The organism is uncultured Jatrophihabitans sp. (assembly GCF_964244045.1).
Classification (GTDB): domain Bacteria; phylum Actinomycetota; class Actinomycetes; order Mycobacteriales; family Jatrophihabitantaceae; genus Jatrophihabitans.
On record NZ_CAXTHK010000001.1, the window covers coordinates 220,670 to 278,340 of the forward strand.

51 protein-coding genes and 2 pseudogenes (2 of these 53 running past the window's edge) are annotated in these 57,671 nt (G+C 69.7%); 18 read left to right on the top strand and 35 right to left on the bottom strand.

Features of this window, described 5'->3' with window-relative positions; all coding sequences use genetic code 11:
• From ACFFC4_RS01085 to ACFFC4_RS01105, 5 genes are all read right to left on the bottom strand, one after another.
• Positions 1 to 1,040, bottom strand: the 5' portion of a protein-coding gene (locus ACFFC4_RS01085) for a cytochrome P450 (RefSeq protein WP_375496904.1). It extends 175 nt beyond the left edge of the window; the window shows 1,040 of its 1,215 coding nt (coding positions 1-1,040); the start codon lies at positions 1,038 to 1,040; the stop codon falls past the left edge of the window.
• 3 nt (positions 1,041 to 1,043) lie between these two features.
• On the bottom strand, positions 1,044 to 2,330 hold the full coding sequence (locus ACFFC4_RS01090) for an ABC transporter permease (RefSeq protein WP_375496906.1): 1,287 nt from the start codon (positions 2,328 to 2,330) through the stop codon (positions 1,044 to 1,046).
• On the bottom strand, positions 2,327 to 3,484 hold the full coding sequence (locus ACFFC4_RS01095; protein WP_375496908.1) for an ABC transporter permease: 1,158 nt from the start codon (positions 3,482 to 3,484) through the stop codon (positions 2,327 to 2,329). Before ACFFC4_RS01095 ends, ACFFC4_RS01090 begins: the two co-directional genes overlap by 4 nt.
• Entirely contained in the window at positions 3,481 to 5,052 is a 1,572-nt protein-coding gene (locus ACFFC4_RS01100; RefSeq protein WP_375496910.1) for an ABC transporter ATP-binding protein, read from the bottom strand. Before ACFFC4_RS01100 ends, ACFFC4_RS01095 begins: the two co-directional genes overlap by 4 nt.
• A gap of 80 nt (positions 5,053 to 5,132) precedes the next feature.
• Entirely contained in the window at positions 5,133 to 6,221 is a 1,089-nt protein-coding gene (locus tag ACFFC4_RS01105) for a BMP family protein (RefSeq protein WP_375497162.1), read from the bottom strand.
• 234 nt (positions 6,222 to 6,455) lie between these two features.
• Between ACFFC4_RS01105 and ACFFC4_RS01110 the strand changes: the two are divergent.
• From ACFFC4_RS01110 to ACFFC4_RS01125, 4 genes and pseudogenes are all read left to right on the top strand, one after another.
• Positions 6,456 to 7,184 (top strand): annotated as a pseudogene (locus ACFFC4_RS01110) ((Fe-S)-binding protein).
• Positions 7,181 to 8,608, top strand: a complete 1,428-nt coding sequence (locus ACFFC4_RS01115) for a LutB/LldF family L-lactate oxidation iron-sulfur protein (RefSeq protein ID WP_375496912.1) — start codon at positions 7,181 to 7,183, stop codon at positions 8,606 to 8,608. The pseudogene ACFFC4_RS01110 and the gene ACFFC4_RS01115 overlap by 4 nt, the downstream one beginning before the upstream one ends.
• Positions 8,605 to 9,201 (top strand): lactate utilization protein C, encoded by a 597-nt coding sequence (locus ACFFC4_RS01120; protein ID WP_375496914.1) that lies wholly within the window; start codon positions 8,605 to 8,607, stop codon positions 9,199 to 9,201. Before ACFFC4_RS01115 ends, ACFFC4_RS01120 begins: the two co-directional genes overlap by 4 nt.
• 253 nt (positions 9,202 to 9,454) lie before the next feature.
• A complete protein-coding gene (locus ACFFC4_RS01125; protein WP_375496916.1) occupies positions 9,455 to 9,613 on the top strand; it encodes a hypothetical protein in 159 nt (52 codons plus the stop codon).
• Here ACFFC4_RS01125 and ACFFC4_RS01130 read toward each other — a convergent pair.
• Positions 9,573 to 10,097: a MarR family winged helix-turn-helix transcriptional regulator gene (locus ACFFC4_RS01130; protein ID WP_375496918.1), complete on the bottom strand. Its 525-nt coding sequence runs from the start codon at positions 10,095 to 10,097 to the stop codon at positions 9,573 to 9,575. The two genes, ACFFC4_RS01125 and ACFFC4_RS01130, sit on opposite strands and share 41 nt — an antisense overlap.
• Positions 10,098 to 10,192: 95 nt before the next feature.
• On the opposite strand from ACFFC4_RS01130, the gene ACFFC4_RS01135 reads away from it, so the two are divergent.
• Entirely contained in the window at positions 10,193 to 11,095 is a 903-nt protein-coding gene (locus tag ACFFC4_RS01135; protein WP_375496920.1) for a dioxygenase, read from the top strand.
• Between the two features lie 428 nt (positions 11,096 to 11,523).
• Here ACFFC4_RS01135 and ACFFC4_RS01140 read toward each other — a convergent pair whose 3' ends face one another.
• Positions 11,524 to 11,793, bottom strand: a complete 270-nt coding sequence (locus ACFFC4_RS01140) for an SCO4848 family membrane protein (RefSeq protein ID WP_375496922.1) — start codon at positions 11,791 to 11,793, stop codon at positions 11,524 to 11,526.
• Positions 11,794 to 11,960: 167 nt separating this feature from the next.
• Here ACFFC4_RS01140 and adh point away from each other — a divergent pair, with 167 nt between their 5' ends.
• The 6 genes from adh to ACFFC4_RS01170 all read left to right on the top strand — a co-directional run bounded on the left by adh (position 11,961) and on the right by ACFFC4_RS01170 (position 18,802).
• The gene (gene adh, locus ACFFC4_RS01145; RefSeq protein ID WP_375496924.1) at positions 11,961 to 13,484 is read left to right on the top strand and encodes an aldehyde dehydrogenase; all 1,524 of its coding nucleotides are present in this window, start codon (positions 11,961 to 11,963) and stop codon (positions 13,482 to 13,484) included.
• A 98-nt stretch (positions 13,485 to 13,582) separates the two neighbouring features.
• Positions 13,583 to 14,017, top strand: coding sequence for a DUF779 domain-containing protein (locus ACFFC4_RS01150; protein ID WP_375496926.1), 435 nt, complete (start codon positions 13,583 to 13,585; stop codon positions 14,015 to 14,017).
• A gap of 147 nt (positions 14,018 to 14,164) precedes the next feature.
• Positions 14,165 to 15,412 (top strand): GAF domain-containing protein, encoded by a 1,248-nt coding sequence (locus tag ACFFC4_RS01155; RefSeq protein ID WP_375496928.1) that lies wholly within the window; start codon positions 14,165 to 14,167, stop codon positions 15,410 to 15,412.
• A 74-nt stretch (positions 15,413 to 15,486) separates the two neighbouring features.
• Positions 15,487 to 16,941 carry a mycofactocin biosynthesis glycosyltransferase MftF gene (gene mftF, locus ACFFC4_RS01160; RefSeq protein WP_375496930.1) on the top strand — a complete coding sequence of 485 codons (1,455 nt, stop codon included), beginning with the start codon at positions 15,487 to 15,489 and terminating at the stop codon, positions 16,939 to 16,941.
• 101 nt (positions 16,942 to 17,042) lie between these two features.
• Positions 17,043 to 17,483 carry a GreA/GreB family elongation factor gene (locus tag ACFFC4_RS01165; protein WP_375496932.1) on the top strand — a complete coding sequence of 147 codons (441 nt, stop codon included), beginning with the start codon at positions 17,043 to 17,045 and terminating at the stop codon, positions 17,481 to 17,483.
• Between the two features lie 74 nt (positions 17,484 to 17,557).
• Positions 17,558 to 18,802, top strand: coding sequence for a D-alanyl-D-alanine carboxypeptidase family protein (locus ACFFC4_RS01170; protein WP_375496934.1), 1,245 nt, complete (start codon positions 17,558 to 17,560; stop codon positions 18,800 to 18,802).
• A gap of 12 nt (positions 18,803 to 18,814) precedes the next feature.
• On the opposite strand, the gene ACFFC4_RS01175 is transcribed toward ACFFC4_RS01170, so the two are convergent.
• From ACFFC4_RS01175 to ACFFC4_RS01200, 6 genes are all read right to left on the bottom strand, one after another.
• Entirely contained in the window at positions 18,815 to 19,891 is a 1,077-nt protein-coding gene (locus ACFFC4_RS01175) for a YhjD/YihY/BrkB family envelope integrity protein (RefSeq protein WP_375496936.1), read from the bottom strand.
• Between the two features lie 9 nt (positions 19,892 to 19,900).
• Positions 19,901 to 20,410: a 2'-5' RNA ligase family protein gene (locus tag ACFFC4_RS01180; protein WP_375496938.1), complete on the bottom strand. Its 510-nt coding sequence runs from the start codon at positions 20,408 to 20,410 to the stop codon at positions 19,901 to 19,903.
• A gap of 29 nt (positions 20,411 to 20,439) precedes the next feature.
• Positions 20,440 to 21,477, bottom strand: a complete 1,038-nt coding sequence (gene trpS / locus ACFFC4_RS01185; protein ID WP_375496940.1) for a tryptophan--tRNA ligase — start codon at positions 21,475 to 21,477, stop codon at positions 20,440 to 20,442.
• A 44-nt stretch (positions 21,478 to 21,521) separates the two neighbouring features.
• Entirely contained in the window at positions 21,522 to 22,856 is a 1,335-nt protein-coding gene (locus ACFFC4_RS01190) for a hemolysin family protein (RefSeq protein WP_375496942.1), read from the bottom strand.
• 9 nt (positions 22,857 to 22,865) lie between these two features.
• A complete protein-coding gene (locus ACFFC4_RS01195) occupies positions 22,866 to 23,744 on the bottom strand; it encodes an alpha/beta fold hydrolase (protein ID WP_375496944.1) in 879 nt (292 codons plus the stop codon).
• Between the two features lie 206 nt (positions 23,745 to 23,950).
• On the bottom strand, positions 23,951 to 25,894 hold the full coding sequence (locus ACFFC4_RS01200) for an MFS transporter (RefSeq protein ID WP_375496946.1): 1,944 nt from the start codon (positions 25,892 to 25,894) through the stop codon (positions 23,951 to 23,953).
• Positions 25,895 to 25,984: 90 nt separating this feature from the next.
• Between ACFFC4_RS01200 and ACFFC4_RS01205 the strand changes: the two genes are divergently transcribed.
• Positions 25,985 to 26,647 (top strand): TetR/AcrR family transcriptional regulator, encoded by a 663-nt coding sequence (locus ACFFC4_RS01205; protein WP_375496948.1) that lies wholly within the window; start codon positions 25,985 to 25,987, stop codon positions 26,645 to 26,647.
• Positions 26,648 to 26,668: 21 nt separating this feature from the next.
• On the opposite strand, the gene mdh is transcribed toward ACFFC4_RS01205, so the two are convergent.
• The 15 genes from mdh to pcrA all read right to left on the bottom strand — a co-directional run bounded on the left by mdh (position 26,669) and on the right by pcrA (position 41,941).
• The gene (gene mdh / locus ACFFC4_RS01210) at positions 26,669 to 27,631 is read right to left on the bottom strand and encodes a malate dehydrogenase (protein ID WP_375496950.1); all 963 of its coding nucleotides are present in this window, start codon (positions 27,629 to 27,631) and stop codon (positions 26,669 to 26,671) included.
• A 54-nt stretch (positions 27,632 to 27,685) separates the two neighbouring features.
• Entirely contained in the window at positions 27,686 to 27,967 is a 282-nt protein-coding gene (locus ACFFC4_RS01215) for a DUF3017 domain-containing protein (RefSeq protein ID WP_375496952.1), read from the bottom strand.
• A gap of 2 nt (positions 27,968 to 27,969) precedes the next feature.
• Positions 27,970 to 28,824: a bifunctional methylenetetrahydrofolate dehydrogenase/methenyltetrahydrofolate cyclohydrolase gene (locus ACFFC4_RS01220; RefSeq protein WP_375496954.1), complete on the bottom strand. Its 855-nt coding sequence runs from the start codon at positions 28,822 to 28,824 to the stop codon at positions 27,970 to 27,972.
• 22 nt (positions 28,825 to 28,846) lie between these two features.
• Positions 28,847 to 30,430, bottom strand: coding sequence for a bifunctional phosphoribosylaminoimidazolecarboxamide formyltransferase/IMP cyclohydrolase (purH, locus tag ACFFC4_RS01225; RefSeq protein ID WP_375496956.1), 1,584 nt, complete (start codon positions 30,428 to 30,430; stop codon positions 28,847 to 28,849).
• Entirely contained in the window at positions 30,427 to 30,990 is a 564-nt protein-coding gene (purN, locus tag ACFFC4_RS01230; protein ID WP_375496958.1) for a phosphoribosylglycinamide formyltransferase, read from the bottom strand. Before purN ends, purH begins: the two co-directional genes overlap by 4 nt.
• A gap of 23 nt (positions 30,991 to 31,013) precedes the next feature.
• Positions 31,014 to 32,417, bottom strand: a complete 1,404-nt coding sequence (locus ACFFC4_RS01235; RefSeq protein ID WP_375496960.1) for a DUF6350 family protein — start codon at positions 32,415 to 32,417, stop codon at positions 31,014 to 31,016.
• 60 nt (positions 32,418 to 32,477) lie between these two features.
• Complete coding sequence (locus tag ACFFC4_RS01240) at positions 32,478 to 33,503, bottom strand: DUF5336 domain-containing protein (protein WP_375496962.1); 1,026 nt, start codon at positions 33,501 to 33,503, stop codon at positions 32,478 to 32,480.
• A gap of 224 nt (positions 33,504 to 33,727) precedes the next feature.
• Positions 33,728 to 34,480 (bottom strand): hypothetical protein, encoded by a 753-nt coding sequence (locus ACFFC4_RS01245; RefSeq protein ID WP_375496964.1) that lies wholly within the window; start codon positions 34,478 to 34,480, stop codon positions 33,728 to 33,730.
• A gap of 286 nt (positions 34,481 to 34,766) precedes the next feature.
• Positions 34,767 to 35,645: a succinate--CoA ligase subunit alpha gene (sucD, locus tag ACFFC4_RS01250; RefSeq protein ID WP_375496966.1), complete on the bottom strand. Its 879-nt coding sequence runs from the start codon at positions 35,643 to 35,645 to the stop codon at positions 34,767 to 34,769.
• Positions 35,646 to 35,648: 3 nt separating this feature from the next.
• Positions 35,649 to 36,818 (bottom strand): ADP-forming succinate--CoA ligase subunit beta, encoded by a 1,170-nt coding sequence (gene sucC, locus ACFFC4_RS01255; RefSeq protein ID WP_375496968.1) that lies wholly within the window; start codon positions 36,816 to 36,818, stop codon positions 35,649 to 35,651.
• 161 nt (positions 36,819 to 36,979) lie between these two features.
• Positions 36,980 to 37,387, bottom strand: a complete 408-nt coding sequence (locus ACFFC4_RS01260) for a cobalamin B12-binding domain-containing protein (protein WP_375496970.1) — start codon at positions 37,385 to 37,387, stop codon at positions 36,980 to 36,982.
• A gap of 49 nt (positions 37,388 to 37,436) precedes the next feature.
• A complete protein-coding gene (locus ACFFC4_RS01265; protein WP_375496972.1) occupies positions 37,437 to 37,943 on the bottom strand; it encodes an HNH endonuclease in 507 nt (168 codons plus the stop codon).
• A gap of 9 nt (positions 37,944 to 37,952) precedes the next feature.
• Positions 37,953 to 38,375 carry a hypothetical protein gene (locus ACFFC4_RS01270; protein WP_375496974.1) on the bottom strand — a complete coding sequence of 141 codons (423 nt, stop codon included), beginning with the start codon at positions 38,373 to 38,375 and terminating at the stop codon, positions 37,953 to 37,955.
• Between the two features lie 522 nt (positions 38,376 to 38,897).
• A complete protein-coding gene (locus ACFFC4_RS01275; protein WP_375496976.1) occupies positions 38,898 to 39,452 on the bottom strand; it encodes a Uma2 family endonuclease in 555 nt (184 codons plus the stop codon).
• A 92-nt stretch (positions 39,453 to 39,544) separates the two neighbouring features.
• A complete protein-coding gene (pcrA, locus tag ACFFC4_RS01280) occupies positions 39,545 to 41,941 on the bottom strand; it encodes a DNA helicase PcrA (protein WP_375496978.1) in 2,397 nt (798 codons plus the stop codon).
• A 205-nt stretch (positions 41,942 to 42,146) separates the two neighbouring features.
• Here pcrA and ACFFC4_RS01285 point away from each other — a divergent pair, with 205 nt between their 5' ends.
• Both ACFFC4_RS01285 and ACFFC4_RS01290 read left to right on the top strand, forming a co-directional pair.
• Complete coding sequence (locus ACFFC4_RS01285; protein WP_375496980.1) at positions 42,147 to 42,431, top strand: chorismate mutase; 285 nt, start codon at positions 42,147 to 42,149, stop codon at positions 42,429 to 42,431.
• Positions 42,432 to 42,522: 91 nt separating this feature from the next.
• Positions 42,523 to 44,079 carry a phosphatidylserine/phosphatidylglycerophosphate/cardiolipin synthase family protein gene (locus ACFFC4_RS01290; RefSeq protein WP_375496982.1) on the top strand — a complete coding sequence of 519 codons (1,557 nt, stop codon included), beginning with the start codon at positions 42,523 to 42,525 and terminating at the stop codon, positions 44,077 to 44,079.
• A gap of 7 nt (positions 44,080 to 44,086) precedes the next feature.
• On the opposite strand, the gene ACFFC4_RS01295 is transcribed toward ACFFC4_RS01290, so the two are convergent.
• The gene (locus ACFFC4_RS01295) at positions 44,087 to 45,736 is read right to left on the bottom strand and encodes a Na+/H+ antiporter (RefSeq protein WP_375496984.1); all 1,650 of its coding nucleotides are present in this window, start codon (positions 45,734 to 45,736) and stop codon (positions 44,087 to 44,089) included.
• A gap of 179 nt (positions 45,737 to 45,915) precedes the next feature.
• Between ACFFC4_RS01295 and ACFFC4_RS01300 the strand changes: the two are divergent.
• Positions 45,916 to 46,053, top strand: a pseudogene (locus ACFFC4_RS01300) (alkaline phosphatase); the annotation flags it as partial.
• Positions 46,054 to 46,059: 6 nt separating this feature from the next.
• Here the strand turns inward: ACFFC4_RS01300 and guaA are convergent.
• Positions 46,060 to 47,622, bottom strand: coding sequence for a glutamine-hydrolyzing GMP synthase (gene guaA, locus ACFFC4_RS01305; protein WP_375496986.1), 1,563 nt, complete (start codon positions 47,620 to 47,622; stop codon positions 46,060 to 46,062).
• A 9-nt stretch (positions 47,623 to 47,631) separates the two neighbouring features.
• A complete protein-coding gene (locus tag ACFFC4_RS01310; RefSeq protein WP_375496988.1) occupies positions 47,632 to 48,558 on the bottom strand; it encodes an SDR family NAD(P)-dependent oxidoreductase in 927 nt (308 codons plus the stop codon).
• 58 nt (positions 48,559 to 48,616) lie between these two features.
• On the opposite strand from ACFFC4_RS01310, the gene ACFFC4_RS01315 reads away from it, so the two are divergent.
• Positions 48,617 to 49,603 (top strand): magnesium transporter CorA family protein, encoded by a 987-nt coding sequence (locus ACFFC4_RS01315; RefSeq protein WP_375496990.1) that lies wholly within the window; start codon positions 48,617 to 48,619, stop codon positions 49,601 to 49,603.
• A 7-nt stretch (positions 49,604 to 49,610) separates the two neighbouring features.
• On the opposite strand, the gene ACFFC4_RS01320 is transcribed toward ACFFC4_RS01315, so the two are convergent.
• From ACFFC4_RS01320 to ACFFC4_RS01330, 3 genes are all read right to left on the bottom strand, one after another.
• On the bottom strand, positions 49,611 to 52,157 hold the full coding sequence (locus tag ACFFC4_RS01320; RefSeq protein WP_375497164.1) for a bifunctional FO biosynthesis protein CofGH: 2,547 nt from the start codon (positions 52,155 to 52,157) through the stop codon (positions 49,611 to 49,613).
• Between the two features lie 121 nt (positions 52,158 to 52,278).
• Entirely contained in the window at positions 52,279 to 53,280 is a 1,002-nt protein-coding gene (gene fgd / locus ACFFC4_RS01325) for a glucose-6-phosphate dehydrogenase (coenzyme-F420) (protein ID WP_375496992.1), read from the bottom strand.
• Positions 53,281 to 53,282: 2 nt separating this feature from the next.
• Complete coding sequence (locus ACFFC4_RS01330) at positions 53,283 to 54,410, bottom strand: GuaB3 family IMP dehydrogenase-related protein (RefSeq protein ID WP_375496994.1); 1,128 nt, start codon at positions 54,408 to 54,410, stop codon at positions 53,283 to 53,285.
• A gap of 410 nt (positions 54,411 to 54,820) precedes the next feature.
• Here ACFFC4_RS01330 and ACFFC4_RS01335 point away from each other — a divergent pair, with 410 nt between their 5' ends.
• Both ACFFC4_RS01335 and ACFFC4_RS01340 read left to right on the top strand, forming a co-directional pair.
• Entirely contained in the window at positions 54,821 to 56,110 is a 1,290-nt protein-coding gene (locus ACFFC4_RS01335) for a GAF domain-containing protein (protein ID WP_375496996.1), read from the top strand.
• A gap of 72 nt (positions 56,111 to 56,182) precedes the next feature.
• Positions 56,183 to 56,860 carry a response regulator gene (locus tag ACFFC4_RS01340; protein WP_375496998.1) on the top strand — a complete coding sequence of 226 codons (678 nt, stop codon included), beginning with the start codon at positions 56,183 to 56,185 and terminating at the stop codon, positions 56,858 to 56,860.
• A gap of 66 nt (positions 56,861 to 56,926) precedes the next feature.
• Here ACFFC4_RS01340 and guaB read toward each other — a convergent pair whose 3' ends face one another.
• Positions 56,927 to 57,671: the 3' portion of an IMP dehydrogenase gene (gene guaB, locus ACFFC4_RS01345; RefSeq protein WP_375497000.1), read on the bottom strand. 809 nt of this gene lie beyond the right edge of the window; 745 of the gene's 1,554 nt are visible here — the last part of the coding sequence; the start codon falls outside the window, past its right edge; its stop codon occupies positions 56,927 to 56,929.

Sequence of the window (57,671 nt, forward strand, 5' to 3'; positions counted from 1 at the left end):
AGGTGCGGGTTGTCCGTGCGGGTGACGTCGAACTCATCGGGACGATCGAAGACCGCGGGGTCGCGGTTGGCCGCCCCGAGCAGCGCGGCGATCTTGCTGCCGGCCTCGACCGTCACGTCGCCGACGATCGTGTCGGCCGTGGCCGAGCGCTCGAACAGCTGCAGGGGCGAGTCGTAGCGGATGAGCTCCTCGACCGCGCCCGGGACGAGCGACGGGTCGGCGCGCAGCGCAGTCAGCTGTTCGCTGTGGCTGAGCAGCGCGGTGACGCCGTTGCCCACCACGTTCACGGTGGCCTCGTGGCCGGCATTGAGCAGCAGGGTGCACGTGGTGACCAGCTCGTCCTCGGTCAACCGCGCGCCGTCGCCGTCGGTCTCGGCGATGAGCGAGGAGATCAGGTCGTCGCCCGGACGCGCCCGCCGCGCCACCACCAGAGACCGTAGGTAGTCCACGAATTCGCTCGACGCCCGTTCGGCGGCGGCGCGTTGCTCGGGGGTGACGCGGTACTCGTACATCTTCACGATTGCGTTCGACCACGGTCGCAGCAGGCCCCAGTCGGCCTCGGGCACGCCGAGCAGCTCAGCGATCACCTGCACGGGCAGCGGCTCAGCGTACAGCTCGATGAGGTCGACGGGTGAGCCGGCCGACCCGGCGTCGGCGACCGTGTCGGCAAGCCGTTGCGCCAGCTCGGCGATACGCGTCCGCAGCCGTTCGACGTGCCCGCGCGCGAAGGCACCGGCCACGAGTCGACGCAGGCGGGTGTGCACCGGCGGCTCGTTCTCGAGCAGCGAGTTGACGTGGATCAGCTCGAACGCAGCCAGTACCTCGTCGGGAGCGGCGTCGACGAAGGTCCGCGGTGACCAGATCCGCCCGAGCGTGCGGGTGCGCAGCACCGTGTTGGCCGCGGCGTGCGTGAAGGTCAGCCACATGCCCAGCCCCTCGTGCCACTGCACCGCGCCCTCGCGGCGGGCCGTCGCGAAGTGCGGGTAGGGGTCGGCGACGACCTCGGGCGCGGTGAGGTCGAGGCCGGTGACCGTCGGCACGCGCTACGACCCTCTCCGCCGCCAGGGCAACCCGTCGGCGGCGGGCGGCCGCAACCGCTGGGAGGCCACGGCGAGGACCAGCAGCGTGATGATCTGCGGGGTGTAGGTGGCGAACTGGCTCGGAATCGAGTCGGTGATCTTGTAGAGCACGAGGACCACGACGCCGACCACCAGGGCCACCGCCGCGCTGACCGGCTTGCGCCGGTAGATCTGGTAGAGCCCAACCAGGATCAGCAGCACGCCGACGATAATGAGCAGGGCGTGCACCGACGTCGAGCCCTGCCGCTGCTGCAGGGCGTCGGTGTAGCCGAACAATCCCGAGCCGGCCGCGAGCCCCAGCGGCCGCCAGTTGCCGAAGATCATCGCAGCCAGACCGATGAAGCCGCGGCCGGCCGTCTGGTTCTCGCGGTAGATGCCCGTGAAGTTGACCAGGAACGCGCCGGCCAGACCCGCCAGGACACCGGAAACAATCACCGCCGTGGCCTTCAAGGTGTAGACCTTCACGCCCAACGACTCGGCCGCGTCGGGGTTCTCACCGCACGAGCGCAGCCGCAGGCCGAACGACGTGCGCCACAGCAGGAACCAGGTCAGCGGGATGGTCAGCAGCGCGATGATGGTCAGCGTGTTCAGGCTCGTGCAGACGCCGTCGAGCAGGCCGGCCAGGTCCGACACGAAGAACCAGTGGTGCACCTCGATCTTGGCGAGGTGCTCGGAGGCCCACTGCCACTTCAGGGGCCCGAACACATCGACCTGCGGCGACTGCGACGGGCCGCCACCGGCGGCCAACGCCTTCGGTTTGTTGAAGTAGATGCCGGCCAGGTACTTGGCAACCCCGGGCGCCAGGATGTTGATGGCGACGCCCGACACGATCTGGTCGACGCCGAAGCCGACGGTCGCGACGGCGTGCAGCACGCCGCCGATGAAGCCGCCCACCAGACCACCCACGATGAGCATCCACGCGCTGTGCGTGGCGAAGGCGAACTCGGCGCCGAACCACGTGCCGAGAATCATCTGACCCTCGAGCCCGATGTTGGCCACGCCCGCCCGCTCGGACCACAGCCCACCGAGGCCGGCCAACATGATCGGCATGGCTGCGTTGATCGTGCCGCCGAGCGCGCCGGCCGAGGTGATGTCGTCGGCCCCGCTGATGATGCGGGTGAGGCTGAGCAGCGCCATGCCCAGCACGCCGATGAGCAGCATCCGCAACGCCACGTGTCCGCGCACCGGCGGTCGCGCCGGCGCCGTGATCACGTCGCTGCTCACCGTCGCTGACGCGTCCCGGACCGTCATGACGCCACCTCGGCGGGCGCCTGCTGGGCGAGCTCGCGCCCGACCCGGCGTTGCTGTCGTGCCAGTGCATACCGGCGGACGAGTTCGTAGGCGACGACCGCCGACAGCACGACCACACCCTCGGTGATGGAGACGACGGAACTCGGCACGCTGGTGATCTGCAGGATGTTGGACGAGGTGTCCAGGAAACCCCAGAGCAGGGCGGCGAAGACGATCCCGATCGGGTTGTTGCGACCGAGCAGGGCGATGGCGATGCCGGTGAAGCCGATGCCGGACGGCGTGCTCAACGAGTAGTTGTGCGCCTCGCCGAGCAGCACCGGCATGTTGACCAGTCCGGCCACCGCACCGGAGATCAACATGGTGACGACGACCATCCGCTTCACGTTCACGCCGCTTGCCTGCGCGGCCGACGTCGACCGGCCTGTCGCGCGCAGGTCGAAGCCAAAACGGGTGCGCGAGACGAGTAGCTGGAAGCCGACCCCGACGACCACGGCGAGGAACACCAGGCCGTAGACCTGGGTGTCCGACCCGGGGATCAGGCTGATGCCTCCGACCTGGCCGGAGGAGCCGATGGGCTTGGTGGTGAGGTCGTTGCCGCGCTGCACGCCGAAGTGCTTCGGCAGGATCAGGTAGGCGATGATCGCCGTTGCAATGAAGTTGAGCATGATCGAGGAAATGACCTCGCTGACCCCGCGGGTCACCTTCAGCACGCCGATGATGCCGGCCCACGCCGAACCGACGGCCATGGCGACGAGGATTATCGCCACCTGGTGCAGCCCATTGGGGAGGGCGTACTGGCCGCCGAAGGCCGCGGCCACGATCGCGGCGAGCTGGTACTGCCCGTCGACGCCGATGTTGAACAGGTTCATCCGGAACGCGACCGCGACCGCGATCGCCGACAGGTAGTACGTGGTGGCGGCATTGACGGTGGTCGCCAGCTGGTCGGGCTTGACGCCGTAGTCGACCATCGCCTTCAGCGTGTCGTAAGGGTTGTGATCGGTCAGCGCGAGCACGACCGAGGTGATCCCGACCGCGATGACGAGTGCGACGAGCGCTGCGACGACACCGAGCAGCACCGCGTTGAACCGGTCGCGCGATGCTCCCCCGCTGCGTATCTTCGGCGCCCGGCGCCGGCCCACCTCGGTCGCCGTCACGTGCTGGTTCCCATCGACTGGGTGCTGTCGGCATCGGCGGGCTGCGGGTCGACACCGGTCATCGCCGCGCCCAGCTCGACGGGGGTGACCGTGCGCGGGTCCATCTCAGCCACCAGCCGGCCCCGCAGGATGACCTGCAGGGTGTCGGACATGCCGATCAGCTCGTCGAGGTCGGCTGAGATGAGCAGCACCGCCAGACCCTCGGCACGCGCCTCGCGCAGCTGGTCCCAGATGGCGGCCTGAGCGCCGACGTCGACGCCGCGGGTCGGGTGCGAGGCGATGAGCACGCTGGGCTTGGCGCTCATCTCGCGTCCGACGATGAGCTTCTGCTGGTTGCCACCGGACAGGGACGCTGCGGTGACGTCGATGCCGGGGGTGCGGACGTCGTACTCACGCACGATCCGCTCGGTGTCGCGGCGTGCGGAGGCGACGTCGATGAACGGCCCGCGCGCGTTGGGCCGTTCGGTCTGGTGGCCGAGGATGCGGTTCTCCCACAGCGGCGCCTCGAGCAACAGGCCCTGCCGGTGCCGGTCCTCGGGGATGTAGCCGATCCCGGACGTGCGGCGCCGGCGGGTGGGCCAGCGCGTGATGTCGTCGTTGCCAAGGGTGATGCTGCCGGACTCGACGGGCCGCAAGCCGAGGATTGCCTCGACGAGTTCGGCCTGCCCGTTGCCCTCGACGCCGCCGATCCCGACGATCTCACCGCGACGGATGGCGAAGTCCACGTCGTCGAGCACCGCGCGCCCGTCGGCCGAACGCACCGTGAGGCCCGACACCGCCAGCTCGACTATGTCGGTGACGGTCGATTCGCGCAGCTCCGGCACCGGTAGCTCGCTGCCGACCATGAGCTCGGCAAGCTGACGGGCGCTGGTGGTCTTCGGGTCGGCCGTGCCGACCGTGGTACCGCGACGTACCATGGTGATCGCGTCGGCCACCGAGAGCACCTCGTCGAGCTTGTGCGAGATGAACAGCACGGTGAGGCCCTCGGCCTTGAGCTCGCGCAGGTTGCCGAACAGCTCGTCGACCTCCTGCGGAACGAGCACGGCAGTGGGCTCGTCGAGGATGAGGATGCGCGCGCCGCGGTAGAGCACCTTGCAGATCTCGACGCGCTGCCGGTCGCCGACGCCGAGCGTCTCGACGAGTGCGTCGGGGCGCAGGCCCAGACCGTAGGAGTCGGAGATCTCGGCGATGCGGTTGCGCGCGGACCGCCGGTTGATCAGCCCGCCCCGGCTGGGTTCGGCGCCGAGGATGATGTTCTCGGCGACCGTGAGGTTGTCGGCGAGCATGAAGTGCTGGTGCACCATGCCGATCCCGGCCTTGATGGCGTCGGCCGGCGACGAGAACGTCACCGGCTGCCCGTCGACGGCGATCTCGCCCTCGTCCGGGCGCTGCATGCCGTAGAGGATCTTCATGAGCGTCGACTTGCCCGCGCCGTTCTCCCCGACTATGGCGTGTACGTCGCCGCGGCGCACCGTCAGGTTGATGTCCTTGTTGGCGACCACGCCGGGGTAACGCTTGGTGATGCCGCTGAGCACTACCGCATCGGCGGTGGCCGGTGTCGACGTCACAACTCCCCCAATGGGACAGAGAAACGGTCCGGGGAGACGCTATACCGCGCATCCCCGGACCGGTTCCGGTGTGCTGAAACTCAGATCGTCGTGGGAACCGTGATCGCGCCACTGATGATCTTGGCCTTGAAGGCTTCGATCTTGGCCTTGTACGGGTCCAGCTTCGAGTTGGACGTCGCGTAGCCGACGCCGTTCACCTTGAGCCCGAAGCGGGTCGACCCGGCCTTGAACTGGCCCTTGATGTCGGTGCTGATGAAGTTGTAGACGGCGGTGTCCACGCCCTTCAGCGCCGAGGTAAGGATGTACTGCTTCTCGTTGGCCGGGGCCGACTGGTACTGGTCGGAGTCGACACCGATAGCCAACTTCTTGTCCTCGGCCGCGGCGTCGAACAGGCCAGCACCGGAACCACCGGCGGCGGCGTACACGACGTCGGCACCGTTGTCATACATGCCCTCGGCCGTCGTCTTGCCCTTGGCCGGGTCACCGAAGCCACCGAAGTCCGGCGGCTGGGTGAGGTACTTGGCCTGGACCTTGATAGCCGGGTTGACGGCCTTGACGCCCGCCTGGAAACCGGCCTGGAACTTCTGGATCAGCGGCTCGTTGACGCCGCCGATGAAGCCGACGTTCTTGGTCTTGGTGGCCAGGGCCGCCGCGACGCCGACGAGGAACGAGCTCTGCTCCTCGTTGAACAGCAGGCACTCGACGTTGGGCTGGGCCGCCGAACCGGTGCAGTTGGTGTCGTCGTCGATGATCGCGAAGTGCACCTTCGGGAACTTCGGCACGACCTTGCCGACCGCCGTCGCGTAGGCGAAACCAACTGCGACGACCGGGTTGTAGCCACTGCTGGCCAGCAGCGTGAGTCGGGACTCCTTGGCTGCCTCGGTCTCGTTCTGGGTGGCCGCCAGCTCCTTCGTGCTCACGCCCAGCGTGGTCTTTGCCTTGTCCAGGCCCGCAGCCGCGAGGTCGTTGAAGGACTTGTCACCCCGGCCGCCGACGTCGTAGGCCATGCCGACCTTGACGTCCGTCTTGGTCGTCGCCGAGGACGAACCGCTCGGGCTGGTGCCCCCTGCCGAAGCGCCGCTGCTGCTGCTCGAACCACCGCTGCTGCCGCACGCAGAGAGCATGAGCGCGGCTCCGACCGCGATCGCTCCCAGCTGCATCCCACGCATTGAGCGCAAGATCGATCTCCTTCACTGTCGTGTTCACGGTCCAGGACGCCTGAAACTCGGCCGCCCCGAAGATGGGGCGCACCGCAGGGCGAAACTGGTGATCCGAGCACCCTAAGCCCTCCACGAGGGGGCCTGGAACCGGCAGGGCAGCCGAAACCAGATCGTTGCCTGGCCGCAACGCCGCGCCCGGCGACGGCCCGTTCCCGGCAATCGCGTGCGAAGATCGGCGACAATATGAGGCTTGCGCTGTTCGCCACCTGCCTCGTCGACGCACTGTTTCCGGACGTCGGCAAGGCCACCGTCACGCTGCTGCGCCGGCTCGGGCACGAGCCGGACTTCCCGACGAAGCAGAGCTGCTGCGGGCAGATGCACGTCAACACCGGCTATCCGCGCGAGGCGCTGCCCCTCGTGCGCAACCACGTCGAGACCTTCGAACCGTACGACGCGATCGTCGCGCCCAGCGGCTCGTGCGTCGGCTCGATCCGCCACCAGCACGCCGAACTCGCCGAGCAGGCCGGCGATTCTGCGCTCGCCGAGCGCGCCCGGACGGTGGCTGAGAAGACCTACGAGCTGTCGGAGTTCCTGGTCGACGTCCTCGAGGTCACCGACGTAGGCGCGTACTTCCCGCACCGGGTCACCTACCACCCGACGTGTCACTCGCTGCGGCTGCTGCGGGTCAGCGAGCGGCCGTACCGACTGCTGCGCGAGGTCCGCGGGCTCGACCTCGTCGAGCTACCTGAGGCAGACCAGTGCTGCGGCTTCGGTGGGACGTTCGCGCTGAAGAACGGCGACGTCTCGACGGCGATGCTGGCCGACAAGATGCGCAACATCGGCGCCACCGGCGCCAGCGTCTGCAGCGCCGGCGATGCGTAGTGCCTCATGCACATCGGCGGTGGTCTCGCACGCTTGCAGACCGGCACGCGCACGCTGCACCTCGCCGAGATCCTGGCCAGCACGCAATGACCTTCCTGGGGATGCCGGCGGGCATCGGCCAGCTCGGCGCGGGCGACCGCTCGTTCCCGGCCGCGGCGCACGACGCCCTGGCCGACCCGCAACTGCGGCACAACCTGACCAAGGCCACCTCGACGATCCGCACGAAACGGGCCGGTGTCGTGGCCGAGGTCCCGGACTGGGCCGAGCTGCGGGCCGCGGGCGCCGCGATCAAGGACGACGTCCTGGCGCACCTGGACACCTACCTGGTCCAGCTCGAGGCCGCGGTGACCGCGGGTGGTGGCACGGTGCACTGGGCCCGCGACGCCGACGAGGCGAACCGCATCGTCACCGGGCTCGTGCAGGCCACTGGCGCGCGCTCGGTGGTGAAGGTGAAGTCCATGGCCACCCAGGAGATCGGCCTCAACGAGGCACTCGCCGCGGCCGGCATCACGGCCACCGAAACCGACCTCGCCGAGCTCATCGTCCAGCTCGGGAACGACAGGCCGAGCCACATCCTGGTGCCGGCCATTCACCGCAACCGCAGCGAGATCCGCGAGATCTTCGCCCGCGAGATGCCCGGCGTCGACCCCGGCCTCACCGACGAGCCGCGCGCGCTCGCCGAGGCCGCACGCAGCCACCTGCGCAGCCAGTTCCTGTCCGCTGAGGTCGCTATCAGCGGCGCCAACTTCGCGGTCGCCGAGACGGGCACGCTGGCCGTCGTCGAGTCCGAGGGCAACGGGCGCATGTGCCTCACGCTGCCGCGCACGTTGATCACCGTCATGGGCATCGAGAAGCTGGTGCCGACGTGGCGCGACCTCGAGGTGTACCTGCAGCTGCTGCCGCGCTCGTCGACCGGCGAACGGATGAATCCGTACACGTCGATGTGGACGGGTGCGACCGAGGGGCAGGATTTCCACCTCGTCCTGCTTGACAACGGTCGCACCGCCACGCTGGCCGACCCGCGCGGGCGCGCCGCGTTGCGCTGCATCCGCTGCTCGGCGTGCTTGAACGTCTGCCCCGTGTACGAACGGTCCGGCGGGCACGCCTACGGCTCGATCTATCCCGGGCCGATCGGCGCGGTGCTGTCGCCGCAGATGACCGGCGTGACCGAGAACCAGTCGCTGCCGTTCGCGTCGTCGTTGTGCGGCGCCTGCTACGACGTGTGCCCGGTGGCCATCGACATCCCGTCCATGCTCGTGCACCTGCGCTCGCGGGTGGCCGACGAGAAGGGCACCACCCCCGAGCGGGCCGCCATGCGAACGATGTCCTGGGTCATGCGCTCGCCCTGGCGCTGGCCCCGCGCGGTGCGCGCCGCCCGGCTCGGCCGATTGCTGCGCGGGCACCGCGCCGTCCCCCCGCCGCTCTCCGCCTGGACGGCCGCACGCGACATCCCGGAGCCGCCGCCGCAGAGCTTTCGCGATTGGTGGACCGACGGGTCGGGACGTTCCCGATGAGTGCGCGCGAGGAGATGCTCGGCCGAATCCGCACCGCCCTGGCCGACCGTCCTGACCCGACGCCGGTCGTCCGTGCTTACCGCGGCGCTACGGGCGCCGGCGACATCGACGTGTTCGCCGAGCGCGTCGACGACTACAAGGCCACCGTCCACCGCGACGTGACCACCGCGGAGATCTTGACCGGGCGCGGCATCACGCGCGTCATCGTGCCCGACGGGTTCCCGTCCGAACTGCTGCCCGTTGGCATCGAGGTGGTCCGCGAGCCGGTCGACGTCGCCACCCTCGACGCGGTCTCCGCCGTTCTCACCACCTGTCGGGTGGCGGTGGCCGAGACGGGCACCATCGTGCTCGACGCCGGCCCGGGCATCGGGCCCCGGATGTTGACCCTGGTCCCCGACTACCACCTCGTCGTGGTGCGCCGCGACCAGATCGTCGCCGGCGTGCCCGACGCCGTCGCCTCGCTCGAGGCGACCCGGCCGCAGACCTGGATCAGCGGCCCGAGCGCCACGAGCGACATCGAACTGAACCGCGTAGAGGGCGTGCACGGTCCCCGCACGCTCGACGTCGTCGTGCTGACCGACGGTGGCTCATAACCCCCTGGCGTTCGGCACGACGTGGCCAGGGACCGTCGGGATCGACCCGGGTCAGGATTGCACCGGCGATGCGGTGCAGCTGGGTCAGCTGCGTCGGCGTCAGCACGTCGATGACCAGTTCACGGACTGCCCTTCCCGGCCGCCTTCGCCGCAGCGGTCCTCGTCCCGGCAGTGGTCGCGATCGCGCTGAGGCGCCGTCATCGCGTCGATCGCGCACGGTGCCGGTGCGTCGCACGACTGCAAAGCACTCACGGTGTTCGGCTCCGGACCGTTCACCGTGATCGGACTGCTCGCCGGCGTGAGCTGGGGTGGCGTCATCGCCCTCATGATCATGCATGTCGTCGTGGCCGCCTGCGGCGTCGCCGCGTACCTCACGTTCCTGCCGCTGGACCGGCCGTCCGGGCCCGCTTGAGAGAGTCTCGGCCGACCGGGCTCATCGCGCCGGCCGGATCGAGCTTGCGCAGGATGGCGTCGGTGATCGCGGCGAGTTGGCCGATCTGCTCGGCGCTGAGCGTGTCGATGACGTGCTCGCGGACGTTGGCGACGTGTCCCGGGGCAGTCGCGCGGACCTTGGCCCACCCGGCACGGGTGAGGCGCACGTCGGTCGCTCGCTTGTCGTCCGCGGCGCAGTAGCGCGCAACCAACCCACGGTCGGACAGTCGACTCACCACGTGCGACAGACGCGGCAGCGTTGCGTTCGTCCGCGCAGCCAGCGAGGTCATCCGCAGCGTCCGGTCCGGCGCCTCGGAGAGCATGGCCAACACGTAATACTCGAAGTGCGACAACTGGGCGTCCCGGCGCAACTGGGAGTCGAGTACCCCCGGGAGCAACTCCAGCAGCGCTGCCATTCGCACCCACGCCGCCAGCTCGTCCTCGGTAAGCCAGTTCGGGTTCACCGACGATCACCATCCTTGGTTGTCGCTACAAGATTAGCGGAGTAGGGTGCTGTTTGTAGCAACAACCAAATGATTTCGTGCAGAGGACGACCCAGATGACCGCCGAGACACCCTCGACCACGGCCCGGGCTGACGCCGGCATCGACCCCCGGCATCCGTTCGCCGACCACCTCAGCCGCGCTGCGGCCATGGAGACAGCGACGCCACACACGTCGTGGACGAGCGCCGACGGACCGCTCCCGGCGCTGTATCTCAGCCACGGCGCGCCCATGCTGTTCGAGATGGCCGACTGGATGACCGAGCTGCACACCTGGGCCAGGCACCTGCCGAAGCCGAAGGCCATCCTGATCGTCTCCGCACACTGGGAATCCGCGCCGATCAGTATCTCCGCCACGCGGCCCACCGAGCTGGTGTACGACTTCGGCGGGTTCGCGCCGATGTACTACCAGATGCGCTACGACACCCCCGCCGCCAGCGAACTCGCGCGCCAGGTCGTCGGCCTCCTGCCCGACTCCGAACCCGTGCACGAGGCGGCGAGCAGAGGACTCGATCACGGCGCCTGGGTGCCGCTGAAGATCATGTATCCCGCCGCCGACATCCCCGTCCTGCAACTGAGCATGCCCACCCTCGACCCGGCCCGGCTATTCACCCTCGGGCAACGGCTGCAGGCCTTGCGCGAGGAAGGCGTGCTGGTCATCGGCTCGGGCTACCTGACTCACGGGCTGCCCTTCCTGGACTGGAACAACCTGGACGACGTCCCCGCCTGGTCATCGGACTTCGACGCCTGGGCCGAGACCGCGCTCGATGCCGGCGACATCGATGAACTGGCCGATTTCCGCAACCGGGCACCCGGCATGCCCTACGCCCACCCCACCGTCGAACACTTCACTCCGCTGTTCGTCACCCTGGGCGCTGCCACCGATCCCACGGCCGCACCAACCACCGCGATCGCCGGTTACGCCCTCGGCTTGGCAAAGCGATCGATTCAAACGGCCTGATGGCGCCGGGAACGTGGCTCCCGTCGTCCGCATAGTGCAGGGCAGCCGAGCGTCGACGAGGTCATCGATGATTCGAAAGTCGGAGATGTTGAGCGTCAGCAACGGAACCTTTGCGGTCGTCGCGGTTGCAGCGATGGCAAGGTCTAGCTGGCGCCGGCGGGGTTTGCCGCCACGCTGAGCGACCGCCGCCGCGAGCCTTCCCCACGCTCGTGCGACCTCGGCCGTGACCGGCAATGGATCGAAGGTCGCCTCGACGACCGCGAGCCGATCGGTGCGTCGAGCGCGCTCGTCGTCGTCGTGGGCAGCATCGGCGATCAGCACCGACGTGTCCAGGAGCGCCCTCATGCGTCGTAAGGGTCGGCCACCGAGGCGTCCATCGAGGCGATGTCACGTTCGAGGTGGCGCGGGGCAGGGCCTTGCCACACCCACTACACCGTCGCCGGGTCCGCGCGTGCCGGCTCGACATCGGCCGGAGGTCGCCGCACCGCTCGCAGCGCGCGAATACCCAGCACGCCGATGACGGTCCCGAGCGTCAACGAGACGATCGTCAACACCAGGTGCACCGCGAAGAACGCGGTCATGCCGTGGTTCCACGAGCGGTCGTCCTTCCAGATATTGCGAAGGAAGGTGGGCCAGATGACCCAGCTCCACACACCGAAAGCGATGAGGAACCAGGCGACGCGCTTGGAGACGACCACCCCACGAGTATCCGCGCCCGGCCTGTAGAGGCTGCGACGGGTGCAGGTCTCGCCGCCCGGTCACCTCGCCGTCGCACATCTGTTGCAACGTCGCTGCAGCGGACCGGTCTCTAGCGTCCGAGGTAGCCCATCGAGCGGTGGGCGTCATCGACGACGAAAGGGTCCCCATGAGCGTCTACTCGGCACCGGGCAGCGCCGACAGTCCGGTTTCGGTCCAGAGCCGGTACGACAACTACATCGGCGGAGAGTGGGTTCCGCCGTCGAAGGGCGAGTACTTCGAGAACATCTCGCCGGTCAACGGCAAGCCGTTCACCGAGATCGCGCGGGGCACGGCCGAGGACATCGACAAGGCCCTGGACGCTGCACATGGGGCGAAGCGGGCCTGGGGGGCCACGGCTGCCGCGGAGCGGGCCAACATTCTGAACAAGATCGCCGATCGGATCGAGCAGAACCTCGAGATGCTGGCGATCGCCGAATGCTGGGAGAACGGCAAGCCGATCCGCGAGACGCTCGCGGCCGACCTTCCGCTGGCGGTCGATCACTGGCGTTACTTCGCCGGTGCGTTGCGCGCGCAGGAGGGCGGCATCAGCGAGATCGACGGCGACACCGTCGCCTACCACATCCACGAGCCGCTGGGCGTCGTCGGGCAGATCATCCCGTGGAACTTCCCGATCCTGATGGCTGTCTGGAAGCTTGCCCCGGCGCTTGCTGCGGGCAACTGCGTGGTCCTCAAGCCGGCTGAGCAGACGCCGTGGTCGATCCTGAAGCTCGTCGAGGTGATCGGGGACCTGCTGCCCGACGGCGTGCTCAACATCGTCAACGGTTTCGGCGCCGAGGCCGGCAAGCCGCTCGCATCCTCCCCCCGCATCGCCAAGATCGCGTTCACGGGTGAGACCACGACCGGCCGGTTGATCATGCAGTACGCCAGCCAGAACCTCATCCCGGTCACCCTCGAACTGGGTGGCAAGAGCCCGAACATCTTCTTCGAGGACGTCGCGTCATCACGGGACGCCTTCTACGACAAGGCGCTCGAGGGCTTCACCATGTTCGCCCTGAACAACGGCGAGGTTTGCACCTGCCCGTCGCGCGCACTCGTCCAGGCCTCGATCTACGACCAGTTCGTGCCCGATGCAATCGAGCGGGTCAAAGCCGTCAAGCAGGGCAACCCGCTCGACACCGACACCATGATCGGCGCACAGGCGAGCAACGACCAGCTGGAGAAGATCCTGTCCTACCTCGACATCGGCCGGCAGGAGGGCGCCAAGGTGCTCACCGGCGGCAACCGGTCCGACCTCGGCGGCGACCTCTCGGACGGGTACTACGTCGAGCCGACCGTCTTCGAGGGCCACAACGGCATGCGGATCTTCCAGGAGGAGATCTTCGGCCCGGTCCTGTCGCTGACCAAGTTCGACGACGAGGCCGACGCCCTCAAGATCGCCAACGACACCCTCTACGGCCTCGGCGCCGGCGTGTGGTCGCGCGACGGCTCCCGCGCCTACCGCGCCGGCCGCGAGATCCAGGCCGGCCGGGTCTGGACGAACTGCTACCACCAGTACCCCGCGCACGCCGCGTTCGGTGGCTACAAGCAGTCCGGCGTCGGACGCGAGAACCACAAGATGATGCTCGACCACTACCAGCAGACCAAGAACCTGCTGGTGTCGTACTCGCCGGACAAGCTCGGCTTCTTCTAGATCGGCCCCGGCACCTGTGAGTTGTCCGCCCGTCGACCGCCTCCAGCAGGTCGGCGGGCGGGCAACTCGCCTAGACAGCCCGACGAAAAGGATCGCGAATGACCGAGTCACCGACCGTCCCACCGGCGATCCACCCGTCCTGCGCACCCGAGAACACCGAGACCCGTGTCGGCGTCAGCGACAAGGCCGCCGAACTGCTGCGCGACCTGACCAAGCGGCATGGCGAATTGATGTTCCACCAGTCCGGTGGCTGCTGCGACGGCTCATCGCCGATGTGCTTCCCGGACGGCGATTTCCTCATCAGCGAGACCGGCGACGTCCACCTCGGCGACCTCGACGTCGGTCTCGAGCGTGGCATCCCGGTCTACATGTCCACCAGCCAGTACGAGTACTGGAAGCACACGCACATCACCATCGACGTCGTCAAAGGCCGTGGGGCCGGGTTCTCCGTCGAGGCTCCGGAGGGGGTGCGCTTCCTGATTCGCTCCCGCCTGATGACCGACGCCGAGCTCGAGGCGTTCGACCTGATCTGAGGCCCGAGCCCACGACCAATCCGTCGCCTCCCCGCCCCGCCCCGAACACCCCGTCCGTTCGGACGGTTCGAGACGGGATGCAACGTTCTTGCAGCGTTCGTGGACTACCGTGAGCCGTGTTGTGACTGCAGACACAGTGAGCCTTCGATGAGCGTGGCAACGAGCGACGCCCACGTCGAGCACGACCGCTTCCTCGAGTCGGGGGCGGTGCCGACCGGCGTTCGTGACCTCGTCGCCGAGTCCTGGCTGCGCTCCGTCGCGGCCGGGGTCGACGTCGATCGCTGCGAGGCCCCAACCGCGCTGGCTCACGATGAGCTGTCCGACCTTCGCGCGGCGCACCCGCTGTCGCAGGTCTTTCCCTTGCTCTACGACGTGCTCGGCCGAGCGGCCGAGGAGTGCGACAGCCTGATGGCCGTCGGGGACTCCGACGGTCGGCTGCTGTGGGTGTGCGGGCGCCCGGGCGTGCTGCGCCAGGCGGAACGCATCAACTTCGCCGAAGGCACCTCATGGGACGAGCGGCACGCCGGCACCAACGCACCGGGCACCGCGCTGCGCCTCGACGCGCCGGTCCAGATCCGCTCGGCCGAGCACTTCCGGCGAGCCGTCCAGCCGTGGAGCTGCGCCGCCGCCCCGATCCACGATCCGCTCACTCATGCCGTCCTCGGCGTCGTCGACGTCACCGGCACAGACACCATTGCCGGACCCCAGACGATGGCCATGGTGCGCGCGGCCGCCCGCATGGCCGAGGCCGAATTGGGCCGCATCGTCGCGGTGTCCGGCCGTAGTTCGCTGTGGGCGACGCCGGCCGAACGCCGGTGCCGTGTGCAGGCGCTCGGCCGGCCCGACTGCCAGGTCGAACTCGGCGGGCGGACGCTGCGGCTGACGCCTCGGCACAGCGAGCTGATGGTGTTGCTCGCCGATCACCCTGACGGCCTGTCCGGCGACCAGCTGGCCCTGGGCCTCTACGCCGACGACGTGAACACCTCCACCGTCCGCGCCGAGATGACGCGCCTGCGGCAGCTGCTCGGCGACGACGTGCTGCCCTCCCGGCCCTATCGGCTCAAGATCGCACCCGATTGCGACTGGCTGCAGGTCAGCGAGCTGATCGACGCCGGCCACATCGGTGCTGCCCTGCGTGCCTACCGGGGACCGCTGTTGCCCCATTCCGACGCACCCGGCGTGGTGGCCGGGCGTGAGCGCCTCGAGCGCGACCTGCGCGGCGCGGTGTTCGCCAGCAACCAGCTCGACCTCATGGTCGCCTGGACACGGACGCGCTGGGGTGCCGACGACGTGCAGATGTGGCATCGCCAGGCCGGCCTGCTGCCGGTCAGTTCGCCGCTGCTACCCCTCGTCCAGGCCGAGGTGCGCCGGCTCAACCGCGAGCTCGGTCTCTGATCCGGTCACCAGCCGCTCGCGACGCTTCGGTCGCGCCGCTTCCGACAGGATTCCGGGTCGATCTGGACCCGAGCGTGACGCGGCCGGCGCCCGACCTCCTCGCCGGCGGCACGCCGACCCGTGTCCTGCGGCTCACCGCTGTCGGCGCGCGGGCGTGGGTTGCCCTGACGCAGCGGCCAATTGCCTCCCGAGCCGAGGGCATGCTCGCCCGGCGGCTCACCGACGCCGGTCTCGCGCACCCCGTGCCGCCGCCTGCCTCAGGTGCCCCCACGCTCGGCGACCTCACCGTCGTCGTGCCGGTCCTGGACCGTCCGCAGGCGCTGCGGCGCTGCCTGGCCGCGCTCGACCCGACCGTGTCGGTGCTCGTGGTCGACGACGGCTCGGTCGACTCCGGCGGGATCGCGGCGGTGGCCGCCGAACACGGCGCGCGCCTCGTCCGGCGAGAGAGCAACGGCGGCCCAGCCGCGGCGCGCAACACCGGACTCAACGCTCTTGATCAACAGCAGATCGTCGTCTTCCTCGACAGTGACTGCGTACCTCTCGACGGTTGGCTCGAGCCGTTGCTCGCGCACCTTGCCGATCCGCTGGTCGCGGCGGTGGCGCCGCGCATCGTCGGTACTGCGCCGAGCAGCTGGGCCGGCCGCTACACCGTCGCCCGGGGAAACCTCGATCTCGGTCCGGCGCCGAGCCGGGTCCGGGCCGACGCCCGGGTCGCGTACGTGCCCACGGCGGCTCTCGTGGCCCGCCTGTCCGCCTTGCAGGACGTGGCTCGGGACGGTCACGTCTTCGACCCGAGCTTGCGCTACGGCGAGGACGTCGACCTGGTGTGGCGCCTGGACGCAGCCGGGTGGCGGGTGCGCTACCAACCCGAGTCGCGCGTCACGCACCACGAGCCCCACCGCTGGGGTGCGCTGCTGGCCAGGCGCTTCCGCTACGGCACCTCGGCCGCGCCACTGGCCGCCGCCCACCCCGGATCCACCGCACCCCTCGTCCTCGCGCCCTGGCCCGCCCTCGTCGTTGCCGCCGTGCTCGCGCGCAGGCCGGTTGTCGCGGGAATCGCGGTGGTGGCCACCGCGTCCAGCACCCGCCGAGTCCTGCGGCAGGCGCGGGTTCCGACAACCGGGATCACGGCCTCGACCACGAAGGCCGCTGTCGGTACGTGGCTCGGCGTCGGTCGTTACGTCACCCAGTTCGCGTCGCCCGTAGCGCTCGCGGCGGTGGTCGCCCCGGGGTCGCTGGGCCGCCGCCTGGCCGCAGCGTCACTCCTTCTCGGCGGCCCGCTGACCGCCTGGTGGCCACGGCGGCAGGCGCTCGACCCGATTCGGTTCACGGCCGGATATCTGGCCGACGAGATCGCCTACGGCGCCGGTGTGTGGTCCGGCGGCCTGCGTCGGCGCACGCTCGCGCCGCTCCGGCCCCGACTGCGGTGGCGGACCGTTGACCGCGGTGGCCTGACGGCGCGCCGCGCGCCCGGCGCGTCGCGGAATACTCGCGGACCGGCCGAGGTTGTCCGCACGCGTCGCTCATAGGTGGCGCCTTGGAATTTCCTACCGTACCCACGGCCTGCCTCGGCAGTCTTGCCGACAAGCTCAACCGCGCCGCACCACCGACCCCGCGAAGGACCCTAGCCATGACGACCACTTCCGCCCGCGCCGACCTGCTCGCCGCCCGGTTGCACGACCTACGGGCTGAGCGCGACCTCGCGCAGCTCGAGCTCATCGGCGAGGCGTCCGGCGACGCGGCCGACCGCGCGACCAACGTCGATGCCAACATTCGCTTCGCCTTGCTCGAGCAGCGCGTCCAGGCTCTGGAGCTCGAGCTTGCCGAGCAGCCCCTGGCCCACCGCCGTGGCGGCGAGGTCGCGATCGGCGATGTCGTCACTCTCGACCTCGGCGACGGCCCTGAGTCCTTCCTCATCGGCACCGTCGACGAGGCGGTCGAGGGCGTCGAGGTGCTCACCCCCACGAGCCCGCTCGGGCGAGTGGTCGTCGGCGCGGACGTCGGCGACACGGTCACCTACCGCCCGCGCCCGGGCCGAACGATGCTGGCCACGATCATCGCCGTCGAGTAGCAACCGCCGCGCCGCACCCACCTCCTCGGGCCCACCTCATCGGGCATTGCGCAGCCCGCGCCTACCCTCGACCAGTGCGCGTACGACGGGTCCTGGCGAGCGCGCTCGCGACACTCGCGATCGCGGCACCGGCGTATGCAGCAACTCCCACACCCGTGCCGACGGCCAGCACGCTTTCCGTCCCGCCGTCCGCCCCCAGCCCGACCGACAGCGGCAAGTCCCCCGACGCTCCCGACCCGCACCCGCCGCGCGGCGGCATCGGACCGCAGGGCCAGGCAGTAGGCGGCGCCGAGCTGCTCTCGCGGCGCACGATCCTGCCCGCCGGGGCGCCGGGGCTGCCGAAGGACCTCACGGCACAGGCTTGGCTCGTCGCCGACCTCGATACCGGGGCAATCGTCGCAGCGCGCGATCCGCACGGTCGTTACCAGGCAGCCAGCATCCAGAAGATCCTGACCACCGTCACGCTGCTGCCGCGCCTGCCCGGCACCCGGCGCGTGACGGTCAGCCCCAGCGCCGCCGACACCGAGGGTTCGCACGCCGGGTTGGTCGCCGGCGGCAGCTACACGATCGACCAGATCTTCCAGGGGCTGTTGCTCGTCTCCGGCAACGACGCCGCCGAAGCTCTCGCCCAGGCCGCCGTCGGCCGCGCGCAGACGGTGGCGCTGATGAACCGCACCGCCGTCTCGCTCGGCGCCTACGACACCTACGTCCAGACCCCGTCCGGGCTCGACGGCTGGCAGCAGCTGACCAGCGCCTACGACATGATGCTGTTCCTGCGTGCCGCCCTCGCCCAGCCGCGCTTCGTCGCCTACGACCGGCTGCGCACGATGGTGCTGCCGCCCCAACATCCGGCCCAGCAGGGCCGCACCGGCGCGGTACGGCTCTACAACCAGAACCTCGATTTCTTCGACCAGATCCCTGGTGCCATCGCGGCGAAGACCGGTTACACCGACGCCGCGCAGCACACCTTCGCCGGCGCAATGACGAGCCACGGCCACCGCTACGGCGTCATCCTGCTGCGCGCCCAGCGTTACCCGCAGGACCAGTACGTGCAGGCCGCGGGGCTGGTGCGCTGGGCCGCCGCCCTGCCGGCCGGCACCGACCCGGTCGGGACGCTCGAGAGACCCATCGCCCCGCGTCGAGTCGCCGCAGCAGCGCCGTCGAGGCAGTCCGCTACACCGGCACCGTCGCCCACACCCGGATCGTCACGCGACTCCGGCGGAGGGGTCAAGGCGCTCGTCGCCGTCGTGGTGTTCGGCGGCTTGTTCGCGCTGACCCGCCGCATCCGCAACCAGGGACGTCGACGCCGCCCGCGCTGACGAGGCGCGGCGTTACTTCGCTTTGGGTCGCGTCGCCGCCCAGAATCCGACCGCACCGGCCACCGCGCCCGCGCCGACCAGCGTGGCCCCGACCGTGGCCGGGTTGACACTCGGCGCATCGACTGCGGGATGTGCCGCCATGGCCGGCGGCTCGATGACCGGGATCGAGTTCGCCGTGCGTCCCTCGGCTGTGACCGTGGCGATCCAGGCGCAGCAGAACAGCTGGAACCGGGCTACCAGCTGGATCCAGATCAGCACGGCCAGGATCGGGCCGAACGGTCCGGCGGTCTTGCTCTGGGAGGCGTGCGCGATCGTATAGGTGCCGACGATCTTGAGAATCTCGAAGCCGACCGAGGCCATGAGCGCGCCCTTGAAGGCGACTGAACGCTCGACGGTCTGCTCCGGGATCTTCACCAGTACCCACCAGAAGATGACGATGTCAGCCAGCGCCGCGATCGCGATGCCGACGACCTTGAGCAGGATGGTCGAGCCGGGTAGCGAGTCCAGGCCGAGCGTGTTCACGATCTGGTTCGTCAGCGACGTGCCGACCACGGTGAGGGCCAGCGACACCACGATGCCCGCGCCGAGACCGAACAGCACCAGGAGGTTGCTCACCCGGCTCATGACGAAGTTCTTCTTCGGCGGTTTGCGGCCCCACACCGCGTCCAGCGCCTGGCGCAGGTTGCCGATCCAACCCAGCCCGGTGAGCAGCACGCCGACCAGGCCTATCAGGCCTACGCTGCCCCGGTGGCTGATCGTCTTCTGGATCGCGGTCTTGATCTGGACGCCGAACGTTCCCGGGATCGCGTCCGTAATGTGCGAGAAGAGGCTGCGCTGCAGGTCGGGCTGGTTGTAGAGCACGTAGCCGGTGACGCTTGCCGCAAGCAGCAGCAGCGGGAACAGCGCCAGGAAGCTGAAGTAGGTGATCGCCGCGGCGTACTGGTTGCCATTGTTGCGGGTCAGCAGGCCGAAGGCGTCCACGACGTGCCGCAGCCAGACGTAGCGCTTCTGCAGCGCCGCCCAGCGGCCGACCGCCCCGTCCTTCACCTTGACGACCGCGTTCGGCCCACCCTCGTCCTCAACGCTCATGCCCCGGGTCTACCCGGTGGAAGTGGTCTCCGCACCGAGTGGGAACTCCCGACCCCAGTTCCAGCCGCCGTCGGAGCCGCGCGAGAACAGCACGAAGCTCTCGACGGGGAACCGGGCGATGAAGTTCGACAGCCCTTCGTAGGCCTCGTCCAGAGCGGCCTCGTCGAGATCCTGCGCAACCGTGACGTGTGGGTGGTACGGGAACTCGAGGGGACGCGCCAGCGGACCGCTGCGGATCGCCTGCTCGAGGACCTCGCATTGCGACACCCCGGTAGCGATCTGGATGAAGACCACCGGGGAGGTCGGCCGGAAGGTGCCGGTGCCGGCCAGGTGCATGGTGAACGGCTCGCTGGCCCGGGCGGCCTCGGCCAGATGCGCCTCGACGTCGGCCATCCCGCCGGCAGGCACCGGCGTCGGGGGGAGCAGGGTGACGTGCGGGAAGACGAGCTCCGCGGCCGGGTCGCCGACCCGGCGGCGCCACGTCGTCAACACCGATGCGTGCGGTTGCGGGATGGCCACCGCCACACCGAGGGTCGTCGTCGGGCCCATCAGGTGCGCAGGGGCGGAAGGAACCCGACCCGCTCGTACACGTCGGCCACCGTGGCCTCGGCGACCGGGCGGGCCTGTTCGGCGCCGCGAGCCAGGATGCGATCGATCTCGGCCGGGTCGGCCATCGTCTCGCGCACGCGCGTTGCGAACGGCTCGGCGAAGGCGACGACGGCCTCGGCCACCGCCACCTTGAGCGCGCCGTACCCCTGCCCGTCGAACTGCCCGACCAGCGTGTCGATCGTCGTGCTGCTCACGGCCGCCAGGATGGCGAGCAGGTTCGATACACCTGGTTTGGTCTGCGGGTCGAAGCGGATTTCGCTGCCGGTGTCGGTGACTGCGCGCTTGATCTTCTTGGTCAGCACTGCCGGGTCGTCGAGCAGGTTGAGCGTGCCGGCATCGGGCAGCGACTTGCTCATCTTCGCTGTCGGGTCCTGCAGGTCGAGAATCTTCGCCGACGCCTTGGGGATGTAGGCGTCAGGCACCACGAACGTCTCGCCGTAGCGGGCGTTGAAGCGCTGGGCGAGGTTACGGGTGAGCTCGATGTGCTGGCGCTGGTCCTCGCCCACCGGCACCTGATGCGCCTGGTAGATCAGGATGTCGGCAGCCTGCAGGATCGGGTAGGTGAGCAGCCCGACGCTGACACGCTCGCCGCGCGCCGACTTGTCCTTGAACTGCGTCATGCGCCCGGCCTCGCCGTAGCCGGTCAAACACTCGAGCACCCAGGACAGCTGGGTGTGCCCCGGCACGTGACTCTGCAGGAAGATCGCGCTGCGGTCGGGGTCGACCCCCGCGGCCAGCAGCTGGGCGACGGCCTGCCGGCTGCGTTGCGTCAGCACCGCCGGCTCCGGCGCCTCGACGGTCAGCGCGTGCAGGTCGGCGAGGAAGAAGAACACCTCGTGGTCGTCCTGCAGCTCGGCCCACTGCTTGGTCGCGCCCAGGTAGTTGCCGATGTGCTGCGACAGCGACGTGGGCTGGATGCCGGACAGCACCCGAGTGCGCTGCGAGGTCGCCGGCGACGTGGACGATGTGGGAGGCACGACTGAGGATTGTTCCACCATCCGCTGGGCCGTTCAGTACCGGTTCAGTTCGCCCGGGCTGCGTCGGTCTCGGCGTCGCCGGCGGCGACATCCGATCGTGTCGGCGGGGTGAGGCGGACCCGGGCCACCCGCCGCCCGTCGATGCGAACCACCGTCAACCGCGCGCCGTCGTGCTCGACGACGTCACCGGTGCGCGGCATGCGCCCGAGCTCGGCCATGACGTAACCGCCGAGCGTCGAGTACGGGCCGTCGGGCAGCTCGACGCCGGACACCTCATGGACCTCGTCGAGGTTCAGTCGGCCGTCGACCTCGACGTCGCCACCGGCGAGACGCGAGGACTCGACCTCGTCGGCGTCGTACTCGTCACGGATGTCGCCGATGACCTCCTCGATCAGGTCCTCGAGGGTGACGACGCCGTCGGTACCGCCGTACTCGTCGACCACGATCGCCATGTGGTGACCCTCGTTGCGCATCTCCGACAGCGCGGCGAGCACCCGCTTGCTGCCGGGCAGCGCCTTGACGTCGCGGACCATGCTGGCCACGGTGCGGTCGCGATCGTGACGCAGCGAGGGCAGCAGCAGGTCGCGGATGTGCACGAAACCCAGGACGTCGTCGTGGCCCCTCCCCACCACCGGGTACCGCGAGTGCGGCGAGTCGCCGGCGACCTTCGCGGCACGACTGACCGTCATCGAGCCCTCGAGGAAGGTGACCTCGGTGCGCGGCACCATCACCTCGTCGATCGAGCGCCCGCCGGCGGCAAAGACGTCATCGATGAGCGTCCGTTCGTCGGACGAGAGTGACTCGTGGGCCGCCACCAGGCCGCGCAACTCGTCGTCGCTGATCGGTTCGCGGCCGGCGTCCGGGTCGCCGCCGAGCAACCGCACGACCACGTTCGTCGAGCGTGACAGCAGCCAGATGATCGGGCGCAGCGTGCTGGCCACGCGGTTGAGCGGCGGCGCGAAGAAGGCGGCCGCCCGTTCGGCGCGCTGCAGGCCCAGCCGCTTCGGTGCGAGCTCGCCCAGCACGAGGGTCAGGAAAGAGATGATCAGGGTGACGCCGACGACGCCGAGGGCACTGGCCAGGCCGTGGCTCATCCCGTGCGCTGTGAGGAAGTCGGCGGCCTGCTCCGAGAGCGTCACCGCGCCGAACGCGCTGGACAGCAGCGCGGTGGAGGTGACGCCGATCTGCACGGCCGCCAGGAACCGGTTCGGGTCGGCAACGAGCCGGGCCACCGCGGCGCCCGCACGGCCGGACTCGGCCAGCGCACGGACCTGGCTCTCGCGCAGCGACACCAGGGCGATCTCGGCCGCGACGAAGACGCCCTCGATGATGATCAGCAGCAGGACGATGCCGATGTAGAGCAGCGTCTGACCGGCCACCCAGCGAGTCTAGGCCCAGACGGCCTCGGTGCTCGGCGTCGCGGCGGCGGTGTGCGCGGGTAGCAGCGAGGCGATGTCGACGGTGTCGGCGAAATGTGCAGCGTCGGCAGCAGCGGCACTGCCCTGCAGCAGGATGTCGGCGACGAGCGTGGGTTTGTCGGTCATCGGTACATGCCCGACGCCCCGCAGAGTGAGGTGCTCAGCGTGGGGAAGTCGGCGGCGGGCGACCTGTGCCTGCCACAGCGGCAGGACGAGGTCGCGTGCAGCCCAGGCGATCGTCACCGGCACGTCGGGCGAGATCTCGCGCTCGAACGGGCTGGCCGCGTCGAGCAGCACCCGCAACGCCTTTCGGGCCCGCAGGAACGCGCGCACGTCGCCGCGGGCCTGGTCGGGCGAAACCCGGCCCGGGTGGGCGACGAGCGTTCCGTACATCACCGTGCGGCCTGCACGTGTGCGGGCGAGCAGCTCGGTGCGCGACCCCAGCCGGGCGCTCACGGCGCACGCCTGCTCGAAGATCTGGCGGGTGTAGCCGAACTGCCGGGTGTTCTCCCAGAAGCCGGCCGGCGACAGCGCCGTAACGCTGCGGGCGTCGCCCTCGGCGCCCGCGCTCAGAGCGATCAGGCCGCCGAGCGAATTGCCGGCGACGTGCGGGCGCTCGAGGCCCTGATCGGCGAGGAAGGCCTGGAACTCGGCCCGCAGCGTGTCATCGACCGAGCGACCGCGAAGGTCGAGATCCGGTGATTCCCCGTGCCCGGGCAGGTCGACCAGGATGACCTCGCGCTGGTCGGTGAGCCGGTCGAGCACCGGATACCAGGCCTGCCGGCGGTGCGTCACGCCGTGTACGAGCACGAGCGGTTCGCCCGAGCCGTGCCGTTCACTTGCCAACATTGCGGTTCCCCCCCGTCGCCGCCGGCCCGTCCGAGCCTGTCGGAAGAGCCTGGCCGCAATCTTGGTGTGACCTTACGTCTCAGAGACCTGCACCACATGTCGGGGCGGACACAGCTGAAGACACGGCTGCGGACAGCACTGGAGACAACAGCGCCGGGCCCCGTCGACGTTGACGGGGCCCGGCGCTGGGTTCGGGTGCGGCTGACTCAGCCGCGCAGTCGGGCCAGCTCGGCCTGCACGAACGCCTCGTGCTCCTCCTCCTCGCGCTTGGCCCGCTTCGGGCTCCACGCGCCGGTGAGCAGGAAGATCAGCGGGATGAAGACGATCTCACCGCCGACCGCGATCCAGTAGTAGTTACGCCACTGCTTCGGCGAGTCCTTGGCCGCCTTGGACGCCTCGCCCAGCGTCGCGCGCTGCGCCGCCGGGATCTTGTTGTAGGCCACCAACGCCGCCTGGGCGTTGACCACCTTCGTCCCGCTGGACTGCAGGAGCAGCAGGTCGCCGGTCGGGATCGTTGCCAGGTCGGCGAGTCGCGTCTGCGCCTCGGCCGGGGTGACCTTCAGCCCCGTCACGATCTCCGACACGGCCTTGCCCAACGCGGCGGTGTTCGTCTTGTCGGTGAGCAGGGTGGTGATCGTCGCGGTGTCGATCTTCTGCGCCGCGGCGATGGCCGGTCCGTGCTGGGCGTTCAAGGTCGCGATCTTGACGACGTTGGCGACCGGGACCCCGGAGATGACGCTGACCGCCTTGGCGCCGGCCGTCAGATCGTTGGGATTCTTGGTCAGGGCCGCAGCCGTGGCCGGGTCCTCCTCGCTCAACTTCGCAGCCGCACCGACGGCGGTGGCGTTCTTGGCTGCGATCTCCTGGGCCACCGGGCCCTTCTCGACGAGCGTCGACACGGTGTCGACGACGTGCGGAACGATGAAGACCGACACCGCGATGACGATGCGGATCACCAGGCCCCATACCGCGAGGCCGGTCGCCGTCAGCGCCGGGTTCCGCTTCTCGACGGTCTCGGTGAAGCTGGCCATCCACGGCGCGTAGGCCACGCCGAGGAACACCGCGAGCAGGCTCAAGATGATCACGAACGAGGTGTAGCTCGTCTCGGGGTGGGTGGCCCTCGTGGCGAAGATGACGGTCATGACGATCGCCCCGATGGCACCGACGACCATGAACGGCTTGCGGACGCGCAGCTTGTCCGACAGGTAGCCGATGACGATCAGCGCGGCTGCGTCGAAGGCCCAGATCCAGTTGCCCAGGCCGTTTGCCTTGTCCTGCGAGTAGCCGAAGATCGTCTGGAAGTAGACGGGGAAGAAGCCGACCGCGACGTAGTAGATGATCAGGAAGACGCTGATCGAGAACGCCGACAGGATGATGTCGGGCTTGAGCATCTGCCTGAACGGCTGCTTCAGCGCCGCCTCGACGTCGATGCCGGCGGCCCGCGCCTCGACGAGTGCCCGGTCATTGGCGCTGACCATCACCTGGTCGCGCAGCTGCGGCGAGAGCTCGCGAAGGAACAGGAACGACAGCGCGGCCACGACGAGCCCGACGATGCCGGACGCGACGTACTGGTTGTGCCACGGGGTGTTGACGCTCGTGCTGCTGATCTGGATCGACACGATCAGCGAGCCGATGACCGGGCCGAGCGTCCAGAAACCCATGGCCGACGCACGGCCGAGCTGCGGGCTGAAGTCGCGGATGAGCGCCGGGGTGGCGACGAGGATGACGCCCTCGACCAGGCCGATGGCCCCGAAGACGATGGCGAAGCCGGTCTTGCTGTCAGCCAGCGGGATGCCCAGCAAGCACAGCAGGGCGACGATCACCAGGCCGCCGGTGATGATGTTGACCCGGCCCACCTTGTCGGCGAAGCCGGACACGAACGAGGCCACCGCGCCGAGGATGTAGCCGACCACCGCGATGTTCACGTAGTAGACGAACGACATGTTGTAGTCGACGAGAATGCCGTTCTTGCCGTTCGTACCGGCAGCAACGGCACCGGCCAGATAGAACTGGTAGTAGAGGACGACGGTCGCCAGGACGACGATCGCGAGGCAGGCGTAGCGCTGCCCCCCGCTGGGATAGCGGCCGAGCTCCGTACGGCGCAGCGGCCGACCCTGGGCCGGTTGCGGCTGGGACGTTGGAGCGGACATGGTTCCGGAGGACAATTTCCACCTCGGTGTGGTCTAGTTCACGGTTATGAACGACTGTTTATAACAACACGAGGGGGTGGGTCAAACACCGTGACCGAGCCGCAACCGGACTCGGCGGAATTCGAGTGGATCTTTGCCGACGCGCAGGACCTCCAGCACCTGACGTATGCCGCGCGACGGTTGCTTGCCAAGGCGGCGACGCTGTTCGACCGCAACGGGGTCGGGCAGACGTCGGTTCGTGACATCACCCGCGCCTGCGGGCTGTCACCCGGTGCGCTGTACAACCACTTCGGCTCGAAGGACGACGTTCTGCACGTCCTGGTCTGCCACGGGCACGACAACCTCGACCGGCGCCTGCAGCAGGCGGCGGCCGCGGCCGGCTCGACATGCCGCGCGCAGCTGGCAGCGTTCGTCGAGGCCTACGTCCTGGCCCACCTGGAGCATCCGCGGCTGGCCCAGCTCGTCCGACGTGAGTACACCTACCTGTCCGACGACCGCCGCGAGGAGGTCATCCGCAAGCGCCGTCAACTGCGCCAGCGCCTGGCCCGGATGATCGCCGACGGCGAGCGCGACGGCGAGTTCACGTTGATCGGCGGCACCGACCGGGCAACGCGCAGCGCCGTCATGATCCTGGACATGTGCAGCCGGACCAGCGAGTGGTATCACCCCGACCGCGGCGGCACGACCGTCGGGCAGCTCGCCGACCGCTACGTCCAGGCCAGCCTGCGCCTCGTCGGCGCGCGGTCCGACTGACGCCGCGCTCGCCTGCTGAGGTCAGAGGCCGGAGACGTCCGCCTGCTTGGCCCGGACCGCCTCGGCGGCCTCCTTCAGACCGGCGAGCTCGGAGTCGGTGAGGTCGCGCTCGACGACCTTCTTGACGCCACCGGCGCCGATCTGGGCCTCGACGCCGAGGTAGACGCCGCTGATGCCGTACTCACCGTCGACCCAGGCGCAGACCGGGATGGTCTCGCCGGAGTCGGTGATGACGGCGCGGGCCATCCGGGCCGCGGCGGCCGACGGCGCGTAATACGCCGACCCGGTCTTGAGCAGCGCCACGACCTCGGCCCCGCCGTTGCGGGTGCGGGTGACGAGCTCCTCGATCTTGTCGGCGGCCATGACGTCGGCCAGCGGCTTGCCGTCGACAAAGCACGCCGACGGGACTGGCACCATCGTGTCGCCGTGCGAGCCGAGGGTAAGGGTCTGCACCGAGCCCACCGGCACGCCGAGCGTGGTGGCTACGTTGTTGGTGAAGCGGGCGGTGTCGAGCACGCCGGCCTGACCGAACACCCGGCTCTTCGGGAACTGCGAGGCCTGCTGGGCCAGCGCGGTCATCTCGTCCAGCGGGTTGGACACGATGATGATCACGGCGTTGGGCGAGTGCTTGGCGACGTTCTCGGCCACGCCGCGCACGATGCCGGCGTTCACCTCGAGCAGGTCCATACGGCTCATGCCGGGCTTGCGCGGCAGGCCGGCAGTGACGACGACGACGTCCGACCCGGCGGTGGCCTCGTAGCCGCCGCCCTCGGCGGTGGTGGTGGCGCCGACCACGGTGGTCTCGAAACCCTCGATCGGGCGCGACTGGTTCATGTCCAGCGCCAGGCCCTCGGGCTTGCCCTCGACGATGTCGGTGAGCACGACTGTCTCGAACACGTCGTACTCGGCCAAGCGCTGCGCCGTGGTCGAACCGTAGAAGCCGGCCCCGACGACGGTGACCTTGCCGTGGCGATTGTCGGACATGCGAATTCTCCTCGGTTGGAAGGCAACTGAAAACGAGGTTAGGCCACCCCCGGGTCAGTGCCGAAGGCGGATGTCGGTGGCGAGGATCAGGCCACCGAAGATCAAGAAACAGGCGGTGTCGACCCAGCGGTTGCGAATGGCCAGCATGCCCACAGACGCGCTCGGCAGCACCAGCCGAAACAGCGCCGCGAGCAGCGATACCGCGGCGATCGCGAGCGTCCCGCGCACGGGGTGCTGCGGCTCGGCAAGCAGAAAGGCGAAGCTGACGGCCAGCCCGATCAGGACGATCAGGAACGCGCATTGCTCGCGCACCCACAGCCAGGTCCGCTCGAGCACGGTCAGGCCTGGTCGGCGAGCCGGCGTTCGGCAGCCTCGACCACGTTGGACAGCAGCATGGCCCGCGTCATCGGGCCGACGCCTCCCGGGTTGGGGCTCAGGTAGCCAGCCACCTCGGCGACGTCGGGCGCGACGTCGCCCGCGATCCTGCCGTCGACGCGGCTGACGCCGGCGTCGAGCACCGCGGCACCGGGCTTGACCATGTCGGCGGTGATCAGCGACGGCGAGCCCGCGGCCGCGATCACGATGTCGGCGCGGCGGACGTGGGCGGCGAGGTCGACCGTCCCGGTGTGGCACAGGGTCACCGTCGCGTTCTCGGAGCGGCGGCTGAGCATCAGACCGAGCGGGCGGCCAACGGTCAGGCCGCGGCCGATCACGACGACGTTCGCCCCGGCGATCGGAACCTCGAAACGGCGCAGCAGCTCGATGATGCCGGTGGGCGTGCACGGCAGCGGCGCAGGCTTGCCGAGGACAAGCCAGCCGAGATTCGTCGGGTGCAGGCCGTCGACGTCCTTGTCGGGGTCCACTGCCGAGAGGATTGCGAACTCGTTGAGGCCGGTGGGTTGCTGGACGAGGAACGCCGTGCACGCCGGGTCGGCGTTGAGCTCGGCGACGACGGCCTCGACCTCGGCCTGGCTGGTGCCGGCCGGCAGGTCGCGGCGGATGCTGGCCACGCCGATCTGCGCGCAGTCCTTGTGCTTGGCGTTGACGTACCAGGTGCTGGCCGGGTCGTCGCCGACGAGCACGGTGCCCAACCCCGGTTGCACCCCGTGCTCGGCGAGGGCCCGCACGCGGACGGTCAGCTCGGCCTTGATGGCCGCCAACGTGGCCTTGCCGTCCAGGATGAGTGCGGGCACGGCCACATAGTGCCAGCCGCACTCAGTGGGCGAAGTGCCGCGTCCCGGTGAAGTACAGCGCGACGCCCGCCTCGGCGCACGCCGCGATCGTGTCGTCGTCGCGGATCGAACCGCCTGGTTCCACGATCGCTCGCACGCCGGCGGCCAGCAGCACCTTCGGGCCGTCGTCGAACGGGAAGAACGCGTCGGACGCGGCGACACTGCCGCGTGCGCGCTCGCCGGCCCGCTCGACAGCGAGCTTGCACGAGTCGACGCGGTTGACCTGCCCCATGCCGACGCCGACGGTGGCCCGGCCGGCTGCGAGCAGGATCGCGTTGGACTTCGCCGCCCGCACCGCGCGCCACGCGAACGCAAGGTCGGCGAGCGTGTCCGCATCGGCCGCGGTGGTCGATCCGTCGCCGGCCTGCAGCCTCCACGACGCCGGGTCGTCGCCAGGGGCGTCGATGGCATCGGCGGTCTGCAACAGCATCCCACCCGAGATCGGCCGACGCTCGATCGTCGGGTGCGACGGGCGCGGCTTGGCCAGGAGCAGGCGCAGGTTCTTGCGGCGTTCCAGGACGGCCAGCGCGTCGTCGTCGAAAGACGGCGCGACCAGGACCTCGGTGAAGATCGTGGCGACGTACTCGGCCATCTCGGCCGTCACCGGGCCGTTGGTGGCGATGACGCCGCCGTAGGCGCTGACCGGGTCGCAGTCGTGCGCCTTGCGGTGTGCGTCGGCGATGTCGGTGCCGACCGCGATGCCGCACGGGTTGGCATGCTTGATGATCGCCACGCACGGCTCGGTGAAGTCGTAGGCCGCCCGCCAGGCCGCGTCGGCGTCGACGTAGTTGTTGTAGCTCATCTCCTTGCCCTGCAGCTGGTCGGCGTGCGCAACCCCGCCCGACGCGCCGGGCGTGACGTACAGCGCCGCACGTTGGTGCGGGTTCTCGCCGTAGCGCAGCACGGCCGCGCGCTCGTACTCGGCGGCCACCCAGCCCGGGAAGCCGCTCGGCTCGCCGTCGACGTCGTCATCGGGGGCGACAGCCGACCCGAGCCAAGACGCGACGCCGATGTCGTAGGCCGCGGTGTGCCGGAACGCAGCCAGCGCGAGGCGGCGGCGGGCGTCGAGGTCGAACCCGCCGGCGCGCACTGCGTCGAGCACGTCGGCGTAGCGGGCCGGGTCGGTGACGACCGCGATCGAGCCGTGGTTCTTCGCGCTCGCTCGCACCATCGCCGGGCCACCGATGTCGATCTGCTCGATGACCTCGGCCTCGCCGGCGCCGCTCGCGACCGTCGCGGCGAACGGGTACAGGTTGGCGACGAGCAGCTGGAAGGCGTCGATGCCGAGATCCTGGATCGTCTCGACGTGCGACGGGTCGTTCTGGTCGGCGAGCAGCCCGGCGTGCACGTGCGGGTGCAGCGTCTTCACCCGGCCGCCGAGGATCTCGGGGAACCCGGTGACCTCGTCGACGGCGGTCACCGGCACACCCGCGTCGCGGATGCGGGCGGCGGTCGACCCGGTCGAGACGATCTCGATCCCGGCCTCGTGCAGGCCGCGGGCCAGCTCGTCGAGGCCGGTCTTGTCGTACACGCTGATCAGCGCACGGCGGATGACGACGGTGCTCATCGCTGGAACTCCTTGACGAGGGTTCGGAGGGTCTCGAGGTACAGCGGCTTCTCGGCCGCCTGGATGCGGGTGCGCAGCGTGTCCTCGTCGTCACCGGGTCGGACGGCAACGACGGCCTGGGCGATGATCGGGCCGGTGTCGATGCCCTCGTCCACCCAGTGGACGGTCACGCCGGTTTCCTGGGCGCCGGCGGCCAATGCGTCGCGGACGGCATGCGCGCCCGGGAAGGCCGGCAGCAGCGCGGGATGGGTGTTGATCACACGGAAGCGGCGCACGAGCGCGGCGTCGACGATGCGCATGAAGCCGGCGAGGACCACGAGATCGGGCTCGTAACCGGCGATCGCGTCCTCCAGCGCGCGGTTCCACTCGCCTCGGTCGCGATAGTCCGCGAACGGGACGGTGAAGGTGGTGACGTCGGCCCGCTCGGCGCGGGCGAGCGCCGGCGCCGTGGGCTTGTCCGCTCCGACCGCAACGACCAACGGACGCAGGACCGGGTCGTCCAGCACAGCCTGGACGGTGGTGCCGCTGCCCGACACGAGGACGACGAGGCGAGCCGGCACCGGGTTGACGCTACCGGCCGCCGCTACCCGGCCAGCTTCGTGCTCCCGCCGGACTCAGCTTCGTCGCGGTGGGCGGTGTCGTCGGTGTCGGTGTCCGTGTCGGTGTCGGTGTCGGTGTCGCGGTGGACGACGGCGACCACGGCCGAGGCCGCACCGGACACCGCCGTGCTGACCGCGGTCGTCACCACGCCCGTCACCCGTGCGCCGGCCCCGGCCAGTGGGACGTACTCGGGGTCCTCGGCCTGGCGGTCCCGCAGCGCATCGCCGATGGTCTGCAGGCCCAGCACGATCGCCGCAGCGGCACCCGCGCCGACCCCGACGGCGAGGCCGAACTGCCAGGGCGACGCACCCACGGCATGCAACCGCCCACTGCCGATGGCGCCACCCCCCTGCCAGGCAAGCACGACGCCGAGCACAGCTACGCCGATCGCGGACCGGCCGAGCGTGCGCCATGGGTCGGCGGCTCGCCGGGCGAGCGCCGCGGCGTAGGCGCCGGCGACCAGGGGCGTGAGCACGGCCAACGTCCAGGCGAGCCAGCCCGCCGTACCATGCGGTATGGCACCCAGGATGGGGAACGACGGCAGGGTGCCACGCGGCGTCGAACCGAGGGCGACGTGGGTGCCGTGCCCGACGGCAAAGCCCGGCCCGGATAGGTAGGCCGCGCCGGCAATGGCTGCGTTGGGCGCGGCCAGCAGGCCGAGTAGTAGTACCGGGATGCCGGACCAACCACCGCCGACTTCGTGTGAGAGCCGCTCGACCTGGCTGTGATGGGCGATGAGCGACCCGGCTACGAGCAGCGCGCCGGCCGCGAGATACACCGCCACCACCGCGGCCACGACTCGTGCCGCCGGCGCCAACCAGTCCGGCAGCTGGGCCGACCACGCGTCACCCAGCGGGGACTGCCACACGAAGGCGATCCCACCGGTGCCGCTGAACAGCACGAACCCGCCGAGGAAACTGCCGATCGGCGGCACGCTGCTGGTGCCCAGCGGCGAGAGCACGGCCAGGATCGCGCAGGCGATTGCGAAGGTGACGGCCTGCAACAGGCCGGCACGGACCAGCCGCTGCGGGTCCAATTCCGCCAATTCGTCGGCGGCATCGGCCAGGCCGGACCCGGCCCGCCAGGCGAGCGTGCCGAGGGCCAGCGTCAGCCCGAGTGGCAGGAAAGCGGCGTCGAGCCCGTCGATGGTGATCCCGCCGCGGGTGGCCGAGAGAAACGTGAGCAGCCCCGCGCGGATTGCTGAGCCGGCGCTGCCCGCCTCGCCGGCGGCCGGCAACCAGCACACGGCGACCGCCAGGATGGCGACGATAGCGGCGACGAGCGCTGTGCCCAGACCGGTCCAGACCGCAGCGATCCATAACGACCGGGCAGCTGCCGGGGGCACAACGCTGCGACGCGTGTCGTCGTCGGTGTCGCCAGCGGGCATCCGTCCAGGTTGGCAAGACAACCGCAGGATCCAGCGCAGACGCGCCGCACCCCGCCGTGGTCATCGCGTGGGGTTATTCGCCCGGGCGGTCAGCCGGTCGCTCGTCGGAACTCGTCTGGAAGCGCGGCAGCACCTGGGTCCGCGACGACTCGTCGCCATCGGACGGCGGCCTGACTGCGACGGACCCTGGGGACCCTGGGGCCCCTGGGGACCCTGGGGGTCAGGCTGCTGCGGCCATCCGTAGCCGGGCGGCGGCCCCTGCGGCTGTCCGGGCGGCGGGCCGTAGGACGACGGCGTCGACTCCTGTGTCGGTGGACCGTACGAGGGGGCCCCGGGGGGCGTGCCATATCCGGGCAGACCGCCCTGCGGGGGTGGGCCGTAGCCCGGTCCCGGCGGGGGCGCGAACTGCGGAGCCCCCTGCGGGCCACCGTAACCCTGTGGGCCCTGGAAACCCTGTGGGCCCTGGAACCCCTGCGTGCCATGGAACCCCTGCGTGCCCTGGAACCCCTGCGTGCCCTGGAACCCCTGTGGGCCGAAGCCGTACTGCCCCGGACCGTGTTGCTGCTTCCTGGAGCCGGATGACGAACCCGCACCGAGGGCGGGCATCCGTTTGCTGGCCACCAGCCAGGCGACGATCAGTGCGGCCGTCTGCAGGATGGCGGTGATGAAGGCCAGGATCAGGCCTATACCGGCGTCAACGCCGTCGCCGTGGTTCACCAGCTCACCGAAGGCGACGAGCAGGCCCGCGATGGAGACCGCGGCCGGTGCGAGGGTGATGTCCTTCTTCTCCACGACGGACCCGCCTGCCAGCAAGCCGGCTGCCAGCAATAACCCGACGACCGCGGCGCCGATCGTCTCGTAGCCGGACGCCGAATCCGAACCAACACCGTTGTCGCTGGACAGCCAGTCCAGGAACCCCCAGATGAACGCGAGGAGGCCGAGCGCGGCCGCGGCGTAGGACAGCAGGGCGGCCTGCGGCGTCGACCCGCCCGAGCCGGCGGTGGGCGGGGGCGCCCCGACGGCGGAGGCTCCAGAACCCCCGGGCGGCGGGCCAGGCGGGCCGGGCGGGGGGCTGAAGTCGGACATGCAGTCACCAATCTCGTGTCGCAGAACGGTCGATCAGGCTAGCGGGCTCGGCTGACCGTACTGACCCGCGCGGTACGGGGGATGTAACCAGCGACGCCGGGGCGCTAACGCGTCCCGGCATCGGGTGGATCAGTCCGAGAAAACGCGAATGCGCCGGGACTCCCAGCTGGGTGTCCCGGCGCGTTCGACGACGTACTGGATCAGACGACGTACTGTACTACTGGCTACTGCGGCGGCCCGTATCCGGGCGGCGGCGGGGGCGGCTGCTGGCCGTACCCGGGCGGCGGCTGCGGCGGCGCGTATCCAGGCGGCGGCGGGGGCTGCTGACCGTAGCCCGGCTGCGGGGCTGCGGACCCGCCAGAGATCCCACCCTGCGGGCCGTACCCGCCGACGTTCGGGACCTTGCTCTGCAGGCCGCCGGGCAGCTGACCGCCGGTGGCCTGGAAGCGCATGAGCGACAGCACAAGCCCGGCAATAATGACGATCAAGCTTGCCCAGTACCCGAAGCCGTGTCCGGTGTCGATCCCGCTGGTGTCCGGAACATCTTCCGGGAAAACAAACAGCGCGAGGATCACGCACACCAGCGAAAGGGCAAAAGCTCCAAGACCGGCGAGGCGCGCCGGCACCGGCAGCTTGGTCTGCGGTGCAAACAGCTGCGCCGCCACCAGGCCCGCGCCGACCACGGCGAGCACCGCGGCGAACCAGCCGAAGAACCCGTTCCACGCCGACTCACTGGCAGAGGAGCTGAATCCCCCGCCGGAGACGGTCACCGTATAGTAATCGAACAGCGAGAAAATGAAGGCAAGCGCGCCCGCGGCAATGATGCCCCAGTCGAGCGGGTTGATCGACTTCGGGTCGAACCCACCCGAGCCACCGGCACCGGAGCCACCGCCGGGCGGCGGTCCCCACTGGCCGGGCGGCGGGGGCGGCGGGCTGCCGGGCGGCGGCTGATTCCCCGGGGGCGGCTGGAACGTCATGGCTTGCTCCTCGATGCAGGATCCGAGTGGATCTTGGCAAAATTTCAGGACATGCTGTGTAGGGAAAGGTAGCGCTTATCGGCGGTTGTGCGGAACAACGACGCCACGCGCGTTGCCGTACGACACCGTCCCGCGAACATCGGCCGTTGCCAACGCCGGGTCCTCGCCGGGTCTTAAGCCGGACAATTCCTCACAAACTGCAGGACCGTCGCGGGAAATCGGAGCGATCCGGTTCCTACGACGGTCCCTTACGAGTTGGTGAAGTGCACCCGTCAGCCGCTAAGACTCAGCCGCCGAGGATCCCGCGCATCAGCTGGGCGGTGGCGCTGGGAGTCTTGCCCACCTTGACGCCTGCCGCCTCGAGCGCCTCCGCCTTGGCGGCCGCGGTGCCCGACGAGCCGGAGACGATGGCGCCGGCGTGGCCCATCGTTTTGCCCTCGGGCGCGGTGAAGCCCGCGACGTAGCCGACGACCGGCTTCGTCACGTTGGCCTGGATGTAGGCCGCGGCACGTTCCTCGGCGTCGCCGCCGATCTCGCCGATCATGACGATCGCGTCGGTCTCGGGGTCAGCCTGGAAGGCCTCGAGGCAGTCGATATGCGTGGTGCCGATGATCGGGTCGCCACCGATGCCGACGCACGTCGAGAAGCCGAAGTCCCGCAGCTCGAACATCATCTGGTAGGTCAGCGTGCCCGACTTCGAGACCAGCCCGATGCGGCCGGCCTTGGTGATGTTGGCCGGGATGATGCCGGCGTTCGACTTCCCGGGGCTGATCACCCCGGGACAGTTCGGACCGACGATGCGCGTTGACTTGCCCTGCGCGTACGCCCAGAACGCCGCGCTGTCGTGCACCGGCACACCCTCAGTGATCACGATGGCCAGCGGGATCGCAGCGTCGATGGCCTCGATGACCGAGTCCTTGGTGAACGCCGGCGGCACGAACCCGACCGTCACGTTCGCACCCGTCTGCGCCATCGCGTCGGCCACGGACGCGAACACCGGCAGCGAGGTGCCGTCGACGTCGACCGTGGTGCCGGCCTTGCGCGCATTGACGCCACCGACCACCGACGCACCCGAGGCGAGCATGCGGCGGGTGTGCTTCATGCCCTCTGAGCCCGTCATGCCCTGCACGATGATCTTGCTGTTCTCATCCAAAAAGATGGCCATGATCTACTTTCCGCCGTTCGCCAGCTGGGCAGCCTTGTCGGCCGCATCGTCCATCGTGTCGACAACCGTCACCAGCGGGTGCGCGGCCTCGGCGAGGATCCGCCGGCCCTCCTCGACATTGTTGCCGTCCAGGCGAACGACCAGGGGCTTCGTGGCGCTGTCACCGAGCATGCCGAGCGCGGTGACGATGCCGTTGGCGACCGCGTCGCAGCTGGTGATGCCGCCGAAGACGTTGACGAATACCGAGCGCACCGACGGGTCGTTGAGGATGATGTCCAGGCCGTTCGACATGACCTCGGCGCTCGCGCCGCCACCGATGTCGAGGAAGTTGGCCGGCTTTACGCCGCCGTGCTTCTCACCGGCGTAGGCGACGACGTCCAGGGTCGACATGACCAACCCCGCGCCATTGCCGATGATGCCGACCTCGCCCTCGAGCTTGACGTAGTTGAGGTGCTTCTCCTTGGCCTTGGCCTCGAGCGGGTCAGCGGCGTCCTTGTCCTCGAGCGCGGCGTTGCCGGGCTGGCGGAAGTCGGCGTTCTCGTCGAGCGTCACCTTGCCGTCCAGGGCCAGGATGCTGCCGTCGCCGACCTTCGCGAGCGGGTTCACCTCGACCAGCGTGGCGTCCGTGGCGACGAAGGTCTCCCAGAGCTTCACGAGGATGTCGGCCACGGGCGCGACGAGCTCCTCGGGGAACTTGGCAGCGACTGCGATCTCGCGGGCCTTCGCGTCGTCGACCCCGTCGATGGCGTTGACCGGGATCTTGGCCAGCGCCTCGGGCCGCTCGACGGCCAGCTGCTCGATCTCCATGCCGCCCTCGTAGGAGGCCATGGCGAGGAAGGTGCGGTTCGTCCGGTCGAGCAGGAAGGAGACGTAGTACTCCTGCTTGATGTCCGCGCCCGGGTCGACCAGGACGCGGTGGACGGTGTGCCCCTTGATATCCATCCCGAGGATCTCACCTGCTGCATCGGCTGCATCTCCAGGTGTCTTGGCCACCTTGACGCCGCCGGCCTTGCCGCGGCCGCCGACCTTGACCTGCGCCTTGACGACGGTGACGCCGCCGATCTTCTCGGCGATCGACTTGGCCTCGTCAGGCGTGGTGGCAACCTCGCCCAGGCCCGTCGGAACGCCGTGCTCCTTGAACAGGGTCTTGGCCTGGTACTCGAACAGATCCACTCTGACACGTCCGTTTCGCTTCGACTGGAGTCACTGAGCGCTCGGTGACCTCTCACGTTCTACGCCTTGCATACCGGACCGTCACTGCCGGCCGCCTCGCTCTGAGACTGGTTTCACGGGCCTTGCGGCCCGATTCGCTGCTGCTAGCGCTTACGACGAGGTCAGCCAACGCTCTGCGGAGCGACGTTCGAGCGCACCCACTCGACGATCTCGTCCATGGTCGCGCCGGGCGTGAAGATCTTCGCCACGCCCATCTCCTCGAGCTCGGCGATGTCGGCCTCGGGCACGATCCCGCCGCCGAACAGGATGACGTCGGACGCCTCGTTCTCGGCGAGCAGCTCGACGACGCGGCGGAACAACGTCATGTGCGCGCCGGAGAGGATGGACAGCCCAACCGCATCGGCGTCCTCCTGCACTACCGTCTGCACGATCTGCTCGGGCGTCTGGTGCAACCCGGTGTAGACGACCTCCATGCCCGCGTCGCGCAGGGCGCGGGCGATGACCTTCGCGCCCCGGTCGTGCCCGTCCAGGCCCGGTTTGGCGATGACGATGCGGATGCGGTCGGCCACGGTCGCAGCGTATTCGCCGCGCCCGGTCGGGCGCACGTGGGCGGGGCAGTCAACTGGCCAAGCGGGCGTTCTCCCGTCGTTGGGCGAGCACGGCGATGGCCCGGTGGCGGTCGAGGCGTTCACCGGTGCCGGTCCAGCTGGGTGCGTCGTCGGGCCCGGCGGCGAGCGGGTCGGGTGCTGACGGGATCAGCCGGGCTGGGTCAACGTGGTCTTCCAGGATCAGTCCGTCGGGGCGGCGCAAGACGAACCGGCCACTCGTCCGCACGCCGATGGAGAACTCCTCGCGGTGATGAGCGTGGTGATGCCGCCGGCACAACACCACGAGATTCGCCAGGTCGGTGCGCCCGCCGTGCAGCCAGTGCCGCACGTGATGGGCCTCTAACCCGTCGCGGGACCCGCAGCCCGGATGGGTGCAGCAGCCGCCATCACGCTCCAGCAGCGCCCGCATCACTCGCTTGGACACCACCCGGCGGGTGCGGCCCAGATCGAACAGGCTGCCGTCCTCGCGGAACAGATTCGTGCGCAACCGCCCGTCGCACAGCAGCCGCTCGATCACCGCGTCCGACTACCCCGGCCCGTGCGCGATCCGGCCCCGCGACCGCCGACCCGGCGGCGTCTCGGGCATCGACGCCTCACCCACGGGTTCCTCCTCGGGGCCGCTTGCCTCGGGCTGGATGGCTTCGGACTGCGTTCCGGGTCGCGGCTTCGTAGCGGCGCGGGCCGCCGCGAGGTCGAGATGCACCACTACCGCGGCCCGCTCGTCGCCGCGCAGGGCCGGCGCCCGCCCGGCCTCGGCGAGCACCACCCCGACCCGCGACATCGCTTCGGCCAGGGCGGGGAACGCCGCCAATGCCCGCGCCACCCGAACATGGTCGGCGGTTGCGCGCCGGGACAGACCGCAGGCGTGGGTCAGCCAGCGAGCCGTGGACGCCAACCCGAAGCGCGCATACCCCTCTTGCGCGTCGAAGGCCGCCACCAGCAAGATCACGACACGCCCGAGACCGCGCCCAGCTGAGCACACCTCCCTGGCGTGTCGTGCACGCCGGAGGGTTACGCCGGGAGCGCAGCGGGCGGCACCGCGGACTAGACCGCAGGCGCTACGCCGCTGGTGGACGCACGGGCATCGGCCGGGGAGGGCTTCAGCAGGTCGAGGATCGCCATGCCCTGCCCGACAACGCCGGCCAGCATCTCGGTCACCCCGGTCGCACCATTGAGGACTGTGAGGTTGGCCCCGTCAGGCCGTGTGCGGCCGCCTCGACAAGCGACGGAAGCATGCCGACCAGCCTGCTGGCCCCCAATGAGCTCCTCGTTGCTGGTGCTTCGCGACGGGCTGGTCCGCCTATGCGGCGGAGTACTCGGACCCACCTCGGATCGGGATGAGGACCTCGCCGGGTCCGCCGGCGGGGATCGGAACGGTCAGCCGTCCGATCGTCCCGACTGGGCTGTGACCCGCCATTCTTGCCCCGATTCGGACGCTGGTGTTGCGAGGCTGCCCGAGACAGCCCTGGGCTCAGCTCGGGAACAGGGCGGCGACGTCGATCTCGGCCGCGAACGGTTCGTCAATTGCCGCAACCTCACCGACGGACCACGCGCCGGTCTCGGCGTATGCGCCGTCACCCAAGCGGTAGGTGACCAAGCGCAGCGGATCGGTTTCGACGCGCCAATAGTGCGCGATGCCGGCCGCCGCGTACTGGGCCGGCTTGGTGATCCGGTCGGTGGTGATCGACGACGGCGATTCGATCTCCACGGCAAGTACGAGGTCAGCCGTGTCCAGCAACGCGCGTGACGTCCGGTACGCAGATGTGTGCAGCACACTCAGATCGGGCTTGCGGTACGAGCGTCCGAATTCGAACCCGGCGTCCGAGCCACTGACGTGCAACCATGCGGGCGCGGCATTCGCGAGCAATACGAACAGGATGTCTCCGACGTACGTGTGTCGTGGAACCGGCGGCGGGCTCACGATGAGCAGCCCGTCCACGATCTCGACGCGCTTGCAGAATTCGTCGGACAGGTCGGCCAGATCGTCCAACGTCCAGATCCGGTCGAGGTCGAGCATCGGCGACATGCGCACCACCGCCCTTTCGGCTCTAGTGTCCCGCACACCGAACGAGCGTGGCGAAGCTCAGCGAGCGGCGGGGGCGCCCTGTGGACAACCCGTCAGAGTTTCTGGACGGGCGCGTAGCGCAGCATCAACCACTTGACGCCGGTGCTGCCACCGAAGTCGATCTGGGCCTGCGAGCCCTCGCCCGAGCCGCGGGTGTCGACGACCGTGCCCATCCCCCACGCGTCGTGGGTGACGCGGTCGCCGGCAGCGAGCGACGGGATGGCGCGGTTGCCGACACCGCCGCGCAGCTTCCCCGACGCGGCCAGCTGTTGCTGAGCGCTCGGGGTCCGCCCACGGCCGCTACCGGCGCGATATCCGTGATCGCCATAGCGCGAGGGCGCGTCGTCGCCATACGAGCTCGAGGTGTATCCGGCCGAACCGTTGCCGACGAACGGCGCGCGGTCGACCTCGCCGGTCCACTCGACGAGCTCGGGCGGGACCTCGTCGAGGAAGCGCGACGGCGGGTTCCACGACGGCGCGCCCCACGCCGAGCGCGACAACGCACGTGACAGGTGCAACCGTTCGCGCGCGCGGGTGATGCCGACGTAGGCGAGGCGCCGCTCCTCGGACATCTCGTTCGGGTCGCCGAGCGAGCGCATGTGCGGGAAGACGCCGTCCTCCATGCCGGTGAGGAAGACGACCGGGAACTCGAGGCCCTTCGCGGTGTGCAGCGTCATCAGCGTGACGACGCCGCCTTCGGCGTCCGGGATCGAGTCCGCGTCGGCGACGAGCGACACCCGTTCGAGGAACGCATCGAGGCTCGGCTCCTCGTCGTTCGACGCGCGCAGCTCCTCGAACTCGCGCGCAACATTGACGAGCTCGCGCAGGTTGTCGACGCGCGACTCGTCCTGCGGGTCGCGGCTGGCCTCGAGCTCACGCAGGTAGCCGGTGCGGTCGAGGACGGCCTCGATGATCGCGCCCGGGACGCCGTCGGGGCCGGCGACGACCGCGCGCAGCTCCGTCATCAACGAGGTGAAGCCTTGGATCGCCGACAGCGAGCGTGGCGCCAGACCGGGCACGACATCGGCACGCTCGAGAGCTGCGCCGAACGAGATGCGCTCCTGTTGGGCAAACACCTCGACGCACGCCTCGGCACGGTCGCCGATGCCGCGGCGCGGGGTGTTCAGGATGCGCCGCAGCGACACGACGTCGTCGGGGTTGGCGAGGACGCGCAGGTAGGCCAGCGCGTCGCGGATCTCTTTGCGCTCGTAGAAGCGCACGCCGCCGACGACCTTGTAGGGCAGGCCGACCCGGATGAACACTTCCTCGAACACACGGGACTGCGCGTTGGTGCGGTAGAACACCGCGACGTCCGAAGCCTTGGCCGTCCCCTCGTCGGCCAGCGCGTCGATCCGCTGGGCCACCCACGCGGCCTCGTCGTGCTCATTCTCGGCGACGTAGCCCGCGACTTTCTCCCCGGCGCCCGCGTCGGACCAGAGGTTCTTCGGACGACGGTCGGGGTTGCGGGCGATCACGGCATTGGCCGCGGTGAGGATCGTCTGGGTGGAGCGGTAGTTCTGCTCGAGCAGGATCGTCGTGGCGTCCGGGTAGTCGCGTTCGAACTCGAGGATGTTGCGGATGGAAGCGCCGCGGAAGGCGTAGATCGACTGGTCGGCGTCGCCTACCACGGCCAGCTCGGCCGGTTCGTACGGGGCGTTCGGCTCGGGGACGGTCAGCTCGCGCACGAGCATGTACTGCGCGTGGTTAGTGTCCTGGTACTCGTCGACGAGGACGTGCCGGAAGCGGCGCCGGTAGTGATCGGCGATGTCGGGAAAGCGCTGCAGCAGCTCGACCGACGTCATGATCAGGTCGTCGAAGTCGAGGGCGTGGGCGTCGCGTAGCCGGTTCTGGTAGCGGGTGTAGACGTCGGCGACGACCTTCTCGGGCGCGGTCGACGCCTTGTCGGCCCAGGCCTCGGGCGTGACGAGCTCGTTCTTCAGGTTGCTGACCTGCGCAGTCAGCGAGCGGGCCGGGTAGCGCTTCGCATCCAGGTCGAGATCGCGCCCGACCATCGTCATCAACCGCTTGGAATCATCGGAGTCGTAGATCGAGAACGAGGTCTTGAAGCCCAGGTGCTTGGCCTCGGCCCGCAGCAGCCGCACGCACATCGAGTGGAACGTCGACACCCACATGGCCCGGGCGCGCGGGCCGACGAGGTGCGACACGCGCTCCTTCATCTCACCGGCGGCTTTGTTAGTGAAGGTGATGGCGAGGATCTGACCGGGCGTGGCCCCCCGCTCGGCGAGCAGGTAGGCAACGCGGTGGGTGAGGACGCGGGTCTTGCCCGAGCCCGCCCCGGCGACGATGAGAAGCGGGCCGCCGGCGTGCACGACCGCCGCCCGCTGCTGGGGGTTCAGCCCGTCGAGCAGGGTGGCCGGATCGGCCGCGATGCGGGTGCGCGGCGCGGCCTCTTGCGGCACGGGGAACAGGGTGTCGAGCGGCTGGTTCATCGTTCGTCCAGCCTACGGTTGCCATCGGACAGGACGGCGTGCCACCATCACTGACATGTCCAGCACCGCGACGCGATTTTTCTACGGGTACCGACACACGGTCCCCGTCGCTGGCTGACACCACCATCCACCAGACGCCCCGGGCCGCGGCCCGGGGCGTTTTGCGTTCCCGGACCGCGCCGGGCTCCCGAGAACGAGGTCCAGCATGACCAGCACCGAAGAGCTTGCCGCCGTCAACGCCGCCCAGGCCGCCGAGACGATCCCCGTCCTGCGCGGTCAGATCGACGGTCTCGACGAGGCGATCATCCGGCTCGTCACTGAGCGCGCCAAGCTGTCGGCCCGCATCCAGACCGCGCGCATGAACGCCGGCGGCACCCGCGTCGAGCTCGGTCGTGAGCGCGTGATCCGCGATGCGTTCCGTGAAGGTCTCGGCCCGGATGGCCCCGAGCTTGCCGGCGCGATCCTGCAGGTATGCCGCGGTCGCCGCTAGACACGTTCGAGGTCCCAATCGCATAACCGTCCGACGCGTCGGGTGAACGGCGGTTGAACGGCCGGCGAAGCGCACGTACTGTCTGCCCGCCATGCCGAATCGTGTCGTCGCCGTCCTGCTCACCCTGGCGGCCGTGCTGGCACCTGGATTCGTCGTCGACTCCGCCCACGCCGCCGCTAGCAAGCCGGTGTTGGCGGTGCACCCGGCTACGGTTGTCCAGCAGGACCCGATCACCCTCAGCGGCCGGACGACCCAGCGGCGCGTCATCGTGTACCGGCGCCTCTACGGCCACGCCTGGACGCGCATCGGCACCGCCCGCACGACGCACGGACACTTCACCTACCGCACCCGGCCGGTAGCGGGGCGCACCAACCTGTACCGCACCAGCGCTGCGGGCAAGGCCAGGACGAGCCGGGTGGCGAAAGCTCGCAGCGTCGGTTGCACTCCGCTGCTCGCCCACGGCGACGTCGCGACCTGGACTCAGGACACGACGGTCATCAACACCTTGACGCGAAACTGGGCCCAGCTGATCTGCTCGGCGGCCCCGAACTCGACGATCACCATGGCCGAGATGTACGCATACGAGAACAGCGCCACTGTGGCGCGGCTGATGAACGCGCTCCGCGCCGTACACGCCTACCGCGGCGTTCGGGTGCGGGTACTCGTCCAACGCGGCGGCTACTACCCGGGCGCGCAGTGGGCGGCACTCAAGCGGCACTTCAGATTCGCTGAGGTTCATTACTGCACGTACGGCTGCCACTCGAGCGACCCGAATGCGCACGCCCATACCAAATTCATGGTGCTGTCCAAGACGATCTTCGGAGGGTCGGCGGTACTCGAGTCGTCGGCGAACTGGTCGGGCGAGCAGTTCGACCGGCAACGGCAGTCCGGCGTCTACGTCTACGGCAACAACCGGCTGACCCAGGCCTACCTGCAGGAGTGGGCCAGCCTCACCACCCGCTCGTTGCTGGATGCGACGACGTGGCGCTCGGCCGGCAGTGGGATCTCCTACTCCTTCGACCCTCGCCCGGCCGCGACCGACCCGATTGCCAGCGAACTGCACACCTTGACCTGCGAACCGGGCGACAGCATCGGAGTGGCCGACACCCTGCTGAGCCGCCCGACCCTGGTCGCCGAACTCACGCGACTCGCGCAGGCGGGTTGCCAGGTGCAGGTGTTGATCGACCCCTCCGGCAGCGTCGTGACCGCGCTGAGCGCGTCGACCCGCGCCGTCGTCGAGCACGACAAGTTCGTGGTGATCGACGCGCACGCCGCGGGCACCGGTGCCGCGCGCCAGGAGGTCATCCACGGGTCGGAGAACTACAGCACCGGGTCCATGACGCTGTCGGACCAGCAGCTGCTCCTGCTCCGACGCCCTGACGTCTACGCGACCTACCTGTGGTGGTTCGGATACCTCTGGAAACGCTCGGTCGCGCTGCCGCCGACCCCCACCGCGCCGCCACCCACCACGACGCCACCCACCACGCCGCCACCCACCACGACGCCACCGACCACCGCTCCGCCACCGGAGCCGGACTCAGTCAGGACAACCGCCGGCGCGAGCCGCCTCGTCGGAGCGTCGACGTGCTCGCAGCCGGCCGCCTCGGCCGACGACGACTCGACCTCGGGGACCTGCGCACAGGGATAAGACCGGCCTACATGCGGTCGGGCAACCGGCCTTCCTCATGGTCGAGTTCCCGCTCGAGTGTGCGCAGTCCGGCGTCGGGCAGCTGGCCCGCGTCACGCAGACGCAGCAGCTCCTCACGCTGGGCGTCCAGAGTGAGCCGACGCAGGCGCAGCGCGGCCTCGTAGGGGGCGGTTCGGGCCGCCTCACCAGGGGCGGCGTCCTCCAAGGCGTCCAGACGACCGCGATAGCGTCCCTCCTGCAGCTCCAACTGACGTCGGGCCGACTCCACCACCCGCGCTTCGATGTCCAGGTCGGTCGCGGAGTTCCCACCATCAGCATGCGGCTCGGACAGCTCGTCCAGGCGGCGCAACGCAGCCTGGGTGGCAGCGAGCCGGGCCTGGTTGCGCAATCGGGCCATGTCGCGCTCGCTGGCCCGCAACCCGAGGCGGCGCACGAGCGGCGCGAACGTCATGCCCTGGCCCACCAGCGTCACCAGGACAACGACGAAGGCGCAGAACAGCAGCAGGTCCCGCCCGGGGAACGGGTGGCCGTCGATGGTCACCGGGATGGTGAAGATGGCGGCGAGGGTGATGACGCCGCGCGTGCCCGTCCAGCTCAGCACCACCACCTCGCGGCCGGTCAGCCGGCCCGGTGTGCGCTCCCCGTCACCGCCGAGCCAGGTGTGCAGCGAGCTCGGCAGCAGCTGGGTGGCCATCAGCCAGAGCGGGCGGAGCACGAGCACGAGGCCGACGGTCACCGCGGCCGCACTGACAACGGTGCCGGTGCGGTAGTCGTCCAGGCCGCGCACGACCTCGGGCAGCTGCTGGCCGATCAGCAGGAACACGAAGCCCTCGAGCAGGTAGTCGACGAGCCGCCACACGGCCGCGACCTGCAACCGGCTCGCCCCGGAGGACGAACGCGGGGTGTCGTGGCCGACGATCAGCCCGGCCACCACGACGGCAAGCACGCCCGACACGTGCACCGCCTCGCCGAGCAGGTAGGCGAGGAACGGCGTCGCGAGCGAGACCGCATTGGTGGTCAGCGGGTCGGCGGTGAACGGCCGGGCCAGGCGCACGGCCAGCGCCACGAGCACGCCGGCCACCACGCCGCCGACCGCGGCCAACGCGAACTCGCCCACCGCGAACGGCAACGAGAACCCCTCACCGCCGGCGGCCGCCACCGCGACGGTGAGCGTGGTCAGCGCCGTCGCGTCGTTGAGCAGCCCCTCGCCCTGGATGAGCGTGGTGAGGTGCGGCGGCAAGCCCACCCGTCGACCGACGGCCAGGGCCGCGACCGGGTCGGGCGGTGCGACGCAGGCGCCGAGCGCGATGCCGGCCGACAGCGTCACGCCGGCCACCAGCAGGTTGATGCCGACGCCGATGACCACTGCCGTCACCAGCACCAGGACGACCGACAGGCTGATCACGGTGCGCAGGTTCTTGCGGATCGCCAGCAGCGAGGAGTCGAGTGCGGTGCTGTAGAGCAGCGGCGGCAGCACGAACGTCAGCACGACGTGCGGGTCGAGGGTGATGTTCGGGCCCGGCACGAGCGAATACGCCAGCCCGAGCACCGTGAGCAGGGCCGCGGCCGGGATGCCCGTCCGATCGTCGATGCGGTGCACCACGACGATGGTGACGGTCGCGGCCAGCGACAGCAGCAGAATCGTCTCGACACTCACCAACCCATTGTCCCGGACGGGCGCCCCCCGCGGGGGACGCTCGGAACACGGTCTGGGCGGCACCTATGTGGGTGGCACCTGAGCGGGTGCCCGCACCGTTCCTCGAGGTTTCATCAGCAGACACCTCGCTGCCCCCGCTCGCTGCCGGCCTGACCACCATTGCCGTCGCCGTGTCTGCCGTGGCCTCCGCTGCCGGGTACGGCCCGAGCGTTCACACCGCGGACGCGCGGGAGCAGATCGTCGGCGGCAAGGCCCGCAACGTCATTCTGTTGATCGGCGACGGCATGGGCGACAGCGAGATCACCCTGGCCCGCAACTGACGGCTACTCCCACTCGATGGTGCCGGGTGGTTTGGACGTGACGTCCAGGACCACCCGGTTCACCTCGCGCACCTCGTTGGTGATGCGCGTGGAGATGCGCTCCAAGACCTCGTAGGGGACGCGCGTCCAATCTGCGGTCATGGCGTCCTCGGACGAGACGGGGCGCAACACGACCGGGTGCCCGTAGGTGCGACCGTCGCCCTGCACGCCCACCGAGCGGACGTCGGCGAGCAACACGACCGGGCACTGCCAGATCTCGCGGTCGAGGTCGGCAGCGCTCAGTTCGGCGCGGGCGATCGCGTCGGCGCGGCGCAGGATGTCGAGGCGCTCGGCGGTCACCGAGCCGACGATGCGGATGCCCAACCCGGGGCCCGGGAAGGGCTGCCGCCAGACGATCTCAGCGGGCAGGCCGAGCTGTTCACCGACGCGTCGGACCTCGTCCTTGAACAGCGTCCGCAGCGGTTCGACGAGGGAGAACTGCAGGTCATCGGGCAACCCGCCGACGTTGTGATGACTCTTGATGTTGGCCGCGCCAGTGCCGCCGCCGGACTCGACGACGTCCGGGTAGAGAGTGCCTTGGACGAGGAACTCGACGTCGTCGCCGTGCGCGCCCGCCTCGGCGACGACCTCGCGGGCGGCCTGCTCGAAGACCCGGATGAACTCCCGTCCGATGATCTTGCGTTTGTCCTCGGGATCGCTGACGCCGTCGAGCGCGGTGAGGAACTGCTCAACTGCGTCGACGACCTTGAGCTTGACGCCGGTGGCGGCCACGAAGTCGCGCTCGACCTGCTCGGCCTCGCCGGCCCGCAGCAACCCGTGGTCGACGAAGACGCAGGTGAGCTGCTCGCCGATCGCGCGCTGTACGACCGCGGCGGCCACCGCCGAGTCGACGCCGCCGGACAGTCCGCAAATGACCTGCTTGTCGCCGACCTGCGCGCGGATCACCTCGACCTGCTCGTCGATGATGTTGGTCTCGGTCCAGGTCGGTCGGCAGCCGGCGATGTCGTAGAGGAAGTGCCGCAGCATCTCCTGGCCGTGCGCGGTGTGCATGACCTCGGGGTGGAACTGGACGCCGGCCAGCCCGCGGGCGACGTCCTCGAAGGCCGCGACGGGCGCGCCCGTGGTCGAGGCGGTGACCCGGAAACCCGGCGGCGGGACGGTGACCGCGTCGCCGTGGCTCATCCACACCAGCTGGTCGGCGGGTAGGCCTTGCAGGAGCACGCCGGGGTCCTCGACGCGCAGCGCGGTACGGCCGAACTCCGAGCCACCGGTGTGCGCGACCTCGCCGCCCAGCGCCTGCGTCATGGCCTGGAAGCCGTAGCAGATGCCGAAGGTGGGCACGCCGGCCGTGATCAACTCGGCGTCGGTGCGCGGGGCGTCGGCGGCGTACACCGAGGACGGGCCGCCGGACAGGATGATCGCCTTCGGGCCCTTGGCCAACAGCTCGTCGACCGGCATCGTGTGCGGAACGATCTCGGAATAGACCTTGGCCTCGCGCACCCGGCGGGCGATGAGCTGCGCGTACTGCGCGCCGTAGTCGACGACGAGGACGAGGTCGGTCTGCACGTACGAAGTCTACGGACGGCGGTCCGGGACATCGGCGTCGCGCCACGACCAGCGGAAGCCGGTGAGGTCCTCGCTGGTCCGCCACAGGCGCCGGGCGAGCTGCTCGTCTGCGGCGAGCGGCGCAACGCGGGCCGGGCCGATCGGTCCCCGGGTCTCGCCCAGCCAACCGGGGCCGGTGTAAGTACCCGGGTCGGCCTCGCCGGCGGCGTACAGCGAGGGTCGCGCACCCGCCGACGGCGGCTGCGTGGCGACGCGGAGCACCGGCGGCGCAAGAAAACGGGTCATGGGCCGAGCCCCCATGCCCTGTCTGCTCGAGAACAGTCCGGTGGCCGAGACGCCGGGGTGCGCCGCGGTGGACGTCACCGTTGACCCCCGGGCCGTCAGTTCACGGTGCAGCTGCAGCGCGAAGAGCAGGTTGGCCAGCTTGGAGTTCGCGTAGGTGCGCTGCGGGTGGTAGAGCTCGCCGACGTTCGCCTCGAGCACCGCGGCGGTGCCCTGGTGATGAACGATCGAGGAGACCGTGACCACCCGTCCCGCCGGGGCCGCCTCGAGCGCGGGCATCAGCAATCCGGTGAGCACGAAGTGACCCAGGTGGTTGGTGGCGAACTGCAGCTCGAAATCGTCCTCGGTGCGCGTCAGTCGCGGTGGGGCCATGACGCCGGCGTTGTTGACGAGCAGATCGAGCGGACCGTCCCAGGCCTCGCCGAACGCCCGTACCGACGCCATCGACGCGAGGTCGAGCGGCGCTGCGGTCACCGTCGATCCGATGCGCCGCGCAGCGGCCTCGGCAGCCCGCTCGTCGCGGCAGGCGAGCACGACCTGCGCGCCGTGCTCGGCCAGCTGCTTGGCGGTGTGGAACCCGATGCCGGAGTTCGCGCCGGTGACCACCGCGGTGCGGCCGTGCAGGTCGAGCATTCGGCCAGCCGTCCATCCCACGCTGAGAAACGTACGCGTGGGGGCAGTGACCGCGCGAGCCGAGATGGACAATGCGCGCATGGCTACCTGCATGATCCGCACCCGGGTTTGGCGCAACGGGACGCTCGAGCGTGAGAACTTCCCGTTCGCCGAGGTGTCGGACTACCTCGAGGACCCCGACTGCCTGGTGTGGGCAGACCTGCTCAGCCCCGGCCACGACGACCTGCTCGAACTGGCCGAGGAGCTGACGCTCGACCCGCACGCCATCGAGGACGCCGAGGCGCCGGCCGAGCGTCCGAAGGCGACCCGCTACTCCAGCCACCTGTTCATGACCGCGTACTCGGTGGTGCACGACCCGGAGACGGGCGACCTGACCGTCGGCCGGGTGTCGGCGTTCAGCACTAGGCACGCGTTCGTCACCGTCCGCCTTGACGACTCGCTCGACCTCGAGGCAGTCATCGCCCGCTGGGACGACAACGCCGACCTCGTCAAGTACGGCCCCCGTACCCTGATGCATGGTCTGCTCGACGAGATCGTCGACGGCTACTTCGACGCGGTCGAATCATTGGACGACTCGATCGAGGGCATCGAGGACATCCTGTTCGACGAGAGCGGCAAGACCGGTAACGAGGTGTCGAGGACGACTTTCCGGTTGAGGCGGTCGCTGGTGCAGGCGCGGCGGGCGATCTTGCCGATGCGCGAGGTCATCAACACCGTCATGCGACGCGCCACCGGCGACGACGCGCCGGAGCTGACCCCCTACTACGAGGATCTGTACGACCACGTGCTGCGCGCTGCCGAATGGACCGAATCGCTGCGCGACATGATCACCTCGATCTTCGAGACGAACATGTCGCTGGCCGACAACCGGATGAACCTGGTCATGAAGCAGTTGACGTCCTGGGCGGCGATCATCGCCGTGCCCACTGCGGTCACCGGCTTCTTCGGCCAGAACGTCCCCTACCCCGGTTTCGGCAAGGAGTGGGGCTTCGTCTACAGCCTGGTGATCATGGTCGTCATCGCCGTCGCGCTGTATGTGGCGTTCAAACGCAAGGACTGGCTGTAGCCCCTCCTCAGCCGGCCAACGACGGCAGGACGCCGTCGAAGTTTCTCGATGCCGCGCGCCGCTCGTCGGTGACGAGACCATAGGCGGTGTTGCGCTGACGGACCGTGCGTCCGGGCAGGCCGCCGACGATCTCCTCGAGCTGTGCGGCGGTCTTGGCCGAGCCGTGCTGGCTGCCGGCCATCCGGCTGATCGTCTCCTCCATCAGCGTGCCACCGAGATCGTTGACGCCGCCCTGCAGCACCTGCCGGCACCCGTCGACGCCCAGCTTCACCCAGGAACACTGGATGTTGTCGATGCGCCCGTGCAGCAGGATGCGGGCCATCGCGTGCACCGCACGGTTCTCCCGCGTCGTCGGCCCCGGGCGGGCCACGCCGGCCAGGTAGATCGGCGCGTTGGTGTGGATGAAGGGCAGCGCGACGAACTCGGTGAACCCGCCCGTCTGATCCTGGATCCGGGCCAGCGTGCGGAAGTGGCCGAGCCAGTGCGCCGGGTTGTCGACGTGGCCGTACATCATCGTCGAGCTCGAGCGCAGACCGACCTGGTGCGCGGTAGTGATGACCTCGATCCATTCCGACGCCGGTAACTTGCCCTTGGTCAGCAGCCAGCGCACGTCGTCGTCGAGGATCTCGGCCGCGGTGCCCGGGATCGAGTCGAGCCCCGCCTCCTTGGCCGCGATCAGCCACTCGCGGATCGACAGCCCGGTGCGGGCCGCGCCGTTGACGACCTCCATCGGGCTGAACGCGTGCACGTGCATGTCCGGCACGCGTTCCTTCACCGCGCGGGCGATGTCGAAGTACGCGGTCCCGGGCAGGTCGGGGTGGATGCCGCCCTGCATGCAGACCTCGGTGGCCCCGAGCGCCCACGCCTCCTCAGCACGACGCGCGAGCTCGTCCATCGACAACGTGTAGGCGTCGGCGTCGGTGCGCCGCTGGGCGAAGGCGCAGAACCGGCAACCGGTGTAGCAGACGTTGGTGAAGTTGATGTTGCGGTTGACGATGTAGGTGACGTCGTCGCCGACGACCTGCCGGCGCAGGTCGTCTGCCAGGCGCGCCACCGCGTCGAGTTCGGCGCCGTCGGCGTGCAGCAGGGCCAGCGCGTCGGCGTCACCGAGCGAGCCCGGATCGCGTTCGGCGTTGCGCAGCGCGCTGAGCACATCTGAGTCGAGACGCTGTGGGGCAGAGGTGCGGACGGACGCCTCGCGTACGGTCTCCCAGTCGCCGTAGACGCTGTCGAAGTCGGTCCGGCGGTCGGCTGACCGGCCCTCGGTGTCGATGGCGGTGTGCAGGTCGACCCGCCCGTCCGAGGCAGCGAGCAGGTTGGCGTCCTCGGGCTCCTGCCACGGCATACCTTGGGGTACGGCACCCTCCCGAGCCAGCCCGTCAGCGCCGGCCAGCGCGTGCACGTGCGGCATGATCCGCGGGTCGAGCCAAGGCTCCCCGGCGGTGACGTAGTTCGGGTACACGGTCAGCCGCTCGACGAGCCGGAAGCCGGCCTCGGCACTGCGGGCAGCGAGCTCGTCGATCATCGGCCAGGGCCGCTCCGGATTGACGTGATCGGGCGTCAGCGGCGATACGCCACCCCAGTCGTCGATGCCGGCGCGCAACAACAGGTCGAACTCGTCGCCGATCAGGTTGGGCGGGGCCTGGATGCGCATGCGGGGGCCGAGCACGAGCCGCGCGACGGCCACCGTCGCTGCGAGGTCGTCGAGCTCCGCGTCGGGCATGCGAGCCATCGCAGTGTCGGGCTTGGCCCGGAAGTTCTGGACGATCGTCTCCTGCAGCCCTTGGAACGCCCGCGCGATCCGACGCAGCTCGAACAGCGCGTCGACCCGCTCGGCCGGCGTCTCGCCGATGCCGATGAGGATGCCCGTGGTGAACGGGATGTTGGAACGGCCGGCATCCTCGAGCACCCGCAGCCGCACGGCGGGGTCCTTGTCCGGGGAGCCGAAGTGTGCGCCGTGCGGTTCTTCGAAGAGCCGCCGCGAGGTCGTCTCGAGCATCATGCCCATGGACGGCGCCACCGGCTTGAGCCGTTGGAGCTCGGCCCACGACATCACGCCCGGGTTCAGGTGCGGCAGCAGCCCCGTCTTCTCGAGCACCATGATCGACATCGCCCGCACGTAGGCGAGCGTCGAGTCGTAGCCGTGCGCGTCGAGCCATTCCTGCGCTGCGGGCCAGCGGTCCTCGGGACGGTCGCCGAGCGTGAACAGCGCCTCCTTGCAGCCCAGCGCCGCGCCCTGCGCAGCGATGGCGAGCACCTCGCCCGGCGACAGGAACGGCGCGGGCACCCGGTTCGGTGTGGTCGCGAACGTGCAGTAGTGACAGCGGTCGCGACACAGCCGGGTCAGCGGGATGAACACCTTGCGCGAGTAGGTGACGACGCCGGGGCGCCCGGCGTCGGCCAGCCCCTGGTCGCGCACCCGGGCTGCCGAGGTGCAGAGGTCGAGCAGCGCGTCGCCGCGAGCGCCCAGCAGGATCTCTGCCTCGGTGGCGTCCAGCGTCACGCCGTCACGGGCTCGTCGTAGCGCACGTCGTAGCGCAGTAGAGATGTCCATAGAGCTCACGCGGGTGCTCCTAGCCGAGATTCGGCGACTCCCGCCCGGAATGACTTCTGCTCCGCGACCTCTCGGGTGGACTCCCCACCCGGTCGCGGTTCTGACTACACGCTACCGACGCCTACAGCGCGCGTAGGCGCGGAAGTATTTCCTCGCCGTACAGCTTCAGGAAGGTGGCCTGGTCCGGGCCCGGGGCGTGGAAGACCAGGTGATTGAAACCGAGGTCGAGATAGGTCTTGATCTTCTCGACGTGCTCGTCGGGATCGGTGGACACGATGAACCGCTTCGCGGTCTGCTCGACCGACAACGCATCGGCCAGCCGCTGCATCTCCACCGGATCCTCGACACCCTGCTTCTGCTCCGCGCTCAGACCCAGCGCACCCCAGAAGTGCGTCGCGCGCATCGCTGCGTCCCGGTCGTGGTCGAAGGACACCTTGACCTCGATCATCATCTCCAGGTCAGTGATCGAGCGGCCTGCCTTCTCGGCACCCTCCGCGATCGCCGGCATCAACGTCTCGGTATACAGCGCCGGATCCTTACCCGACGTCGTGATCCACCCGTCACCCTGCCGTCCCGCAAAACGGGTCGCCGCCGGGCCGGAGGAGGCCAGCCAGATCGGCACCTGCTGCTCAGGCCGGTCATAGATCGTCGCCTTGTCCGTCGAGTAATAGTCACCCTCGAAACTGACCCGCTCCCCGCTCCACAGCTCACGGATCAGCTTCACCGCCTCCCGGAACCGGGCGAAGCGCTCCTTACCGTCCGGCCACTCCAACCCCAGCGGCACCTCGTTCATCGACTCCCCACTACCCAGCCCCAGCACCACCCGCCCCGGGTACAGACACCCCAACGTCGCGAACGACTGCGCCACGATCGCCGGGTGATAGCGGAACGTCGGCGTCAACACCGAGGTGCCCATCGTGATCCGCTCCGTACTGGCCCCCAACGCCCCCAACCAGCTCATCGCGAACGGCGCATGCCCACCATCGTGACGCCACGGCTGCAGATGATCACTGATGAACACCGAGTCGAACCCGTTCTGCTCAGCCAGGATCCCGTACTCCAGCAGCTCGCGCGGCGCGAACTGCTCGTTCGAGGCCTTGTAGCCCAACTTCAGATCAGCCATGGTCAGCGTCCTCCGGTCACGATGAGCTCCGCCTTCTGGAACTCCTTGAGCGTCGAGTACCCGCACTTGCCCATCACCCTGCGCACCGCACCGAACAGGTTGCGTTCCCCGGTGGGGTCCGACGTCGGGCCCACCAGCAATTCTTCCAGCGACGGGCGGTCGGCGGCATCTGCCCCCGCCGTAGCGAAGTCGACCACCGACGAGCGCGGTACGCGCGGGTGGGCGGCGGTCGGGTCCCAGTAGCGCCCGCCCCCCGGCGCCTCGGCCGCCTGCGCGAGCGGTTCGCCGAGCATGACCGCGTCGGCCCCGCAGGCCAGAGCCTTGGCGATGTCCCCGCCACTGGCTAGATCGCCGTAGGCCACGAGGTGCACGTAGCGGCCGCCGGTCTCGTCGAGGTAGTCGCGCCGGGCGGCCGCGGCGTCGACGAGCGCGGTGGCCATCGGGACGTCGATGCCCAGCACCGAGTGCGTCGTCGAGCCCAGGTGGGCGCCGTAGCCGATGATCACCCCGGCGGCGCCGGTGCGCATGAGGTGCAGCGCGGTCTGGTAATTGGTCACGCCGCCGACGAGCACCGGGACGTCGAGGTCGGCAATGAAGGTCTTGAGATTGAGGCCTTCGATGTCTGGGGCCTGCACGTGCTCGGCCGAGATCACCGTGCCCTGGATGACGAGCAGGTCGACGCCCTCGGCCAGCGCGTGCGGCGCCAGCTCGGCCGTGTGCTGCGGCGACAACCGCAGCGCTACCCGCGCCTTCGCCGCGCGCAACTCCGCAATGCGCGTGCGCAGGAGCTCCGGCGACACCGGCCGGGAGTACATCTGCTGCAGGGTGGCGGTCTCGCCGTCCAGCTTCTCGAGTTCTGCGGCCGGGTCGTCGTAGCGGGCCCACAGGCCTTCACCGTCGAGGACGGCGAGTCCGCCGAGCCGCTCGATCTCCGCTACGGTCGCCGGCGACACGGTGGCATCCGACGGCGCGGCAACGAACGGCAGGTCGAAGGCCAGCGCGTCGATCTGCCAGCTGGTCGACACGACGGCCGACCCGCGCGTGCGCCGTGTCGGCACGAGCGAGATCTCGTGCAGGTGGTATCCCCGGCGGGCGCTGCGTCCGAGGCCGATCTCCACTGTCTCCGGCATGCTTCGAGTCTGCCGTACGCGAGATCGTGGGCGTCAGACCGGTCGAAAAGCGAACATCACCGACAAAACGAAACTCGCCGAGGACGTTCGTCCCGTACGGCCGGGCTGTTTGCCGGTGTCGAGGCGGTCCGGGGCGCGGCATTGTTTACTTCACAAGGGCTTAACTCTCTCAGAGGGTTCCGTCGGGGGGCGGACGAGGCAGCAAGTCCCTGAGGGGTTGGAAGACGGGGGTCGGTTCGGCATTCGCGCGGGGGCGGGTGCCGACCAAGCACCACACTCGAATTCGTGGGTGTGTCGATCGACGAGCCGGCCCTCGGCGGGGGACGGCGATCGGCATCACCACAAGTTAGATCCGATGTAGATCCGATCCACCCGCAGCGAGCCAACCCGCAGAGGACGCCGTTCCCGCCATGACCTTGCTCGAGCCCATGACCGGGCCCCGGCCTGCTCGTGCGCCAAAGCTCGGCACGTTGCAGGCCGACAGCCTGCTGCACCTCGTGCTCGAGGCGCATCGGCACGTCACCTCGGACTTCTCGTCGGCGGCCATGATCGAGCGCCTGTTGCAGGCCGCCATCTCGCTCACCGGCGCCGACTACGGGGCGGTGGTCGTGTTGTCCGCGTCCGGGGGCGTCGCGCAGACGATCGTGAAACACGGTGAGGCCGCCGATGGCGCCGGCTGGCGGACCGTCCTCGAACCGTCGATCGACGAGTCTGGGAATCCTGCCTCGCCAAGCCAGCGCGCCCGCCAGGCTGGGCACGGACGACTGCTGGGCTCGTTGGTGCATGCGCGCCGCGTCCCGTTCCTCGAGCTCTACGTGGGCGTCGCGGTGTCGGGCGGGTTCGTCGACGACGCCGCGCTGCTGCTCGACGCGCTGTCCGAGCTCGCCGGCACCGCGGTCGAGAACGCGCTGCTGCACGAGGATGCGCAACGCAGCAAGGACTGGTTGCAGGCCTCCGGGGAGATCGCCCGCACGCTGCTGTCCGACACCGACGGCGACATGCTGAGTCAGGTGGTACATCGCGCCCTGCAGGTGGCCGAGGCCGACACCGTCGCGCTGCTGCTTCCCCATGGCAACGGGCTGCTACAGGTCGCGGTCTCGACCGGGCTCGGCGCCGAGGACTTCGACGGTTCTGTCGTTGCAGCCGATGCCTCCCCGCTCGGTCGGGCCGTGCTGCAGGGCGAGAGCGTGCTGGTCGATGATCTGGGTGACGTTGCGCGCAGGGAGTTCGACAACGTCAACGACCTCGGCCCGGTGATGTCCGCACCGCTGGTCGACGCGCGCGGCGTGCGCGGTGCGATTGTGCTGTGCCGCCGGCGCGGTTGCCCGAGTTTCACCGCCCACGACCTCGACCTGGCCACTACGTTCGCTGACCAGCTCGCGCTCGCCCTGGAGATGGACGACGCGCGCCTGCGCGGCGAGTGGGTGAAGGTGCTCGAGGTCCGCCACCGCATCGCTCAGGACCTGCACGACAACGTGATGCAGCGGTTGTTCGCCACCGGGGTCGGGTTGCAGAGCCTGGCCGGGGGCAGCCTGCCGGCCGACATCGCCCGCCGCCTCGGCCGCTACATAGCCGACCTGGACGAGACGATCGACGAGATCCGTACCCGGGTGTTCGGGTTGCGCGATGGCGACGGCCTTCGGCAGGGACCGACGCCAAGTCGCTTCCCCTACGTGCGGACGGACGAGCTTGCTCCGTAGCGCCTGTCGCTTCATGGCTAACGCAAGGCCCACGTAGGGTGCATCCATCGACTGACCGGAAGGCCCCCCGCCATGACCGCCGACTCCCCCAGCACGCTGACCCGGCTGTTCCTGCTCGACGATCACGAGATCGTCCGCCGCGGGCTGTCGGAGCTGCTCAACAGCGTCGAGGATTTCGAGGTGGTCGGTGAGGCCGGCACGGTGGCCGAGGCCTTGCGGCGCATCCCCGCCGTGAACCCGGACGTCGCCATCCTCGACGGCCGGCTGCCCGACGGCAGCGGCATCGAGGTCTGCCGAATCATCCGCGAGGAACAACCGAACGTCCGCTGCTTGATCCTGACCTCCTACGACGACGACGAGGCGATCTTCGCCGCGGTGCTGGCCGGCGCCGCCGGCTACGTGCTCAAGCAGATTCGCGGATCGAACCTCGTCGACGCGGTGCGCCAGGTGGCGGCCGGCCAGTCCCTGCTCGACCCCTCGGTCACCGACCGGGTGCTGCGCCGCATCCGTGAGGGCAAGCAGGAGGACGCGCGCCTGGCTTCGCTCAACACCCAGGAGCGCAAGATCCTCGTGCTGATCGCCGAGGGCCTGACCAACCGACAGATCGGCGAGCGGCTCTTCCTCGCCGAGAAGACGGTGAAGAACAACGTCTCGAGCCTGCTGGCCAAGCTCGGCATGCAGCGCCGCACCCAGGCCGCCGTGTACGGCGCCAACCTGCGCGAACCGAACACCGTCGACACCGACTTCTGACGACACCGACTTTTGACGACACCGACTTTTGACGACAACGACTTCGGACGACACCGATCGCGTGGGTCAGTTGCCGGAGTAGTTCGGGGCCTCGACGGTCATCTGGACGTCGTGGGGGTGCGATTCCTTCAGCGACGACTGGGTGATCCGGATGAACTGGCCGCGGTCGGCGAGTTCGGCGATGGTCCGGGCGCCCACGTAGAACATCGACTGCCGCAGACCACCGATGAGCTGGTGGGTAACGGCGGCGAGCGGGCCGCGGTAGGCGACCCGACCCTCGATGCCCTCGGGCACGATCTTGTCGTCGCTGGTTACCTCGGCCTGGAAGTACCGGTCCTTGGAATACGACTTCTTGCCGCGCGAGCTCATTGCGCCCAGCGAGCCCATGCCCCGGTAGGTCTTGTACTGCTTGCCGCTGACGAAGATCAGGTCGCCCGGCGTCTCGTCACAGCCCGCGAGCAGTGAGCCCAGCATGACGGTGTCGGCGCCGGCCACGATGGCCTTGGCGATGTCGCCGGAATGCTGCAGGCCGCCGTCTGCAATCACCGGCACACCCGCCGGCTTACAGGCCAGGGACGCCTCGTAGATGGCGGTGATCTGGGGTGCTCCGACGCCGGTGACCACCCGCGTCGTGCAGATCGACCCCGGCCCCACGCCCACCTTGACCGCGTCGGCACCGGCGTCGACGAACGCCTGCGCGCCGGCGCGGGTCGCGACGTTGCCGCCGATCACCTGCACATGACGGGTCGCACTATCCGTTTTCAGGCGACGGACCATGTCGAGCAACAACCGGACGTGCCCGTGCGCGGTG

Bases quoted from the DNA above. Each gene is read 5' to 3' on its own strand.
- ACFFC4_RS01090 (WP_375496906.1), bottom strand. From the start codon at position 2,330: ATGACGGTCCGGGACGCGTCAGCGACGGTGAGCAGCGACGTGATCACG.
- ACFFC4_RS01105 (WP_375497162.1), bottom strand. From the start codon at position 6,221: ATGCGTGGGATGCAGCTGGGAGCGATCGCGGTCGGAGCCGCGCTCATG.
- ACFFC4_RS01115 (WP_375496912.1), top strand. From the start codon at position 7,181: ATGACCTTCCTGGGGATGCCGGCGGGCATCGGCCAGCTCGGCGCGGGC.
- ACFFC4_RS01120 (WP_375496914.1), top strand. From the start codon at position 8,605: ATGAGTGCGCGCGAGGAGATGCTCGGCCGAATCCGCACCGCCCTGGCC.
- ACFFC4_RS01135 (WP_375496920.1), top strand. From the start codon at position 10,193: ATGACCGCCGAGACACCCTCGACCACGGCCCGGGCTGACGCCGGCATC.
- adh (WP_375496924.1), top strand. From the start codon at position 11,961: ATGAGCGTCTACTCGGCACCGGGCAGCGCCGACAGTCCGGTTTCGGTC.
- ACFFC4_RS01150 (WP_375496926.1), top strand. From the start codon at position 13,583: ATGACCGAGTCACCGACCGTCCCACCGGCGATCCACCCGTCCTGCGCA.
- ACFFC4_RS01155 (WP_375496928.1), top strand. From the start codon at position 14,165: ATGAGCGTGGCAACGAGCGACGCCCACGTCGAGCACGACCGCTTCCTC.
- ACFFC4_RS01165 (WP_375496932.1), top strand. From the start codon at position 17,043: ATGACGACCACTTCCGCCCGCGCCGACCTGCTCGCCGCCCGGTTGCAC.
- ACFFC4_RS01175 (WP_375496936.1), bottom strand. From the start codon at position 19,891: ATGAGCGTTGAGGACGAGGGTGGGCCGAACGCGGTCGTCAAGGTGAAG.
- ACFFC4_RS01195 (WP_375496944.1), bottom strand. From the start codon at position 23,744: ATGTTGGCAAGTGAACGGCACGGCTCGGGCGAACCGCTCGTGCTCGTA.
- ACFFC4_RS01200 (WP_375496946.1), bottom strand. From the start codon at position 25,894: ATGTCCGCTCCAACGTCCCAGCCGCAACCGGCCCAGGGTCGGCCGCTG.
- mdh (WP_375496950.1), bottom strand. From the start codon at position 27,631: ATGTCCGACAATCGCCACGGCAAGGTCACCGTCGTCGGGGCCGGCTTC.
- purH (WP_375496956.1), bottom strand. From the start codon at position 30,430: ATGAGCACCGTCGTCATCCGCCGTGCGCTGATCAGCGTGTACGACAAG.
- ACFFC4_RS01235 (WP_375496960.1), bottom strand. From the start codon at position 32,417: ATGCCCGCTGGCGACACCGACGACGACACGCGTCGCAGCGTTGTGCCC.
- ACFFC4_RS01240 (WP_375496962.1), bottom strand. From the start codon at position 33,503: ATGTCCGACTTCAGCCCCCCGCCCGGCCCGCCTGGCCCGCCGCCCGGG.
- ACFFC4_RS01245 (WP_375496964.1), bottom strand. From the start codon at position 34,480: ATGACGTTCCAGCCGCCCCCGGGGAATCAGCCGCCGCCCGGCAGCCCG.
- sucD (WP_375496966.1), bottom strand. From the start codon at position 35,645: ATGGCCATCTTTTTGGATGAGAACAGCAAGATCATCGTGCAGGGCATG.
- ACFFC4_RS01275 (WP_375496976.1), bottom strand. From the start codon at position 39,452: ATGTCGCCGATGCTCGACCTCGACCGGATCTGGACGTTGGACGATCTG.
- pcrA (WP_375496978.1), bottom strand. From the start codon at position 41,941: ATGAACCAGCCGCTCGACACCCTGTTCCCCGTGCCGCAAGAGGCCGCG.
- ACFFC4_RS01285 (WP_375496980.1), top strand. From the start codon at position 42,147: ATGACCAGCACCGAAGAGCTTGCCGCCGTCAACGCCGCCCAGGCCGCC.
- ACFFC4_RS01290 (WP_375496982.1), top strand. From the start codon at position 42,523: ATGCCGAATCGTGTCGTCGCCGTCCTGCTCACCCTGGCGGCCGTGCTG.
- ACFFC4_RS01315 (WP_375496990.1), top strand. From the start codon at position 48,617: ATGGCTACCTGCATGATCCGCACCCGGGTTTGGCGCAACGGGACGCTC.
- ACFFC4_RS01320 (WP_375497164.1), bottom strand. From the start codon at position 52,157: ATGGACATCTCTACTGCGCTACGACGTGCGCTACGACGAGCCCGTGAC.
- fgd (WP_375496992.1), bottom strand. From the start codon at position 53,280: ATGGCTGATCTGAAGTTGGGCTACAAGGCCTCGAACGAGCAGTTCGCG.
- ACFFC4_RS01330 (WP_375496994.1), bottom strand. From the start codon at position 54,410: ATGCCGGAGACAGTGGAGATCGGCCTCGGACGCAGCGCCCGCCGGGGA.
- ACFFC4_RS01335 (WP_375496996.1), top strand. From the start codon at position 54,821: ATGACCTTGCTCGAGCCCATGACCGGGCCCCGGCCTGCTCGTGCGCCA.
- ACFFC4_RS01340 (WP_375496998.1), top strand. From the start codon at position 56,183: ATGACCGCCGACTCCCCCAGCACGCTGACCCGGCTGTTCCTGCTCGAC.